This is a genomic window from Paenibacillus hemerocallicola (assembly GCF_006265175.1).
GTDB lineage: Bacteria > Bacillota > Bacilli > Paenibacillales > NBRC-103111 > Paenibacillus_AB > Paenibacillus_AB hemerocallicola.
Genome location: NZ_VDCQ01000059.1, coordinates 2,203 through 59,873, shown reverse-complemented (window position 1 = coordinate 59,873; position 57,671 = coordinate 2,203). Strand labels below are relative to the sequence as shown.

General features: G+C 54.7%; 47 protein-coding genes and 2 pseudogenes (1 of these 49 running past the window's edge). 18 read left to right on the top strand and 31 right to left on the bottom strand.

The window, feature by feature from the left end:
* From FE784_RS30790 to FE784_RS30755, 8 genes are all read right to left on the bottom strand, one after another.
* On the bottom strand, positions 1 to 505 hold the 5' portion of the coding sequence (locus FE784_RS30790) for an alpha/beta hydrolase (RefSeq protein WP_246132270.1). The gene continues 356 nt to the left of window position 1, outside the view; only the first 505 of its 861 coding nucleotides appear in the window; it begins with the start codon at positions 503 to 505; the stop codon falls past the left edge of the window.
* A 3-nt stretch (positions 506 to 508) separates the two neighbouring features.
* Complete coding sequence (locus tag FE784_RS30785) at positions 509 to 1,477, bottom strand: ABC transporter substrate-binding protein (protein WP_176706646.1); 969 nt, start codon at positions 1,475 to 1,477, stop codon at positions 509 to 511.
* Positions 1,478 to 1,575: 98 nt separating this feature from the next.
* On the bottom strand, positions 1,576 to 3,222 hold the full coding sequence (locus FE784_RS30780) for a helix-turn-helix domain-containing protein (protein WP_139606098.1): 1,647 nt from the start codon (positions 3,220 to 3,222) through the stop codon (positions 1,576 to 1,578).
* Between the two features lie 372 nt (positions 3,223 to 3,594).
* The gene (locus tag FE784_RS30775; protein WP_139606097.1) at positions 3,595 to 5,622 is read right to left on the bottom strand and encodes a family 10 glycosylhydrolase; all 2,028 of its coding nucleotides are present in this window, start codon (positions 5,620 to 5,622) and stop codon (positions 3,595 to 3,597) included.
* Positions 5,623 to 5,901: 279 nt separating this feature from the next.
* Positions 5,902 to 7,389, bottom strand: coding sequence for a sulfatase (locus tag FE784_RS30770; RefSeq protein ID WP_139606096.1), 1,488 nt, complete (start codon positions 7,387 to 7,389; stop codon positions 5,902 to 5,904).
* Between the two features lie 100 nt (positions 7,390 to 7,489).
* A complete protein-coding gene (locus tag FE784_RS30765) occupies positions 7,490 to 8,941 on the bottom strand; it encodes an ABC transporter substrate-binding protein (protein ID WP_139606095.1) in 1,452 nt (483 codons plus the stop codon).
* 40 nt (positions 8,942 to 8,981) lie between these two features.
* Positions 8,982 to 9,800 carry a carbohydrate ABC transporter permease gene (locus FE784_RS30760; RefSeq protein ID WP_139606094.1) on the bottom strand — a complete coding sequence of 273 codons (819 nt, stop codon included), beginning with the start codon at positions 9,798 to 9,800 and terminating at the stop codon, positions 8,982 to 8,984.
* A gap of 17 nt (positions 9,801 to 9,817) precedes the next feature.
* On the bottom strand, positions 9,818 to 10,717 hold the full coding sequence (locus FE784_RS30755; RefSeq protein ID WP_139606093.1) for a carbohydrate ABC transporter permease: 900 nt from the start codon (positions 10,715 to 10,717) through the stop codon (positions 9,818 to 9,820).
* A 353-nt stretch (positions 10,718 to 11,070) separates the two neighbouring features.
* Here FE784_RS30755 and FE784_RS30750 point away from each other — a divergent pair, with 353 nt between their 5' ends.
* The gene (locus FE784_RS30750; RefSeq protein ID WP_176706645.1) at positions 11,071 to 12,591 is read left to right on the top strand and encodes a response regulator; all 1,521 of its coding nucleotides are present in this window, start codon (positions 11,071 to 11,073) and stop codon (positions 12,589 to 12,591) included.
* Positions 12,588 to 14,387, top strand: a complete 1,800-nt coding sequence (locus FE784_RS30745) for a cache domain-containing sensor histidine kinase (RefSeq protein WP_139606091.1) — start codon at positions 12,588 to 12,590, stop codon at positions 14,385 to 14,387. Before FE784_RS30750 ends, FE784_RS30745 begins: the two co-directional genes overlap by 4 nt.
* Positions 14,388 to 14,437: 50 nt before the next feature.
* On the opposite strand, the gene FE784_RS30740 is transcribed toward FE784_RS30745, so the two are convergent.
* From FE784_RS30740 to FE784_RS30705, 8 genes are all read right to left on the bottom strand, one after another.
* Positions 14,438 to 15,445, bottom strand: a complete 1,008-nt coding sequence (locus FE784_RS30740) for an asparaginase (RefSeq protein ID WP_139606090.1) — start codon at positions 15,443 to 15,445, stop codon at positions 14,438 to 14,440.
* A 53-nt stretch (positions 15,446 to 15,498) separates the two neighbouring features.
* Positions 15,499 to 16,197 (bottom strand): copper homeostasis protein CutC, encoded by a 699-nt coding sequence (locus tag FE784_RS30735; protein ID WP_139606089.1) that lies wholly within the window; start codon positions 16,195 to 16,197, stop codon positions 15,499 to 15,501.
* A 206-nt stretch (positions 16,198 to 16,403) separates the two neighbouring features.
* Entirely contained in the window at positions 16,404 to 16,745 is a 342-nt protein-coding gene (locus FE784_RS30730) for a DUF1801 domain-containing protein (protein WP_139606088.1), read from the bottom strand.
* A 17-nt stretch (positions 16,746 to 16,762) separates the two neighbouring features.
* Entirely contained in the window at positions 16,763 to 17,119 is a 357-nt protein-coding gene (locus FE784_RS30725; protein WP_246132271.1) for a YciI family protein, read from the bottom strand.
* 22 nt (positions 17,120 to 17,141) lie between these two features.
* Entirely contained in the window at positions 17,142 to 18,407 is a 1,266-nt protein-coding gene (locus tag FE784_RS30720; RefSeq protein WP_139606086.1) for an RNA polymerase sigma factor, read from the bottom strand.
* Positions 18,404 to 18,838, bottom strand: a complete 435-nt coding sequence (locus FE784_RS30715) for a YciI family protein (RefSeq protein WP_139606085.1) — start codon at positions 18,836 to 18,838, stop codon at positions 18,404 to 18,406. The genes FE784_RS30720 and FE784_RS30715 overlap by 4 nt, the downstream gene beginning before the upstream one ends.
* Positions 18,839 to 19,299: 461 nt before the next feature.
* The gene (locus FE784_RS30710) at positions 19,300 to 20,133 is read right to left on the bottom strand and encodes an alpha/beta fold hydrolase (RefSeq protein ID WP_139606084.1); all 834 of its coding nucleotides are present in this window, start codon (positions 20,131 to 20,133) and stop codon (positions 19,300 to 19,302) included.
* Positions 20,134 to 20,368: 235 nt separating this feature from the next.
* Positions 20,369 to 20,911 (bottom strand): hypothetical protein, encoded by a 543-nt coding sequence (locus FE784_RS30705; protein ID WP_139606083.1) that lies wholly within the window; start codon positions 20,909 to 20,911, stop codon positions 20,369 to 20,371.
* A 528-nt stretch (positions 20,912 to 21,439) separates the two neighbouring features.
* Between FE784_RS30705 and FE784_RS42155 the strand changes: the two genes are divergently transcribed.
* Together FE784_RS42155 and FE784_RS42150 are read left to right on the top strand one after the other, a co-directional pair.
* On the top strand, positions 21,440 to 21,865 hold the full coding sequence (locus tag FE784_RS42155) for a DUF421 domain-containing protein (protein ID WP_246132269.1): 426 nt from the start codon (positions 21,440 to 21,442) through the stop codon (positions 21,863 to 21,865).
* Complete coding sequence (locus FE784_RS42150) at positions 21,838 to 22,125, top strand: DUF421 domain-containing protein (RefSeq protein ID WP_246132268.1); 288 nt, start codon at positions 21,838 to 21,840, stop codon at positions 22,123 to 22,125. Before FE784_RS42155 ends, FE784_RS42150 begins: the two co-directional genes overlap by 28 nt.
* Here FE784_RS42150 and FE784_RS30695 read toward each other — a convergent pair.
* The gene (locus FE784_RS30695) at positions 22,100 to 22,522 is read right to left on the bottom strand and encodes a DUF3995 domain-containing protein (protein ID WP_139606108.1); all 423 of its coding nucleotides are present in this window, start codon (positions 22,520 to 22,522) and stop codon (positions 22,100 to 22,102) included. The genes FE784_RS42150 and FE784_RS30695 overlap by 26 nt on opposite strands.
* Before the next feature lie 616 nt (positions 22,523 to 23,138).
* Here FE784_RS30695 and FE784_RS42990 point away from each other — a divergent pair.
* The 3 genes and pseudogenes from FE784_RS42990 to FE784_RS30680 all read left to right on the top strand — a co-directional run.
* Positions 23,139 to 23,363 (top strand): annotated as a pseudogene (locus FE784_RS42990) (MerR family transcriptional regulator); the annotation flags it as partial.
* A gap of 16 nt (positions 23,364 to 23,379) precedes the next feature.
* The gene (locus FE784_RS30685; RefSeq protein ID WP_139606082.1) at positions 23,380 to 23,706 is read left to right on the top strand and encodes a YnfA family protein; all 327 of its coding nucleotides are present in this window, start codon (positions 23,380 to 23,382) and stop codon (positions 23,704 to 23,706) included.
* 574 nt (positions 23,707 to 24,280) lie between these two features.
* On the top strand, positions 24,281 to 25,039 hold the full coding sequence (locus FE784_RS30680) for a sulfite exporter TauE/SafE family protein (protein ID WP_139606081.1): 759 nt from the start codon (positions 24,281 to 24,283) through the stop codon (positions 25,037 to 25,039).
* A gap of 346 nt (positions 25,040 to 25,385) precedes the next feature.
* Here FE784_RS30680 and FE784_RS30675 read toward each other — a convergent pair whose 3' ends face one another.
* Together FE784_RS30675 and FE784_RS30670 are read right to left on the bottom strand one after the other, a co-directional pair.
* Positions 25,386 to 25,565, bottom strand: a complete 180-nt coding sequence (locus FE784_RS30675; RefSeq protein ID WP_139606080.1) for a hypothetical protein — start codon at positions 25,563 to 25,565, stop codon at positions 25,386 to 25,388.
* A gap of 102 nt (positions 25,566 to 25,667) precedes the next feature.
* On the bottom strand, positions 25,668 to 26,120 hold the full coding sequence (locus FE784_RS30670) for a VOC family protein (RefSeq protein WP_139606079.1): 453 nt from the start codon (positions 26,118 to 26,120) through the stop codon (positions 25,668 to 25,670).
* Positions 26,121 to 26,611: 491 nt separating this feature from the next.
* On the opposite strand from FE784_RS30670, the gene FE784_RS30665 reads away from it, so the two are divergent.
* The 5 genes from FE784_RS30665 to FE784_RS30645 are packed head-to-tail and all read left to right on the top strand — an operon-like array spanning position 26,612 to position 30,648.
* The gene (locus FE784_RS30665; RefSeq protein WP_139606078.1) at positions 26,612 to 27,181 is read left to right on the top strand and encodes a sigma-70 family RNA polymerase sigma factor; all 570 of its coding nucleotides are present in this window, start codon (positions 26,612 to 26,614) and stop codon (positions 27,179 to 27,181) included.
* On the top strand, positions 27,138 to 28,310 hold the full coding sequence (locus FE784_RS30660) for a hypothetical protein (protein ID WP_139606077.1): 1,173 nt from the start codon (positions 27,138 to 27,140) through the stop codon (positions 28,308 to 28,310). The genes FE784_RS30665 and FE784_RS30660 overlap by 44 nt, the downstream gene beginning before the upstream one ends.
* Positions 28,307 to 29,296 carry an ABC transporter ATP-binding protein gene (locus tag FE784_RS30655; RefSeq protein WP_139606076.1) on the top strand — a complete coding sequence of 330 codons (990 nt, stop codon included), beginning with the start codon at positions 28,307 to 28,309 and terminating at the stop codon, positions 29,294 to 29,296. The genes FE784_RS30660 and FE784_RS30655 overlap by 4 nt, the downstream gene beginning before the upstream one ends.
* Complete coding sequence (locus tag FE784_RS30650) at positions 29,293 to 30,132, top strand: ABC transporter permease subunit (RefSeq protein ID WP_139606075.1); 840 nt, start codon at positions 29,293 to 29,295, stop codon at positions 30,130 to 30,132. The genes FE784_RS30655 and FE784_RS30650 overlap by 4 nt, the downstream gene beginning before the upstream one ends.
* Positions 30,133 to 30,135: 3 nt before the next feature.
* Complete coding sequence (locus FE784_RS30645) at positions 30,136 to 30,648, top strand: hypothetical protein (RefSeq protein WP_139606074.1); 513 nt, start codon at positions 30,136 to 30,138, stop codon at positions 30,646 to 30,648.
* Between the two features lie 210 nt (positions 30,649 to 30,858).
* Here the strand turns inward: FE784_RS30645 and FE784_RS30640 are convergent, their stop codons facing one another.
* From FE784_RS30640 to FE784_RS30630, 3 genes are all read right to left on the bottom strand, one after another.
* Positions 30,859 to 32,322, bottom strand: a complete 1,464-nt coding sequence (locus FE784_RS30640) for a serine hydrolase domain-containing protein (protein WP_246132267.1) — start codon at positions 32,320 to 32,322, stop codon at positions 30,859 to 30,861.
* Between the two features lie 91 nt (positions 32,323 to 32,413).
* Positions 32,414 to 34,303, bottom strand: a complete 1,890-nt coding sequence (locus FE784_RS30635; protein ID WP_139606073.1) for a helix-turn-helix domain-containing protein — start codon at positions 34,301 to 34,303, stop codon at positions 32,414 to 32,416.
* Complete coding sequence (locus FE784_RS30630; RefSeq protein WP_139606072.1) at positions 34,300 to 34,632, bottom strand: hypothetical protein; 333 nt, start codon at positions 34,630 to 34,632, stop codon at positions 34,300 to 34,302. The genes FE784_RS30635 and FE784_RS30630 overlap by 4 nt, the downstream gene beginning before the upstream one ends.
* A 200-nt stretch (positions 34,633 to 34,832) precedes the next feature.
* On the opposite strand from FE784_RS30630, the gene FE784_RS30625 reads away from it, so the two are divergent.
* The 3 genes from FE784_RS30625 (at position 34,833) to FE784_RS30620 (ending at position 38,496) form a co-directional block, all read left to right on the top strand.
* Positions 34,833 to 36,167 carry an ABC transporter substrate-binding protein gene (locus FE784_RS30625; RefSeq protein ID WP_139606071.1) on the top strand — a complete coding sequence of 445 codons (1,335 nt, stop codon included), beginning with the start codon at positions 34,833 to 34,835 and terminating at the stop codon, positions 36,165 to 36,167.
* Positions 36,168 to 36,408: 241 nt separating this feature from the next.
* On the top strand, positions 36,409 to 36,549 hold the full coding sequence (locus FE784_RS41215; protein ID WP_176706644.1) for a hypothetical protein: 141 nt from the start codon (positions 36,409 to 36,411) through the stop codon (positions 36,547 to 36,549).
* Positions 36,550 to 36,987: 438 nt separating this feature from the next.
* On the top strand, positions 36,988 to 38,496 hold the full coding sequence (locus FE784_RS30620) for a glycoside hydrolase family 88 protein (protein WP_139606070.1): 1,509 nt from the start codon (positions 36,988 to 36,990) through the stop codon (positions 38,494 to 38,496).
* Between the two features lie 164 nt (positions 38,497 to 38,660).
* Here FE784_RS30620 and FE784_RS30615 read toward each other — a convergent pair whose 3' ends face one another.
* From FE784_RS30615 to FE784_RS30590, 6 genes are all read right to left on the bottom strand, one after another.
* A complete protein-coding gene (locus tag FE784_RS30615) occupies positions 38,661 to 40,109 on the bottom strand; it encodes a glycoside hydrolase family 88 protein (RefSeq protein ID WP_139606069.1) in 1,449 nt (482 codons plus the stop codon).
* Between the two features lie 44 nt (positions 40,110 to 40,153).
* The gene (locus FE784_RS30610) at positions 40,154 to 46,240 is read right to left on the bottom strand and encodes a carboxypeptidase regulatory-like domain-containing protein (protein WP_139606068.1); all 6,087 of its coding nucleotides are present in this window, start codon (positions 46,238 to 46,240) and stop codon (positions 40,154 to 40,156) included.
* A 24-nt stretch (positions 46,241 to 46,264) separates the two neighbouring features.
* Positions 46,265 to 47,263, bottom strand: coding sequence for a zinc-dependent alcohol dehydrogenase (locus FE784_RS30605; protein WP_139606067.1), 999 nt, complete (start codon positions 47,261 to 47,263; stop codon positions 46,265 to 46,267).
* A gap of 108 nt (positions 47,264 to 47,371) precedes the next feature.
* Positions 47,372 to 48,682 carry an ABC transporter substrate-binding protein gene (locus FE784_RS30600; RefSeq protein ID WP_139606066.1) on the bottom strand — a complete coding sequence of 437 codons (1,311 nt, stop codon included), beginning with the start codon at positions 48,680 to 48,682 and terminating at the stop codon, positions 47,372 to 47,374.
* A 58-nt stretch (positions 48,683 to 48,740) separates the two neighbouring features.
* Positions 48,741 to 50,105, bottom strand: coding sequence for an extracellular solute-binding protein (locus tag FE784_RS30595; RefSeq protein WP_176706643.1), 1,365 nt, complete (start codon positions 50,103 to 50,105; stop codon positions 48,741 to 48,743).
* A gap of 366 nt (positions 50,106 to 50,471) precedes the next feature.
* Positions 50,472 to 51,266, bottom strand: coding sequence for a helix-turn-helix domain-containing protein (locus FE784_RS30590; protein ID WP_139606064.1), 795 nt, complete (start codon positions 51,264 to 51,266; stop codon positions 50,472 to 50,474).
* A 191-nt stretch (positions 51,267 to 51,457) separates the two neighbouring features.
* Between FE784_RS30590 and FE784_RS30585 the strand changes: the two genes are divergently transcribed.
* From FE784_RS30585 to FE784_RS30575, 3 genes are all read left to right on the top strand, one after another.
* Complete coding sequence (locus FE784_RS30585) at positions 51,458 to 52,846, top strand: ABC transporter substrate-binding protein (RefSeq protein ID WP_139606063.1); 1,389 nt, start codon at positions 51,458 to 51,460, stop codon at positions 52,844 to 52,846.
* Between the two features lie 145 nt (positions 52,847 to 52,991).
* The gene (locus tag FE784_RS30580; protein WP_176706642.1) at positions 52,992 to 54,134 is read left to right on the top strand and encodes an amidohydrolase family protein; all 1,143 of its coding nucleotides are present in this window, start codon (positions 52,992 to 52,994) and stop codon (positions 54,132 to 54,134) included.
* Complete coding sequence (locus FE784_RS30575; RefSeq protein ID WP_246132266.1) at positions 54,131 to 54,502, top strand: Rieske (2Fe-2S) protein; 372 nt, start codon at positions 54,131 to 54,133, stop codon at positions 54,500 to 54,502. Before FE784_RS30580 ends, FE784_RS30575 begins: the two co-directional genes overlap by 4 nt.
* A gap of 101 nt (positions 54,503 to 54,603) precedes the next feature.
* On the opposite strand, the gene FE784_RS30570 is transcribed toward FE784_RS30575, so the two are convergent.
* The 3 genes and pseudogenes from FE784_RS30570 to FE784_RS42145 all read right to left on the bottom strand — a co-directional run.
* Entirely contained in the window at positions 54,604 to 55,497 is an 894-nt protein-coding gene (locus FE784_RS30570; RefSeq protein ID WP_139606061.1) for a hypothetical protein, read from the bottom strand.
* A gap of 690 nt (positions 55,498 to 56,187) precedes the next feature.
* Positions 56,188 to 56,871 (bottom strand): cysteine hydrolase family protein, encoded by a 684-nt coding sequence (locus FE784_RS30565; protein WP_139606060.1) that lies wholly within the window; start codon positions 56,869 to 56,871, stop codon positions 56,188 to 56,190.
* A 206-nt stretch (positions 56,872 to 57,077) separates the two neighbouring features.
* Positions 57,078 to 57,671 (bottom strand): annotated as a pseudogene (locus FE784_RS42145) (collagen-like protein); the annotation flags it as partial.

The window sequence follows — 57,671 nt, the reverse complement described above, 5'->3', positions numbered from 1 at the left end:
GACCGCCCAAGGAATGTCCGAATATCGCCTGCTCGCGGACATTGACGGGAAACATCCGGGCGATAAGCGGCTTCAATCGCTCCTCGATAAAGCGGAGAAAGGCATCCGCGCCTCCCTGACGGGGCCATTCGCCTCCGCGGGAATACGGGGGAAGCTCCTCAACCGGCATGGGCAGCGAATAATCGGTAAAACGCTCCGTCGAAAAGGCTTTGTCCGTCTCATAGCCGATTCCGACTACCGCCATCGAAGGACCGCTTCCCCTCTGCTTGCCCGACTGCAACCGGACGGCCTCGATCATGGTCCCGATGACGGAATTGGCGTCGAGCACATAGATGACCGGGAAGCCGTCAGCCGGCGGCTCCCCCTGCGGCCAGGATACGTAAATCCGGTAGACCCAGTGGTTTTCTTGCCCGGAACCTATCGTAAATTGCTTGGTCCCCGGCATATTGGCATCGAACAAGTCCGGTGTTGCCGCCGAATCCGTAGGAGTAAGGTTCCTATTCATCCCTTACTTCACCAGCTGCCGGCTAAGCTCGTCGAGAAACGCCATCTTGCCGATCGGCATATAGGCCTGATTGTAGAACGGATTGGCCGCTATTTGGTATACTTTTCCTTGCTGGACTGCTTTAAGCCCTTTCCAAACGCTCGACGATTGATAGGCCTCGTCGAACCCTTCCGGCGACAATAACAAAATATGATCCGGGTTCAGCGTCGTCAAATTTTCCAAGGTCAGAAGAACCATCGTTTTCTCCGGCGTATCGGGGGAGGTTGACGGCTTCGGCAGCTTGAAATCGTCATGGACGACGGAACCGGCTCCTTCGCTGCCCAATAAATAGAAGCCTTTCTTGTGCGCCAGGAATACGGAGAACGTCTCGTCCTTGAATTTGCTTTTGACCTGCTCCCCGATTTTGGCCGCCTTGGCGTCGTACTCCTTCAGCCATTTTTCGACGTCCTGCTTTTGCCCGAGTATGTCTCCGATCTCGGCAAACCGGTCGCGCCATTTCTCCAGATCGTTTTTCAGCATGACGACAGGCGCTATTTTTTTCAGCTGGTCGTAAATTTTGTCCTGACGCTTGTTCATGATGATCAGATCGGGGTTTGACGTCATCAGCGCCTCGATGTTGATCTGTTCGGTCATGTAGAACCCGACGATCGTGCTGCCGGCCAGCTTGTCCCCAATGTAAGCCGAAGGCTTCGCGTGGTCGTAGGAATCGGTATTCGCCGTCGCTACCGGCTTGTGATTCAACAGCAGCAGCTCCTCCGACGATCCGGAAATATCGGCGATCCGCTTCGGATTGGCCGGAATTTCCGCCTCTCCCTTCAGATCGGTTACGATCCGGGTACCGCTTTTCCCGGCCGGTGCGGTTTCCTTGCCGGATGCGGCCGTCTGCGGCACCGACTGCTTGGGTGCGGTCGCGCAGCCGGTAATGGACATGATACACATAAGGATAACTACGGCAATTATGCTTTTTTTCATGTTGCTCCCCTTCAGAACCATATTAGTAATGATAATCATTATCATATAATGTGATTATATCTGAATAGAGGCATGCCTGCCATGGATTATACTAAGAATTATTTTGTACGATCCTGATCCCATAATTTCATTACCGCATCCAGCATCCGGTCGTTCCCCATAGCCGAGTACTCCAGCCAAGGGTCCGGAGACACTAGCCAAATTCGCCCGCTGCTCACCGACGGCAGCGTCTGCCATGCCTTCGTCCGGCAAAGCCGTCGATAATGGGCATTGGACGGCTCGTCCTCGCTGAGGACGACGAGCATCCGCTCCGCCGCAAAGTCCCCAAGCCGCTCCGCCGCAATTTCCTTATAAGCGAAAATGGTTTCGACCTGAGGGGGCGAGGCCAGCTTCAAATCCCGATAAAGCACGCCGCCGGTCCGGCCGGCACCGCACACGAACAGCTTGTCCCGGTAAATATAGATCATGAGCGTCGCCGCGTCTCCCATGCCGGATCGCAAGGAGCGCCCGATGCTCTCGGCCTTCTCGTCATAACGGTCCAGCCAAGACGAAGCCTCCTCCTTTTTATTCAAGAATTGCGCCGTCAGCATCAGGTGCTCCCGCCAATCCTTATCGACCCACGGCACAATAAACGAGGAGGCGAGCCCGCCCATTTCTTCCCTGATGCCCGACGCCAGCCAATCGGTCGAAATAATCGCTTCGGGCCGGAATTCATGCAGCTTCTTCTGGTTGACGGCCCAATGCTCCTGTCCGTATGGATCTTGAAGATGGACGGAAATATCCCGGCCATAGCGTTGAATATAGTAAGACGACCAGTTCGGATGAAGCGCGGCCGCATACGGGATCATTTGCAGCGCCAGCAGCTGGCCCGTGATCGGATAGCCGTAAGCGGCAATCCGGTTCAGCCGGCTCCTCTTATAAACGGTCGGAGACATGCCGACCTGCTGCTTGAATTTGCGGCTGAAATAAAATTCGTCCGAATACCCCACTCGCTTCGCTACATGGCGCAGCTGGCTATCGGAACGCGACAGCATCTCTTTGGCTTTCTCGACGCGCCGCCCGGTCAAATAGTCGATGGCGCTGACGCCATATTTCTTTTTGAACAGCTGCATGTAATAATGCGGGTTGAGTCCGGCCAGCTTGGCCAGCCGGTCGATCGTCCATTCTTCCTCGCAAGCCTCCTCCATGCATTGCCTGGATAATTCCAATGCCGCCGCCGTGTCCGAAGGCCGAACGGCTTGCATATCCGCAAACAGACGATACAGCATCTCCTGAAACAAGCATTGGCCGCGAAAGCGCCTGATCGGATGGTCCTCCAGCCAGCATCGATAAGCTTCGTCGCACAAATCGAAGAAAGACTCGGAGGACTGAACGACGTTCCCGGTCCGCTGCGGAAAAGGCTCCGGCCTTGTCTCCCGCATGCCGTCATGCTCGAATTCCCGGTAAATTCCGAATCTCAACACATACGCTAGGGTGCCTTCAACCCATTCCATGGAAGGAGTCCGTTCCCCGGATCGGACAACCATCGAGCTCCCCTTGCCCAGTTCCGCTTGCCGGTCGCCTATCGTCATCTTCAGTCGGCCACCGGCACATAGGATCAGCTCGTAATCGCAATGCGGCCCGTACTTCTCGCCGCCGTCATCGGCCGCCCCTTTATCCGACATTCGCTCTATGTGCAGCAATTTGAACCAATAGTCCGATAAATCGATAAGAGCGGAACCCCCATACCGACTATCCTCGTTCATACGGCATCAACACCTGTCCTCATCGGTTTTTCTTCTTATTGTATCATTGAGTCAGGCGGCATAACAAAAGAAGCCGGACTCCCATGTATTGGGTTGCCAAACCATAAAATCAAGTGTAAATTACCAAAAAAGGCCGCCAAAGGCGACCTCAGACTGTTGAGAAAGTATACAAAAAGAGGATGCGAGGAAGGCAAGGGGTAGGGGAATGCTCACTTCCGTTAAAATCGAGTTATTTGGATGAATATTAGCGGTTATAACCCGATTTTAAAGTCAGACGCTCCGCTTTCGTACATTTCCCCAACCCCTTTCAGACGGTACTGTTCTCATTTTGACTTTCTCAACAACGGGGCAAGCGTGCGCCCTTCAACCGCCTTACGCCATGCTTAACTCGATAATCGCGTGAATGTGCACCCGCGGAATCGTAAACGCGATTCCGTCCTCGGTCGCTTCGACCGGCAAATCCACATTATCCGGCCGCATGACCGCTTTGCGAAGCTCGTTGTCGCGGATGACGACCCGAATGTCGTGCACCGGGGTAATATTTTCGATCGGGTTGTAAAAGGCGGTGCTTTTCTCCCCCGCATGATTGCTCTGGAAGTTGATGACGTGCAAATACGTTTTGCCGTCCTTGCGCATCAAATTCGTCTCGATATGCGTCGGCGCTTCCACTTCCGCATATTTGCGGTAATGACTCCGGAGCAAATTGTCCACGATCCGCCGCACCCAGAAATGATTCGAATGCCAATAAGAGCCGAATACCGGCGCGGCGATATACAAGGCCGTCCCTTTGCCGTACCGGTTGACGCTGATGCCCGGACAATCGCTGACGTTGCCCCCGGGCGGAATCGGATGGCGGAACGCCCTGCTGACCGCAGGTACCGTTAGCGGCCACTGGACAAAGCTCAGCGTCTCCGCGGTCGACGGCACCGTTTTGATGAACGGGGCTTCGATCAGCTGAGGAATGCGGGCGACGCCCCTCCACAGTCCGTCATGCTCGGTCAAGTAACCGACGCCGTATGGCGAACGTTCCAAATAATTGACGCCGAACAGTCCGGACAGCAAGAAGTTTTGACGTCTCCGGCAAAACGTAGCTTCGCCGGCCGAGAGCAACAGTCCGCCGTCCGCGACAAACGCTTCGAGCCGCGCCGCGGAAGCCTCCGACAGCTCGACCGTTTCGGGCAGCACGACGACGCGGTAACCGCTCAAATCCGGGAAATCGTCGTTGTAGTACATGTCGAACTGGTGGTGGCCTTCGAGCAGCATCTTGGCCGCTCCAAACGTTGCGGCATCGTCTTTGTCGTGGTACCAGTTGTTCGTGTTGTTTGCGATCAGCGCCACCTCGCGCACGCTTTCCGCCCGGATGCAATACTTCTCCCGCTCCTCCACGAAGGCGAACGCCTCGCCGATCACCTCGTACACGCCATCCTGCAGCGTCCCGTCCGGCAGCACCTGATCCCCGATATTGATTATGCCGCCGTTCGCCATGATCGTCGCGAATTCATATTTGAGCTGCTCCGCCGTTTTGCAGGACATCAGCCCCCAGCCCTCGGTGAACCGGACCGTCATAATTTGCACGGGCACTTCAAGCGTGCGGGCATAACGCGCGCGGATCGAATGGTTGTGGAAGGAGCCCGTCGCCGACGGCTGTGATTCCCACAAGCCGTAATCGCTCGTCGCGTTGACCCGATCGGGCTCGCCCATCCGCCAAGCGCCGTTGCAGTTCATCAGCACGTGCGGACGTATCCGTTTCACCGTTGCGGCAATTTCCTCCATGCAGCGCGCCGCCGTATCGATGCCGAAGCGGACCACGAGCTCGCGGTCCGTTTCCAGCAGCTCCGGCTTCATCTCGCGTCCGTACTCCTCGGCGAATTTCTTTTTGCAATACGGGCAGAAGCAATAATGGTTGTGCAAATACGGAATATCCAACAAATATCCGTCCATGTCGTACTTCTCGGTAATTTCCTTGATTTGCGGCAGGACAAGCTCCTCGCGATAAGGGCTATTGAGGCACGGCAGCTCCCATACCGTCCCTTCGGCGCCGCGCACGTTTCCGTGCTCGTCCACCTGATACCAGTCCGGATTGTCCCGAACGGCTCTCGCGTCCGTGCCGAGCGAGTAATATGCGATTACCTTGATGTCATGCTTGCGGGCCTCAGCCAGCACCTCGCCGAAGAAATCCTCCTTCAGCCCGCCGTGCTTATGCCCTACCGTATTGTCGTAAAAAGCGTTGCCGAAATGGCATTTCGTAAACACGCCGATGACGTTGACCTTCGCCCGGACGAACCGGTCGACGAACGATTTTGCGTCAAAGCTGCGAATCGCTTCCCGCGGAAACTCCGGCATATGAAAATCGACATGCACCTGACGCATGCGATCCCAGAACCAGCTGTCTTTTTTCATAAGATGAACCTCCTGCTCTATTTCTCAACAACATGAAAATATGAGACTGTTGAAAAAGTCTGCAAAGAGAGGAAGCGCCGGAGACAAGAGGTGGGGGAATGCGCTCCACATCCGTTAAAATCGTGTTGTTTATATGATTTTAGCGGTTACAACACGATTTTAAAGTCAGCCGATTCGCTTTCCGCACCTTTCCCTCACCTCTTTTTGTATGACAATTCTCTCTTTTTGACTTATTCAACAATCTGATGTTTTCCAGTTAATCCGACTTTTGCAGCAGCCTTATAAGCCAAGCCTCTCCAACTGCTCCGGGGGAGCGCCCAGCCCGACGAGCTTGTCGGCGAGCTCCCGCTGCAGCTCCGCCAGCTTGTCCGGGAGGGCTTCGGCCAAATTCGCAAACTCGTTCGGGTCCGCGCGCTTGTCGCTAAGCCACGTCGGCGTCTCCCAGGACGGACAGTCGACCGCGCGGCGCCCGTTCTCGTACGGACCGAGATCGTAGTGGATGAACCTCGCGGTACTGTGCCCGTACCAATACAAAGGCTTGTTGTCCGGCACCGGCGATTGGTGCAATATCCATTCTCCGTCCGTAATCGTCACGCTTCGTCCGAACATGCCGCTGATCGCATAGCGGCGTGTAGCCGCTGCGGAATCGCGCAGCACCGGCAGCAGGTCGATGCCGTGCCGATCCGGCGGGCAAGGACGACCTACCGCGCTCAGTACCGTCGGGTAAATGTCGACGAGCTGTACGAGCTGGCTTCGCCGTTCGCCATGCCCATCCTGCGGGTGCGCGACAATGAACGGAATGTGTCCGCAAGCGTCGTGCTGATGCGTCTGCAGCTTGCCGATCCGGCCGCGATCGCCGTTGTACGTGCCGTGATCCGAGGTGAATATGACCATCGTATTTTTCCACATATCGAGCTCGTCCAGCTTGTCCAGAAGCATGCCGAGCCACTTGTCGGTCAGCGTCACCATCGCGGCGTACCGCGCTTGCACGTGCCGCAGCTCCTCCGGCGAATAGTGGTTGCCCCACTCGTCGTACGGCACCATCGACTTCCAACGGTCCACGTCGTATCCCCGCGGATCGAACATTTTCAGCAAGTCCTCCGGAGGATCCCACGGCTCGTGCGGGTCGAAGCAGTCGATATGCATGTAGAAGTCGTCATGCGTTTTGTTCGATTCCAGCCAGTCCGCCGCCTGCGTGAACACTTGGGCGCAAAAATAATCGTTCTCCGATTTGCGCGTCAGATGGACGTTCCGATGGTGGCGTTCGACCTTATGACCCGCGTCGTCCGGGCAAGGGAAGACGATCGGGTCCGTTTTCCAGGCGTCCGCCTCGTGGCCGCGAACGAAATCGAACCCGGTGTACCCCATATGGTAATTGCCCGCGCCCTGCTCCCACAAATGAAAATGATCGGTCACCATGTAGCTGACCGGGTACCCTTGCCCAAGCTGCCAGCCGAGCGATTGATTCGGCGGACCGGATACCTGCCTCGGCAAATCGAGGTCATCATCCTCCAGGGGGCCCCAGCCGCGCTCCAGAAACTCGTACCGCCCCGTATATATATCCCTTCGGGCCGGCATGCAAGGCGTCGAGCCGCACCAGGCGTTGTCGAACACCGTGCCCCGGCGGGCGAGCCGGTCCATATTCGGCGTCGGCACGGTCCACTCCGGCTGCTCCGGGCTAACGACCCGGTTCAGCGGCCGGCCCAGATGATAAGGTCCGCAATGATCGACACGCAGCGTGTCGCAAACGATAACGATGCAATTCATCCGCTTTCCCTCCCGATCGGGATCCGGACCCGTCCGTATTCAGGCAATTCCCCCGGTTCGCCGTCTGCATGGGCGCCGGGGGAATCGGGGCCGGATCCGGTTATTTCTTGGATCCGTATTGATTGTCTTTCGTCCAGTTGTTCAACTTCATCGTATCATTCATGTCGTTCTTGAGCGTCTTCTGCATCTCGGCCGCATACTTGTCCAGCGGAACCGAATCTTCCAAATACAGCTGGCCGATCCGCACCAAATCTTCATTCAGCTTCTTGCTGATATGGGCGGCGTAGAAGTTGACCAGAATGCGTTCCCCGACGAATTGAAAGCCTTGCAGATGATCGGGAAGCTTGACGCCGACGAGCGTCGTCGCCGTATACATTTTGTTTCCCATCACCGTCGCCACTTCCGGCGAGGACAAATATTTGAGGAAATCGACGGACGCCTCCAGCTTGTCGCCGGTCACTTTTTTCGGAATCGTGAACACCATGTCCGGGTATCCGCCCAGCTCGTAATATTTCTCGGCCGCATTCGGATGTTCTTTCTTCGTCAAGTAAGGCAGCGCGAACGTGCCGAATTCGAATTTTCTCGCTTTCGAATCCTGAATCGTGTTCAGCTCGTAATTGCCGGCCATGACCATCGCGACGTCGCCGCGGATGAACATTTCCTTCGCCGTGTCTCCGTTCATGCCGTTATAGCCTTTGGCGAAATATTGCGACCAGTCCTTGATGATCGGCATAACGCCGAACCAGTCCGCGGCCTGCAGGTTAATCGTATCTTGGTCGACGGCGCCCGCGATCTCGTTCAGCTCCAGCTGGCGGTTCTGGTTCCAGTCGTACGACTTGACCTTATCGGCCGCGATCTGGTTCGTCATCAGATTGGTGACCCACAGCAAATGGTTGTCGCCGGGCTTCGAATTGGCGAAGGCGAACGGCGTCACCCCCGCCGCTTTCAGCTTCTTCTGCACATCGATAAATTCGGTCCATGTCTTCGGTACTTGCAGGCCTTGCTTCTTGAACAAATCCTGATTGTAGAATACGCGAATCGCCAGCGTTTGCAGAGCGACTCCCGACAGCTTGGCCGATATCGGATTTTTCATCTCGTTCAGAATCGTCGGCGTAAACGTGTCCTTCCACGTCTTATTGTCCGTATACGGATTCGGCTTGTCATATTCCGCCGTCAAATCGACGAGCAGATCCTTGTTCAAATCTTCGTGCGTCCATGTGTAGCGGCTCGGCACGATTTCCGGAGCCGTACCGCCGATCAGGCCTGTCGTCAGCCATGTGCGAAAGGCGTCGCCGTCGTTCGGCGCATAATCGAGCTTGATTTTCACATTCGGCTTTTTCTGCGCATAGCCGTTCACGATTTCCTGCCATACCGCCTTGATCTCCTCCTGCTTCGGCGTTTCCACGGCAAACGTCAGATTGATCGTCTTCTCGCCGCCCTCCGCGGTTTTGGTATCGTCCGACTTGGACGTGCTGCAGGCCGCGAGGAGGATGGACGATGCCACTGCAAGCGTCAAGCCTTTCGAGAATAATCTCTTTGTTCCATTCGACATCGGATTACACCCCTTATGTGTATAATGGCTTTCTTCTATCCTAACCTTTCACCGCCCCCGACGTTATGCCGGAGATAAAAGGCTTGGTAGCGACTAGAAAGAGCGCGAGCAGCGGGATCGACGAGATGATATATCCGGCCAGCTTGACGCTGATGCCTTGATCCATGCTGCCGGTCACGGTGCTTAAAGCGAGAATGACGGGCTTGACCTTCTCCCCCGTAGTCGAGACGAGCGGCCAAATATAGTTGTTCCAGCCGGACAGGAAGTTGATGATCGACACCGTGGAAATGACCGGCAGCGAAAGCGGCATGACCACTTTGGCGAAAATTTGCAGCTCTCCGGCTCCTTCCGTTTCGGCCGCCTCCAGCAAGCTTCGCGGCAGCCCCTCGAAAAACGTCCTCATCAGAAACGTCGCCATCGAAGCGCCGAACGCCATCGGAGGAAATATTTGCCCTTGATACGTATTCAGCATGCCCAGCTTCTGTACGAGCAAAAACTGCGGGATGAGAATGAGGAAGCCCGGCACCATCATGAGCGACAGGATGAGCATGAACAGCACGTTTTTGCCGGGATACGAAAACCGCATGAACGAATAGCCCGCGAACGACGAAATGATCAGTACGCCGATTACGATACAGCTGGAGATAAACACCGTGTTCCAGATGAAAGGTCCGATTTGCTTGAACGCCGTCACGTAATTATCGAGATGCAGCGGGAAGCCGACGCCCCAGAAGTTCAAAATCATTTGCTCGGAATATTTCAGCGAGCTGACGATCAGCATATAGAAAGGAAACAGCGTCAGCCCGAGCAGGATCGCCAGCACCAAGTAATGCGGCACGGCCGCCAATCGGAATCGCATGGGCGAATCCCCCCTCTCTAGTCGATAGTCTCTGTGTTTTTGACGAACCGGTTATTCGCCCAGGTCAGCAGCAATAACAGCAGGAACAGGACGAGACCGATCGCGGAGGCATACCCCATTTTGCTATAGGAGAAGCCTTGAATATACAAGTATAGCGCGGGGGTCATCGTCGATTGTCCAGGACCGCCGTTGGTCAGTACGAGAATGTTCTCGAAGCTTTGGATTTGCTGGATGATCGTCAGCACCATGACCATCTTCAGCTGGCTGCGCACGAGCGGCAGCTCCAGATGCATGAACCGCTGCAAGGCGTTCATGCCGTCAAGCTTGGCAACCTCGAACAGTTCGCCGGAAATCGCCATCAAACCCGCCAAATAAATAAGAAACGTGATTCCCCCGATCCACGGGAAGTTGACGAAGATGACACTCCATAGTGCCGTCTTGCTTTCGCCGAGCCAGGCATGGGTCCACGATTCGAGTCCGATTTGCCCGAGCAGCTCGTTCAATACGCCGTAATCTCCGGCGAAAATCCATTGCCAGGTCAAGTAAATGACGATGCCCGGAATGACGAGCGGAATGACGAACCAGAGCTTGAACATATTTTGCAGCCGGTTGTGCTTGATATGGAACACGAGAACGGCGGCCAGCAAAGGCACCGTCAGTTGAATGAGCACCCCGGTTACGGTAAATATTCCCATGTTTTTCAGCGATACGTAAAACGTCCTGTCTCGAAACAACTGGACGAAGTTGTCGAGTCCGATGAACGTCCGGACGTTCGCACCGTTCCAATCGTAGAACGACATGATCAGCGCGTTGAAGAAAGGAATGTACTTGAACGTCGCAAGCACGGCAAACACCGGGATCAGGAAAGCATAGCCCTTCCAATGCTTGCGGAATAGTCGTGATGCGGATGCAGCCATGATGTTTCGACCCCCCGTCGATCGTATAGCGGCTATACAAGCTTAGCGAGGAACCTGCTTTGGCAGTTATCCGGCTTCGGCTTATACGGCATGTACGGTAGCGTTTTCTCGATAGGTTAACTGTACGTGAAAACGTTTTACATTTCGAGGTGACATTCTTTGTTTCGGAGGGGGGCCATTTTTTTGCATCCGGTTCGGATGGGCGGCGGGTAAGTGAAGGGCATGAAACATATGCTATACTAAGTGGCAAAGCTGAGCGGCGCTCTGCCTTTCTGGAGCGTCCGCCGTTTATCAAGACGATGAGTCATGAGCGCCAATCAGGCCGTGAATCGTCAACAAAGGCGGGGACACGGATGAATGTATTGATCGTGGACGACCAAAGACTTTCCCGCGCCGGGCTTGTCAAAATGATCGAATGGGAGAAACTCGGGCTTACGCCGGCGGGAGAATGCGCGAACGGCCGGGATGCGCTCGAGCGGATCGGGGACGCGGAAGCGGATATCGTCATTACCGACGTACGCATGCCGATCATGAACGGGCTCGAGCTGATCGAGAAAGCGAAGGAGCAGTATCCCGATATCGCATATGTCGTGGTCAGCGGCTACGACGATTTCCAATATGTGCGCAAATCGATTCAGTTGACCGTGGCCGACTATCTGCTCAAGCCGGTAGATCCCGGGGAGCTGAACGAGCTCCTGGCCGGACTCGTTCGGCGGGGCGAGGAACGGCACAGGAAGGCGGAAGCGGATTTGCTCAGATGGCGCGAGCAGTTTTTCCACTTTCTGCTTGAAGGCGCTTACGGGGAAACCGGCTCGAAGCTGATCTCGGAGTTTGCCGAAATCCGCTTCGCGGATCCGGAGGACCGGTTCGTGGCCGCCGTATTCGAAAGCAGGCTGGACAAGCCGGCCGTATACGAGACGCTGCGTCCGCTCGCCGACCGGCTGGCCGTGTGCGTCCTGCGCATCCGCGGCGTCTATCTGCTGATAGCCGCCGCTCCGTCGCTCGTCGCGGGCGATATCGCCTCGGAGCTGAAGCGATTGGCGGATAGCAGCCGGGAAATCGCCAGAATCAGCATCGGCAACGCGGCGGAAGGCATCATCAAGGTGAAGGAAACGGTCGGCCAAGCGTTCGATGCCTACACGATCCGGACAAGCCGGAAGGCGGACCGTGCGGACGAGCCGGCCACTTTCGAGAGTCTGGAAGCGGAAACCGCGGATTTCGTGCCGCTAAGCGCCGCGTGGGAGCAGGAATGGGCGTTCCATCTCCGGCAGGGCAATCGGCGCGCGGCTCTGGACAAGCTCGACGAGCTGCTGGATATCGGCCACTCCGCCCATCCCGACATCGTGGACGGTTCGTATCATTACGTGCTGCTGCGCGGAGCCCGCGAGCTGTACGAAGCCGGACTCATCCGCGAGCCCGACTTCCTCGAAGCTTGCCGCATCGCGAGATCGCTCCCTTCGATCGTCTCGCTGGACGACAAACAGCGGACGGTGACTGATTTTTTCCGCAATCGTCTGAAGGAGACGGACAGCGAGAACGCGATGGAGACGCGCCTCGCCGTAGAGAAAGCCAAAGCGTACATCGATACCCATTATTGCCAAACGATCAATTTGTCCGAGCTGGCCCAGAACAGCTACATGAGCCCCGGCTACTTCAGCTCGCTGTTCCGCCAGCATACGGGGAGAAACTTTCTCGACTACGTCGCCCATCTGCGGATCGAGCACGCCAAGTCGCTGCTCGCGGCCGATCCGAGCCGTAAAATAGCCGACGTGGCGCTGCAGTGCGGGTACCAGGACCTGAAATATTTCCGCAAGCTGTTCAAGCGCCATACGGGTATTACCCCGGTCAGCTACAAGGAGGATGCGGCCCGGTGATCGGCATAATCGTTCGCATCGTAAGCGGCATACGGGACAGCATCCGCAAAAAGCTGTTTCTGTCTTATTTTATCGTCATTCTCATTCCGCTCGTGCTGATCGGAAGCATCCTGTTCGTTACGATGCTGTCCATTACCGAACGGCAAACGCTAGACAAGCGGGCGGTGGAGATGAAGCTCGTATCGCAGCAACTGCAAGCTTACACCGATCAGTTGGAGCTTTATTCCCGGGTCATCTACACCGGTGAGGTGCAAGCTTTGCTGAACGCCGGACCTCCCGCCGACCCGATCGCCTATACCCGCTGGAGAAGCGCGCTGTTCCAGCAGTTCGAGGAATGGTACGGCTATATGAACATCAAGGCGGCGATCCAGAACGTCACGATCGTCAGGGCGGACGGTACGGCTATCGCCAAGGAGCAAATTTATGCGCCCGAAGCCGCATTCGCGGGCGAGTCCTGGTACCGCGAGGCGATCGCGCGGCAAGGCGAAGTCGTCATAGCCGGCCCGTTTATCCGCCCTTTCTCGAACCCGCGCGCCGCCACGAATCCGCACACGTTCTCGCTGATCCGCAAAATCAACAACCCGCTCGGCGGCGCGGACCTCGGCGGCATCGTCGTGGATATAAACGTCATGGATCTCGCGCGGCTTCTGACCAGCTTGAACTTGCTTGACATGACGATTTTGAACGCGGACGATTCCGTCGTCTACGCGGGACGTACGGAAACAATCGGGCAAAAGTGGCCTTACGGGGCAAGCATCCGCGATGCGGAGTCGGGGTGGATCGAGGCGAACGGGGAGCGGATGTTCGTCAATACCGGAGAGCTGCCGGCGACCGGCTGGCGCTTCGTCAGTCTGGACCCGCTCAGCACGCTCTCGGTATATTCCGTGGCGTTCCGCAACCTGACGATCGGAGTAGGGCTGGTCGCCCTGCTCGTCGCGCTGGTTATCTCGACCTATATCGCCGGGCGCATTACGAAGCCGCTTCGTACGCTGCAGCGGAACATGAAGCGGGTGCAGGCCGGCCGCTTCGATATCCGGCTGGACGTCACCCGCACGGACGAGGTCGGACAGCTCACCCATAGCTTCAATCAAATGACCGAACGGGTGCAGACGCTCGTCAATGACGTATACAAAGCGGAAATTATCCGCAAGGAGGCGCAGCTCAAGGCGCTCCACTCGCAAATCAACCCGCACTTCCTGTACAACACGCTCGACTCGATGAACGCCATCGCCATGCTGGAGGAGGTGCCGCTGCTCGGCCGAATGTCGAAAATGCTCGCGGACATGTTCCGCTACAGTATCTCCCAGGGCGAACAGGTCGTGCCGCTCGGCGACGAGCTGAACCAGGTGAAGCGGTATGTGGAAATCCAGCAAATCCGCTACGACTACAAATTCAACCTGTTGTTGTCGGTACCGGACAACCTGCTGTCCTATCGCATTCCGAAGCTGACCTTGCAGCCCATCGTGGAAAACGCCGTCTACCATGGACTCGAAATGATTCCGGACGAAGGCATCCTGGCCATTACGGCGTACGAAGCGGCCGACGCCGTAGTGATCGAGGTGTTCGATAACGGCGGCGGCATCCCCGAGGAGGAGCTGGAGCTGATCCGCCAAAAGATGCATGAACCGATCGATTATGCCGATCATCTCGGTCTCGCCAACGTGCAGGAGCGGCTGCAGCTGCATTACGGCGACGAGTACGGGATTACGGTGGATAGTCTGTACGGCCGGGCGACGAACGTCGTTTACCGGCTGCCCCCGTTCGCGGAATTAAAAAACAACCCGAACCGTTCGTAAAGGACGGATCGGGTTGTTTGGCTTGAAGCCCCGCACCTGCGAGATAAGTTTCATTGGGAACGCTGCAGCGTGAATACCGCCCGATTTTCTCCGACAATCGTGCCGTTCCCGTTTGTAAAATGCTTCGGACACAGCCCGTAGAGGCGGTCTATCGTCTCGGTGCGGTCGTAGCCGATCTGCTCCAGAATCGAAGCGACGACCATCGGCCACTTGTCCTCGGAGCCGTCCATCACTTTCAGCGCGAAGGCGGTACGCTCCTTGCGCAGCCCGAAGCAGTAGACGCCTTTGGCCCCTCCCTTCGCCACGATGTTGTCGTCCATCAGCAGCGTCGAACAGATCATTCCCGTGCCCGATACCATCTCGTAATGCTCGTTCATCAGCTTCGTCATCCGTTCCACGGCCGTTCGCGTCAACGGGTCGGCGATCAGCTCCGGACAGGCGAGCTTCAAATACGCTTTGGCCAAATTCGACAACGGGATGGCGAATACGGGAAAGCCGCAGCCGTCAATGCCGATGCGGATATGCTCCCGCGGATACTCGGACAGCATCGACAGCGTACGGACGATTTCCTGCTGCGCCGGATGGTCGGGATGCTCGTAGCCTTCCAGTGGAAATCCTTCGCTACGGCAAAGCGCCAATATGCCCAGATGCTTGCCCGAGCAATTGTGGTACAGCCGGCGCGGAGGCAGCCCGGCCTCGACAAGGGCATCCTTCGCCTTGACATTAAGCGGGTAAGAGCTGTGGCAGACGAGGTCGCTCTCTTGAACGCCGATTTTGCCGAGCATCGATTCGAGCGCGTCCACATGAAACGGCTCCGACCGATGCGAAGCGGTCATGATAGCCTGCTCCTTGCCCGAAAGCCCGTACCGCTCCCCTATGCCGAGGCGGAACGCAGGAATCGCCTGGAACGGCTTCGCCGCAGATCGCAAATAGGTCATATGATGCGGGGTGCCTACCCGGTACAAGGTGTCGCCCGAATAGGAAACTCCGCAAATATGTCCCGCATATTCGCACTCGACCAATCCGCCCCGACGTTCTTCGATTAACAATTCGCTCATGATGATGTCCTCCCGGGATGTGGTTTTTCCTTGCTTCTGCTCCGGAGCCCGGATCAGCATGCCGCATTGCCGGCCACGATCGCTGCCGCCGCTTTGACTTTCTCCGGATCGATCGTCTGCAGCGCGTCGGAATGACGGCGGACGCCGGTGCCCATATGAACCTCGGAAACGCCCGTATCGCGCAGGAACGATTCGAGCGACTCCACGGTAAGCCCGCTTCCCGCAAGCAGCGTGATCGACAGCTCCCGACTTAAACGGTCGAGCGTCCGAATTTGCTCTACGGCCTCCAAAGCGCTCGGCTTGCCGCCCGAAGTCAGTACCCGCCGAACTTGCGGATAGCGGGCCAATAGGCTAAGCGCCGCCATTTGATCGACGGTTTCATCGAATGCCCGATGAAAGGTTACCGATAACCCCCCTGACACATCCAAAACCCTCCGCAGCGCGCCCTCGTCCACCTGCCGCTCGTCCGTCAAAGCGCCGACGACGATCCCCGCTGCGCCAAGCTCGCGGATCGTACGAATATCCGTCAGCATCGTCCGCATATCGTCCTCGTCGTAACAAAACGTGTTGGCGTGCGGCCTGACCATCACGTGTACGGGAATGCTCACGGCGTCCAGCACCCGCTCGATCAAGCCGAAGCTGGGCGTCACACCGCCTTCCCGAATGCCGGATATGAGCTCGATCCGATCCGATCCGCCCGCCTCGGCCAGTTTGGCATCGGCCACGCTTGTCGCAATCACTTCCAGCATCATGCAAGCTTCCCTCTTTTCCTTATGCAGTCGCGCGGCTGCCGGCTCCCGCTTTATCAGCCTACCATCGCGATATCCGATCGCCCGTTCGCCGGCAGCCGCGCCAAGTTCGACGACTGCATTCTACCACAGCGGGACGAGAAAAGAAATCTATTAAAAAACGGAAGAACGCAATCCCGGCGTTCTTCCTATGAACCGTACTAAGAAGATTAAAGCGAGCCTGACGCCTGACTGACCCAGGATACCAGCTGTCCGGAATCAAACGTATCCCCTTTGCGCAGCTTCAACGTTTTTCTTTCCGGAGGACCCTCGAACATGCCTTCAGGCAGCTCCAGTTCCGCTGTATGAAAGATCGTAAAGCTGACCGCGTCTTTCGAGGTCGAGATGGCAGCGGCGTATTTTCCGTTTTTCAAAAAATGGGGCTTCTTGTATTGAATGCGCTCATGCACATCCGGTATGGCACGGTGGACAACCTCACGCAGCTTGGCGGACAGTTCCCCGTGCCATGGTTCTTTTAACGCTTCAATAAAATCCGTTACTTCCTGATTCATTCCGCATACTCTCCTTTTTAGGAATCCGAATTGTCTGCGAGCCTCCGCAATTCGATCTCGCACCCGCCGCGCCCCGCCGGAGCCGGCAACCGGAGCGCCCAATTCAAAGCTTCGTCCTCGGTCCTCGCCTCGATCAGGGTAAATTCCGCAATGATCTCTTGATTGGCCGGAAAAGGACCGGCCTGCACCTCCGGCTCTCCGCCATGCGATGGATACGATATCCTTATCCCGGTCGAGCTCGGCTGAAGCTCCTCTGCAGCAAGGAGCACACCGGCTTTGGCCAAAGACTGCTTGTACGCGATCCTTGCATCGTTGTGTTCCCGGCTATGGTTTACTCCAGCCTCCGAATACCCTGTCGCCTTGACAATCAACATAAATCGCACTGTTGTTCCCCTCCTATTTCGATGCTGCGGACTCGCAATCAGCGGCCCGATTCAGTAAAAGTGCCCGTTCACGCTCATTCCGGGTCATGGATGCGGCGCGTTCAAATTGTGTTCGGGCTTCATCGTACCGCCCCAGCTTCGCCAGGAGATCGCCGCGAACGCTCGGCAGCAGATGGTATCCCTTTAAGGAAGGTTCGGCATTCAGCTCATCGACAATCTGCAGACCGAACGCCGGACCAAACGCCATGGAAATGGCGACCGCCCGGTTTAATTCGACGATCGGCGAAGGCGTTACTCTCGATAGCGCTTCGTATAGAGCGGCAATTCGGGTCCAATCCGTCTCGGCTGCGGTCGGCGCCTGTGCATGGCAAGCGGAAATCGCAGCCTGCAGCGAGTAAGGCCCGAGCGTTCGTCCAAGTCTCCGGCTGCGCTCCAGCGCCGCCAAGCCGCGGCGGATGAGCAGCTGATCCCACTGCGCCCGGTTTTGATCCATGAGCAGAACGGGTTCTCCCCTGGAGTTAACCCGGGTTTTAAACCGCGAAGATTGAATCTCCATTAAGGAGACCAGTCCGTGAACTTCCGGTTCATGAGGGGTGATCTCGGCAAGAACGCGCCCCAATCTCAGAGCCTCCTGACACAGCAGCGGACGGATCCAGTGATCCCCGGAGGTTGCCGAATAGCCTTCATTGAACATAAGGTAAATCACCTCGAGTACTGTAGACAGGCGGTCAATGAATTCCTCCCCGGCAGGCACCTCGAAAGGAACCTTCTCGGCGCTGAGGGTTCTCTTGGCCCGGACAATTCGCTGGGCAATCGTCGATTCGGCGGCGAGGAACGAACGCGCGATTTCATCCGTAGTCAGCCCGCATAACAGGCGAAGCGTCAGAGCGACCCTGGCATCCCGCGATAACACCGGATGGCAGGTCATAAAGATCAGACGAAGGAGATCGTCGCCGATTTCCCCGTCCAAAGCCTGATCCATATCCTCCTCCGTATATAAATCCATACTGTGGGCGATCTCTGCGTACTTCTGATCACGCAGCTTGGACCTGCGCATAAGATCGATCGCACGCCGCTTCGCCGTCGTCATCAGCCAGGCGCCCGGATTGTCCGGAATGCCGCTCTCCGGCCATCGTTCAAGGGCAATGACCAAGGCATCCTGGGCCAAATCCTCCGCGAGACCTACGTCCCGCATCATTCGCGTCAACCCCGCGATAAGCTTTGCCGACTCCATTCGCCATATCGCATCAACGGTTCGATGAGCATGGGACAGGCTCACGCTTTTTTCCGCTCCCGTACCTGTTTGCGAAGTGCCGCTTCTTTCGCCAGCGATTCGGGATTGTCCATTAAGTCTTCCGCCTCGAACACCTGTCTGAGCTCGATCTCGCCTTGTCCAAATCCATGGGGGTCCGGCATACGCATAGCCCATTCAATGGCTTCTTCTCTCGATTTGACCTCAATCAGCGTATATCCGGCGACCATTTCTTTGGCTTCCGTAAACGGACCGTCCATAACCTTCGGTTTGCCTCCAGGCTCCGGATAAGAAATCCGGATTCCGCTGGAGCTGGGCTGCAGTCCGTCGGCAGCGAGCAAAACGCCGGCTTTCACCAATTCCTCGTTATATTTCTGCATCGCTTCGATAAGCTCCTGGCTGGGCATAGTCCCCACCTCTGAATCCGTAGTAGCTTTAACTATCATCATAAATCTCATAAATGTATACCTCCTATTTTATGGCGAAGCTTCGTATATCGGTGTAAAACCGCCCGTGTAAACCCACTTCTGTACAAGACGAATCTAACTTGACCGGATCGACAGCCGATTTATTATTTTCGGCATAAAATAGCGGAACCGGCGTATGTTATGGACCCGAATACCCGTGTCGACGGCAACATAACGGAAAACTGTTCCTCTATTTCTGCTGCCCACGATCATTTTTACCCCCTAAGATCGAAATAGCGGAAATCTGCTCCGTTATAATCAGAAGCGCAGCGGAATCCGGAACAATAACGGAATATAGTTCCTCTATTTATGGCGACGTCTTGCACGCGCTTCTTCACATGGCCGCTTGGTCGTATGCGGATCATGCTTTCGCACTGGGAAAACCGTCTATCGACGTATTTCAAGGGTGAGCGACCGCGATTCAGCTGTTGTTTTCCTGGTAAAGCTTCGCTTTACCGCCTTAGCGAAGTTAAGCTTGCTTTATCGTTAAAAAATGCTGCCAGCTCTGACGATATTAATTTTGTATCGAGTTTCTTCGTATGGCCGAGTCCTTTTTTACTCACCAGCTGCGCATTGGGGAGCACGTTGGCCAATGCCTTGGCACTATGACGCAGCACAGACGGGCTCTCGGCGCCTTCGAGCACCAGCGTCGGCATCGTGACCGTACTCCACAATCGTGCAGGCAGCGACTTTCCGTCCATATATCCGTCCAGCAAGGCCGCATCGTAGGGGAGCGTGTGCGCAACGGCCATTAGCTTGGACCATACGCCCGGCATCATGCGCATCAAGCCGACAACGAATGAAGGTGCACCCATGCCCTCGGTCATAAAGTACTTGATGGCCTCTGCCCTTCGATTAGCGGCAATAAGCTCGATGACGTGTTTTACGAAATTTTTCGGCGGTGTGCGATCCGCGGCATCGACCACGAATGGAGGTTCGTGCAGAGCCAATTTCGCAATGCTTACCCCGCTCGCTGCTGCCTGCAGGGCAAGAACCGCTCCGGATGACAATCCCCACACATGGGCCGAGCCGCCGGCTTCATCAATTACTGCCTGAAGATCTTCAATCTCGCGCGTTATATCGTACGGCTGTGTGTCTCCGCTATCGCCGCGGCCTCGGCGGTCGTAATTGTAGACCGTGAACCGCTCTGACAACAACTTGGCCAGCTGCACCTGCCCCGGAAATTTCCGGTAACTGAACGCGCCCGCTACCAGTATGAGTGCGGGCCCCCGACCGACTTTGTCATAGGCGATTTTGGTGCCGTCTCTTGAAGTTACTGTGTCCATGGTATGTCTCCTTTGCTATTGTACCAGATTGTTTATATATAAAGACGACGAACCGCCGGCGGCAAAATCGACACCTCCGCAAAAATAATTAATTTTTCTATTATAAAAGACATATTCCTGCCGCCAAACAATTATTGACGCATGCTCCTGTCAAAACAAACGACAAGAACATACGTCAATAGATCCGGAAATGGCTAATTTTTTTATGATTCGGACTTATCCGAATGAAAATCGGTTACGGAAAGTCCAGCTCCTCGTCGACCACGCGGAAAGTATCGGCGAGTTTGGTCGGATATCGCTTCTCGAGCTCCTCCCAGCTTTCCTTCGGAAGCACCAGAAAATCATGGGTGTCGGACATATAGGAACCTTCGAACAGGCGAATCTCGTATTTCGGTTGGATGATCTCGTTAAAACCTCGAATCGTTATGTATCGATCTTTGCCGGAGAAGCTCAACCGAACCGGGAACGGTGTCCCGTTATAGGTAACGAGCAGCCCGTCCTTTGTATTGTCGACTTCGACCGTTTCGTCCGGCAGCCGCTCGCCGAATAATCGGACAATTTCTTCATCGTATTCCCGCCAGTCCACCGTAACGCCGAATACGAACGAAAAAACGATCGGAATTTGCTCCTCGATCGTATATTCCTCGGCCATTTCCTCGATGTCGCTCATGATCCGTCCTTTTCGGAAACGTTCCTCGTACTTCTCGATAAAACGGTTCAACTGCTCCCGGTCTCCCTCGAACAAAAACGTCAAGTCCTGCTCGTCCGGCATTCGCATACGCCATTTCTCCTTTGCCTATGATATCGATTGCTTGTTGCCTCGTTATCGATCTTCGCCAATTAATCCCGTCGGAACCACTACGGATCTAGCTGTAATAGCGCAGCCACTCCCTCCATTAAATGTACAATCCTTCGGAAACGGTACACATCCGTCTTTCGCCCTAATCCTTTGCCTATTATTGCGCCGGGCTTTGACTGTTACGGCTCAACCCTAACGCAAAAAGCGGATGACCCATTTCGTTCGGCAAATTGGTTTATTTGTTCATCTATTATTGAATGTCACCCAAGCACTCTTCCGGAACTAAATAAAAGCAGCCCCGGCACCAGTACCAAAGCTGCTTTATTTATACTTTTTGTAATTTTTTTAAAAAAAGTTCATTGTCACTTGCTTCCCGCATCTATCCATTAAAAACGATCCAGTTCCACTATTCATTCACAACAGAGGGGTGAGCCAGAACCGCATGCATTGGGTAACTTCTAGAGAGAGTGCTTTTTCGTAAAAAACGATTGCATGGAGGGATCGAATATGCTCGGTGGAATTGCGCTTAAGCTTGTGACCAGTTTTTTTATTTTATGGGCGATCACTTTGTTTATGGGCAAGAAGGAAATCTCTCAGCTGACTCCCCTCGATTTCTTCACATCGCTCGTGTTGAGCGAATTGGTGGGAGAGGCGATCTACGATGATCAGTTAAAGCTGTATCACCTGTTGTTCACTTTAGGCATATGGACATCGCTGACACTGTTGTTCGAGAAAATTACGATTCGTTTCGTCAAGCTCGGCTATGTTGCGGAAGGCAAAGCAAGCTTGCTTATTGACGACGGCAAAATCAATTTGAAGCTGATGAAAAAGAACAATGTGGACTTCAAGCAGCTCTGCTTCGGGAGCAGGACATTTTCTCGATCCATGAAGTACGGTATGCGGTTATGGAGTCTAATGGGGCGCTGTCCGTAATGAAGAAACCGGAATACGAATCCGTCAAAGTCAAGGATTTGAACTTGAACCCGAACGGAGCGCCGCTTACCATTACCGTAATTGAGAATGGAGTATTTCTTCAGGAAGCTTTGAAGGGCAAGCCGGTCGACCGTCAGATCATTATGGAGTTGGCCCGTAATCAGGGGGTCGAGGATTTGAAGGAAATCGCGTACGGAGAATATGACGTCGGGGGAGAATTAAGATTGATCAGGCTTACTCCCCAGAAACGATTGCGATAATAAAAACCAATGACAGGAATGCACAAAGCGGCACATACAAATACGTGTCCATCTTGGAGAACAATGTGGTTGCCTTTTTCTTGAAAATCCCGAAATAATGAAAATCGCCAATTACCCGCACCGCAAAAACACCGGCACATACCCAAGCACCCATTCGGACAATGAAATATTGCCCAGAAAGGTCAAGGAGATTGGCTTGAACAAGGAGAATGACTCCCGCCGCGCCGACCAGTAAAGCCACGACAAGAGTAGCCCCGATACCGGGAGTAAAGGCTCGCTTGCCATTGTGCCGGGGGATAACGGCACCGACGCCCCATTTTCCCCCGAAAGCCCAGAAAACGTGGAGCAAGCCGATTGCAAACAGAATGCATGCAGCGAATAAAGAGATTGCCGTTATCATCCGATCTTCCTCCTGCTGTCGCGATTTCATTATCATGAAATAACGAGCTTCATGAGTTGTAAGGCAGGTCCGTGACTGGCGGCACGGGCTGCGGCGGCGCAAGCTGCAGCCTCATCGGTATCGCGGGCTGCGGCGTGGGCAGCTTCAATCTGCGAGCGATGGCACCATCTGGACGTATAATTTCAAACCCCATAACATCGCATAGCTTTGAAGCTATTTCATTCTTGGGCCTGCGGCTAAGCTCGATACACGTGGTCCATACACCCATATTATCTTGTTGTAAACGTGATAGCTATAGGATGATTAGCTATAATCAAAGCTTATCGAATACGAACTCTAGCATGGCATATCCACTGCGAGTTTCAACTTTTTCAATCCTTGCTGTTCCGCGTTCAGCGCACGACTTATTGCAAGACTCGCTTAGGATAGAGCTTCGTCATCCCGGATACCGTCGATGAGTACGTTCCGATTGTTTTACAATTCCATTCAGGGCGCTCTCTGTTGTCCTGAAGCATTCAATGGGCGTTCATCACCTTCGTTTTTCGTGCTTTTGTATGTCATTTACTTCACCCTCCCAGGCGATTTATAATGCAATCATAAAGTCGCGCAGCAGAGCGGATTTAGCATTCAGGAAATCGCTGTTTTGTTAGATGGCTCTGAATCGGATTATTCGCTTTCCGAGCGATGGGAGCAGAAGGCGAAACAGAAACGCTCGGAACTGAAGGATAGGAAGATACAAATCAATTCGATGCTACAGATTCCGGATAATCACTTGAACTGCAAATGCCTTGTCTGGTCGGAATGCATGGAGAAGATACAAGACACCGGTACGTGTTAGAAAGGGGCATTTCATCTTGCTTTCGGCTATTTTCATTTTTGTACTTGCTGGACTCGCTGAAATTGGCGGGGGTTATATGGTTTGGCTATGGCTGCGGGAATCGAAGCCCTTTTGGTATGGCATTGTCGGAAGCATCGTCCTCATTTTGTACGGCATCATTCCAACGCTGCAAAGTTTCCCCTCGTTTGGGCGGGTCTACGCGGCTTACGGCGGCGTGTTTGTTATACTCGCTGTTTTTTGGGGATGGCTCGTTGATAAGAAAGCACCCGATATGTACGATTGGATAGGGGCCGCTATATGCGTTGCAGGCGTCTCTGTCATGTTATGGGCACCGAGAAGCTAGGCTTAAGATTTACTGCTTTAATCGCCTTGTCAGCGCCTTCAAAGCTGCCGTCTGTTGTCGCGGCAGCTTCGTGGCGCAGTCAATAGTTGATGCGCAATCACACCAAAACCCTAACTTGGCGAGTTTATTGAGCTACTATTTCCGTCTTGACCGTTGATTCAAATTTGCTGTTCTGCATTATGTTTTAACAGCAGCTCCTCGCTCTCCTCTACCCCTTACCGCTCTGCTTGCAGACAAAAAAAGCCCCCCGTTCAAAAGCCGTAAATTCGATTCTACGAGAAATAACTCAGTTTTTGTAGGTGGGTATTACAAAACCGTTTCAACGGTCTTAAACAGGATATAAACGGCGTTAAAATCGCTATTTTATTGTAGGGAGATATAGGTTATATTTATACAACGAATTCGAAAATTCTTGTCGCATTTATCCGGAAAATGTTTGACAAAATAGAGGTGTATACCCGATGGGGGTTATTCTTCATTTAGTCTTGATTGTACTGGCCGTGAACCGCGTGTATTCCACTGAAAAAACGGTACGCCTTGCGCCAAATATGGCTTGGTTGGAGTGTGGTAACCCATGAGCGCAATTACACTAATTTTGTGGGTAGTCGTTGCCGTATTTGCCGGGGCTTTAATGAGAGCAATTTTTGGATTTGGAGAAGCTATTGTAAGCATGCCTCTGCTGGCACTGCTGCCGATTCCTTTGCAAACCTCCGTCTCCCTGATCGGATTAGCCGGGCTTACCGTCGCGATACTTACACTCTTTAGAGGAAGGCAGCATATTGACCGCCCTGTCTTGATTCGACTAGCCATTACAACTTCGATTGGAGTGCCTGTCGGACTTATTGTGCTTAACACGGTTCCTTCGACTATCATTACAAGCGGACTTGGTATGTTTTTGATAGCTTACGGGTTTTACTGCATAGCAAAAAAAAGACTTTATCGCGCCGTGGAACATCCGTTGCTGAACGACCGGGGCTGGGCGCTGCCGTTTGGCTTTGCTTCCGGCGTGTTGGGTAGCGCATATAATATGAACGGTGTCCCCGTTGTGGTGTTTGGAACGTTGAGAGGTTGGGCTCCCGACCGACTGCGTGGCACATTGCAAGCCCATTTTGTCGTTTCCGGCGCTCTGGTAGTTGTCGGACATGCAATCGGCGGACTATGGTCCAATGAATCCTTTTCTTATTTTGCCTTTTCGCTCCCTGCCATTTTAGGGGCTACCGTATTAGGAACTTATCTAAATAAGCGAATCCCCACTCCAAAATTCGAGCTCTACTTGTTTCTTGTAATTGTAGCTCTTGGCATTCTGCTGTTACTTCCACGCGGAGTGCATTAATTGATCGGCGCAGCAAGGCATGGCTTTCTAGGCGATTTAAGCCGGCAGTCGGCCGTAGTAATAATAGCGGCAGTCAATTCGCTTGGACTTTGATCTAATAGATTGGAAGTGCTTCTGCTAATGTTGTGGCAGCGGGTTCCTGCCGGAGGGAGCGGCGGTCCCTTTCTACCACAAACATCGAACAAGCTCAAATCGAATTAAGGAAACACAAGTAAGCCGTAGAGCAGGCTCCGGTCGGAAATAGTGCCCCTCCTGAGGGGCATTCTTCCGAGCTCCCCACCGTCGCTTGTCAGGCGGGAGCCTTAAAAGTCGATCCAATTGATTCGACTTGCGTTCAAGCCTTGCCTCAAATACCGTTTATCTTTGTTCCTATGTTCTCCATTACCTCTTTTGTTCGTTCCATTAAACTTGGCTCACTTGGAACCTTTTCGGTTGCCTGTCCGTCCAAAATTATCGGTGCTCCGTCACCATTCATTTCGTTTCGACCCTCAGAATCGATAACCGGTTTATGCCCGCTTTTTTCCATTTGAAACTCCTTTGTTTAGATTTCTTTGTACCTGCTAGTATTTAAACACCTACTATTATTCCGATATCCCGATCCTTTATGCAGGTAATTTGGTTGTTCCAGCTACCCAATGTTCGGGTCACCTCTCTGAATTCTGGAATTCAGCATCTCCAAATAGTGAGAATTGTACATAATACCAAGCACGTTTCCGAAAGGATCTATGACGGAAGCCGTGATGAATCCCTCTCCGCGGTATACGAGTGGTTCGTACTCTTCCGCTCCCATGGCCTTCAAATTGTTAAGTGCGGCTTCTATATCATCTACATGCCAGTACATAATGGCACCACCGGAACCAGCCGTTGCTTGTGCCGGTGCAAAACGACGATGGATCAACCCCAGTTCGTGCTGATAGTCCCCTATGCGAAACTCGACATAGGCCAGCTTACCGTCAGGCCCTGAACGTTCGAAGTAGGGCGCTCTGCCCAGCAGCTCTGAGTACCAAGCCTTTGCCGCCTCCATATCTTCTGCCCAGTAACTGATGGTCGCAAATCCTCGTAATGTATGTTTTATGCTCATATTCAAGTTTCCTCCCAAGATTATTGCTGGTTATTAATACCACTATAAGCAACCATGACTGACACCAGTATGTCAGTGTATCTGTGTTTTTTTAAATTCCTGATAGTGTTTAGCCTTTTAACATCCTGCGTACCCAAACGATTCATTACGGTGCCCGCTTGATCCGCTCCAGTGGGTAACCATGCGCTTCCGGCAAACAAAGGGATGACAGAAAAAAGGATTTGAAGGACCCGGACGGAAAATGTAACGTACCCATATCTATTCAGGCGGAAAATTGGCATGGTATAGGGTGCTTGGGGTAACCACCGCGACGATCCGATTCATGTACATAATAACTGCATCGTACCGACTAGCAAGGCGAACAGGACTTTCTCAACCATGGCGGAAGAGATTCCGCAAAGAAGGGGCAACAAAATGGGAATTGCCTTTTTTGACTGCTACAAAATCGATCCGGCATCCGTCTTATAATCGAAAGGGGGGACGGCGGCAACATGGAGGAAGGCGCACAGGTACCCGAGCTGTTCCAGCGCTTGTTCCGGGAGCATTACCCCGGGGTGGCGCGGAAGCTCTACGCGTTGACCGGCGATTATGCGACGGCGGAGGATTTGGCCCAAGAGGTGTTCCTGCGGCTATACCGGAGCCCTCCGGACCGGCTGGAGGCCGTCGGCGCTTGGCTGCACCGGGTGCTGACCCGGGTCGGCTACGATTATTTGAGACATCGATCGTCTGGCAAGGCGTTATTGGAAAAGGAAACCGCCCGCGTGGCGGCTTGGTCGGAAGGCGCCACCCCTTCGGGAGAGACGGAGGTCATCCGCGAATGGGAAAAAGACGTGGTCCGCCGGGTGCTGCAGAAGCTCTCGGACCGGGACCGGACCGCCCTTCTGCTTCGGGAGGAAGGGTACAGCTACGAGGAGATTGCCCTCCGGCTGGAGGTCAACCCGAAGATTGTCGGCACGCTGCTGGCCCGGGCGGAGGAACGGCTGAAGAAAAAATACGGGCAGGAGGAGGAGCGGCAAGATGGCGGACGAAGCGAAGCGGACCGGCGGGGATCCGGTTTTTGATACGGACCGGGCTTGGGACCGGTTCGAGAGGCTGGCGGCCAGGGAGCCGGTTCCGGCGTTTTGGAGGCAGGCGGAAGAAGGTCTGCGTTCGGACGAAACAAGGAGCCAGGCACGATTGGATGGGAATCAAAATAATCACGAGAAGGATGGTGCGGTTGAGATGAAGCAGACGGAAACATCCCGGGTGACACAAGAATCTACGGTTGTCGGAGCAACAGGCACTCTAAGTGCGGTAAGGCATAACGAGGCGCACGGTGTCTGGCGGACGGAAAGACCGGTCAAGCGCAGGCTTCGGAGACTGACCGCCGGAGTTGCCGCAGCTGTCATCGTTATCGGCCTGTTCACCACCCCCCTGGGGGACCGGGCACTGGCCGCCATGCAGCAAACCTTCCGCATCCAGCATATGGTCGGAGTCGGGATCACGGCGGATGACATGGCGACCATCTCTAGCCTACTGGACCGCGGCTCGCCTGAGGGAGACCGGAGCTTCAACTTGGCCCAATACGGCACCTTGACCCAATCCGGCGGCGGGGAGACCCATACCATAACCTGGAGCGAAGCGGAAACACGGATGGACGCCAAGTTGCTCCGACTGGGGAACCCCACCGACCCCGCCTACCAGCCGGCTACCACGCTTACCTTCAAACTGAATGTGAATTCGGTCAACCGGCTGCTCACCCGTTTGGGCAGCACCACCACCCTGCCCGACGAAGCGGACGGCAAGGTTATCCGGCTGCACATCCCGGACGGCATTGCCACAGAAGGCACCTTGTCGGGAAAGCCGGTGCGGCTGCTCCAATTCGGCAAGCCGGAGCTGACCGTGGAGGACGGCATCGATGCGGCAACCGTCCGAGAGGCGGTACTGGGACTGCCCGTGCTGCCGGACAGCCTGCGGACCAAGCTGGCGGCCATCGGCGATTGGCAGAGCACCCTGCCGGTTCCGGCCCGGGACGGCGTGACCACCAGCCTCCGGCTGGGCGGACATGATGCGGTCATGACCGCGGACGGCAGGAATCGTTATCTGCTCTGGCTCGCCGGGGACCGAATGGGTCTGCTGAGCGGCGAGATGAAGGATTTCCCTACGGAATCCAACTTCCAGCGGGCCGCGGAGGAGCTTGTCCAGCCATGATGATGATCGACACGGAACAATTGACCAAAACCTACAACGGCCGCGGCGGCTGCCGCGGCATCACCCTGCAGGTGCCGGAGGGCTGCATCTTCGGACTGCTGGGACCCAACGGTGCCGGCAAAAGCACCTTCGTCAAAATGCTGGCCGGCCTCCACCGTCCCGACTCCGGGCGGGCCAACGTACTGGGGCAGCCCCTCGGCCTGCCGGAGGCACGGCGCAAGCTCGGGTATTTGCCCGAGCTGTTCCGCTTTCAGGATTGGCTGACCCCGGCGGAGGTGCTCCGCTTCCATGGTCAACTGGGAGGGCTGAGCCCGCAGGAAACACGGGCGCCCGCTTTCCGAATCCGGGTACGGGACACTTTGGAGCTGGTCGGCTTGTCCGAAGCCGCAGACCGTCGGGTCGGCGGCTTCTCCAAGGGAATGCAGCAGCGCCTCGGCCTGGCTGCCGCCCTGCTCCTGGATCCCGAGCTGATGATCCTGGACGAACCCGCATCGGCTCTGGACCCCGTCGGTCGCTACGAGATCCGCAGTCTGCTGAAGCGGCTCCGGGGCAGGGGCGTGACGATTTTCCTCAACACCCATCTGTTGGAGGATGTGGAGGAGCTGTGCGATGAAGCCGCGTTCCTGTACGGAGGAGAGCTGCTGGCGTCGGGTCCTCTGCACAAGCTGCTCAGCGGCACCGGTGATAGTGGGGACAGCGGTGTCGGCTGGCGCTTCCGGCTCGGCGGCTGGCTCCCGGAGACGTGGGCGGAGCTGAACGACGCGGTCGGCGGCTCTCTCTCCTCCCTGCTGCGCCTGGTCGAGGCCGACGAGAGCGGCAACGCCCTGTTGACCGCCCGCGTAACGGACCGGGAGCAGGCCGGCTACCTGTGTTCCCTGTTCTTCCGGAGCGGCCTGACGCTCTACGAATCCGGCCCCGAGCCGAACAGCCTGGAGGCCTGGTTCCTCCGGATGGCCGGGTCCCGCCAAGGAGGTGTCCCGCAATGACCATGTATATCTCCGCCACCTTCAAGGAACTGACCCGCAAGCGGGTGTTTCTGGTCACGCTAATTCTGACCTTCGTCTTTCTGGTCCTGTTCGCCTTCGGGGTCCGGGAGCTGTCCGGCATGGCCGGGCAAGACTCACCCGCCGAACGATTGCTGAACAGCATGGTGCTGATGGTGCTGGGACTTTTTTTCTCGCAATTCCTTGCGGCCTTCTTCGTGCTTTTCTCAGCTATGGGAACCGTCACGGGCGAGCAGGAGAACGGCCTGCTGCTGGCCGTCGCCGCCCGCCCCATCCCCCGTTGGAAGCTCTATCTGGCCAAATGGCTGGGCCACGCCGTCTGGATCGTCGTGTACAGCACAGCCCTGTTCGTTTCCGTGGTCTGGACCATCCACAGCCTGGCCGGACTTCCCGTACTGGCGGGGGACCTGCTGAGAGGCCTCGGGCTGTTTCTCTGGATGCCGCTCCTTCTCCTCACGCTGACCATGCTGGGCTCCGTTTATTTGCCGATGCTGGGGAACGGGATCTGCGCAGCCTTGCTATACGGGTTTGCCCTTTTCAACGGGCTGGTCGAAGGGGTATCGAGTTATGGAGGGACCAACCCCGCAGTGGAAAAATTCGTCCTTCTGACCGGGCTTCTCCTGCCCACGGACTCGGTCTACCGAAGAAGCCTCTACGAGGTTCTGGGGGGAGCGGATTGGGCCGGGTTGGCGACGGCTGACATGGGGCCTTTTACCATACCGAGTGTTCCTTCGAATGCCTTCCTCCTGTATACGGTGGGGTATGCGGCGGTTCTGCTCTTGCTGGGGTGCCGGGCGTTCAGCCGGAAGGATCTGTAGCGCTTGACCCTGCCGGTGGGCGATGCCATGGAGCAGTTGGGCCCAAACCGCGTCGTTCTCACGGAAGGGGTCGCGGACGAGCGGGATCATCATGCAGCAGGTATGCGGCACCAGCAAGGCAGCCGCACTGGACGGGGACATGTCCATGCTGGACGTACAGCACACGGAAATCCCCGCCACCAGTTGGCGAAGCTCGTGCCGCAGCTCGAACACCTCCGCCAGGGTGCCCTCGGACAAGCCTATATCGACGATGCCGGTCGGCCCGTATCGTCCGTTTATGAAACGACGCTGCCGACTATCGAAGGGCCGCTCCATGACGGATCCTATTACAGCTTCGTCGTCCCCTGGAATCCGGTTGACGGCGAAGGCCGGCCGGTCGGCCCGGGCCGTTATAAGGTTACGCTGGAGCGGCGGCCGGATACCGTCAGCTATACGGTGAGCGGAGGCGAAACCGTGACCGAACCGCTGCTGAACAATACGCGCACGCCCTCCGGCTTCACTTTTGAAATTGACTAAAAGCCGCACATGGAAAAACAGACCCGCTCCCTGCGCAGGTCTGTTGTAAAACAAGCATGAATCCTTGTAAAAGGCGGTCTGCGGGCCGGCTAGAATCAGTAGATATTTCAGGCATCCGAATGGACGTACTGCAAATTCGGAAGTCTTTCCAGCTCTAAAGGGAACGTTTCAAACTTGTTGCGGGCGATATGCCCAGATAGCCAACTCTGATCATTCAGATCTTAGATCTTTCTCTACGAGCATTCCCGAAGCCCGATAGTCCCTTAGCGTCAATGAAACATTGATATGAAAATGAAGATCAATGCCTCTTTCATTGAATTGTATCGTATAATTCACGCAGTACGGGGTTTCGATATATAACAAGATCAACTTCAACGTTGTGCTATCGTGCCATACGGCATGTGTGACAGCTTCTTGCCGGTGTATGGCCAAATCTTTCACAAACGTATCTTGTATATGTACCGGAAGTCGGAAGTCAAATTCGAGTACCCGATTCTCGCGCTCCTCGTAACAAAGCCGAACCTCCAACCGTTCCCCTTGACGAGCGAAATCGAGCCTGTGTAGCCTCTCCGGATTGTCCGCTAACCTGTAACAGCGACCGTCCAGATCCGGTAAGTCGCCCGGGATCGGGTGGGGTGCCGGGACCGGATACTCCATATCGGCAAAGCGTTGCCAGAGAGCGGCACTATCGGCTGTAAGTGATCGAGCGATATGGCTACGATCCAACTCATCGATTATATGCTCATAGATCAAATCGAGTAACGTCTGGCTCTGCCCCTTGCCGAAAGCCGCCGTTGCCACAATAACGATACGTGGTTCGGGCGCCACAAAGCAAAGCTGGCCGAATGAACCGCCGCCCCTGTAGCAGCCTCTGCGACCTAAATGAAATTGATAGCCGTAGCCTTGAGCAGAATCGATTTCGGTTGCTCCATGGCGGTTATCGCTTTGTTCTCGGGTAGCCATAGCCACATAAGCTTCGGAAACAACTGCTTTGCCTTCAACCTTGCCCTTGTCCAGCAGCAGCTGACCAATCTTGGCCACGTCCTCGGTTGTCAGACTCAATCCCATGCCTCCGGCGGCAATGCCCATCGGACAAGTTTCCCATACCGGGCGCTCGATTCCCAATGGTTTGAACAACCGGGGCATCAGGAAATCGACCAAATGTTGACCGGTCGCTTGCCGAATAATAGCCGACAGCATGTATGCGGCAGGCGTATTGTACGAATAATGACTCCCCGGCTCGCATTCCACTTCCATAGACAAAAAGGATCTTACCCAGTCCTTCTCCCCGGTTACGGCATTGTAAATATTGAAACGATGACCCGTGTTCATCGACAAAAGATGGTGGATCGTCATCTTCGACAAATTGTCCGATATTCTCTCAGGACATCGTTCAAGGAAAAAATTAATAACCTGATCGTCCAATTGCAAATATCCGTTATCCGCCGCTATGCCAACAGCTATTGAAGTGATGCTTTTGCTAAGGGAATACAACAATTGCGGGGAATCCGGCCGATAAGGTGCACGCCACATGCGCGCGGTTACTTGACCATCCTGAAGCAGCATAAAGCTATTCACCTGCAAATGTTTTTCTTCTATCCTGTCAAAAAACCGCGAAAGCGCCTTTGAAGGAAGACCGTGGTTCTCCGGGATATCGCTTTTTAATCGATTCAAACGTTCTCTACCTCTCTTTATATTGAAAATAAAGACTACGGTTTTCAAAGCTTCGGACAGGTTGTTTTGAGTTTCCTTGATCTAAGGGAACCTAAGTCGGCTCCGGTGCTTTCTTCAAAGACTTTCTGTATTGGATCGGCGTAACTCCGTATATATGCTTGAATTTGGAGCAGAAATACGGGACGTTGTTGAATCCCGTCTGGCCGGCGATCTCGGTCACCGGCATCGCCGACCCGCCCAACAGCTCGCAAGCCCGCTCCATACGCGCATTTGTCAAATATTCGATAAAAGAAACCTGCAACACCTCTTTAAACTGCTTGGATATATATTGGGGCGACAAGGACGCGAGCTCGGCCAGACGGTCGAGCGATACGTCTTCCTGCAAGTGGGAATCGATGTAAGACTTCAGCTTGTATATCGTTTCGTATTGGATGTTGTGAAGCAGATGCTGTTGAATGTGCAGGGCAATCTGGATGCTCTGGTCGCGGATGCCGTCGAGCGTCCGGGCGAACGTCTCCTTCTTCCTGTCGCGAAATAGCAAGGAGGAGGAAAACATGCTTTCTTGAGTATTCATGTCGATAATGACCTTCGACATCGTAACCGTCATCTGCAGAAGCGACAGCTCGATCGCTTCCAGAGGGTAACGGGAACCTTTCATGATTTTGCCGAATTCGTCGATAAATTGCTCCACGGCCTGTAGATTGCCCGCCCGCAGCGCTTGCTCGAAAGGCTCGTAATGGAGGGTCGGCATCTCCGTCCGCGAGCAAATCTCCTCGTAAGGAATAATACGGTCGATCTCTTCGATGAATACGTAGCCCAGCGCCTGCCGGGCCTGCTCATACGAAGCCGGAATCCCTTCCGCATGATCGCAAACGCTTCCAATACCGGCGGCGAATGCGGCCCCCTCCTCCCCCGCCTCCAACACGGCGGCCAAATGCTCATGAATGCGTCGACTTTCCCGCTCGCCGCCATCCAAGGCATAATAAAGAATGCAGAGCTCTCCCTCATGCTTGACGACCACTTTATGCGGGAAAGGGGACGGGATGTGACGAAATCTGGAACTCCAATGCTCCACGCTGCCGTTCTCGAGCCTCACCTTCGCTACCGCATACCTGGAACGGGCTTGCAAATATTCGGGAAGCTCGTTCGGCAGCAAATGCCCGCTGAGTAAAGCATGAAGCTTGTTTCCGTCCACCTGTCCGGTCAACTTCTTGATCGTCGCGTTCAGACCCGTCAGGACGTGATCCACCATTTTAAATTCATTGTGCGGGTGGCTCGGCATAGGACCGCTGTTCATTTCCCTCAGCCTGATCAGCATATGCCGCACGGGCTCGTAGGATTTCAAAGATATCGCATACGAGAGTACGATCCCGATGATCCATATGCCGATACAGACGAGAATGGCCTGCACGTACATGTCCTGCTGCGCTGGCGCAATAGCCGCGGCCGGCCGCACGGAAGCGAACATCCAATCCAGCCTGGGATCGGCGGCGGCGATGTAGCTGAAGTAAGTTCCGTCGGATTGCTTGCCGACCTTGGGACCGGACTCCATGTTTCTTTGAAAAGCCGCCAGCTGCCGCTCCGGCACATTGCTCGAACCGATGGCCCATTCGTCCCGGCTGCTGTACATGTACAGCTTCTCCGCCGGATCGCGCCGCAGCGCATCCAGAACGCCGCGAGCCTGGTCCGCCAACATATCGATGAAGACGTAGCCTTCAATATTGCCGCGATCCGCATGAAGAGGAAAGGTATGCGCATAAGTGAGCACCGTCTCCTCATAACCGTCGCCGTAAGAAACCGTATGCGGGAACCATCGCTGCAGAGGCATCGAGTCCAGATTCGCGATCAGCCCATATTTGGAAGAATGCTTCGACGCTTCATAGAAGGATTCCTGATCGACGATATAGCCCATTTTATTGAAATAAATCGATATGCCGTCGATTCCCTCGTTAGCTGTAACGGCAGATTTCAGATGGTTCACAAGGCGAAAGATTTGGATAGATTCGGACTATGATTGCCGTACAGCGAGTAGAGGACATCCTCCGGGCCATATGGATTGATCGTAGAAAGAACGTCGCCGATCAAAGCCGTTTTGTAGCTGTTGAGATACGTGCTCTCCATGTAGGTTCGCACCTCGTTCAACTGGGCGATGCCCGTCCGGGAGAAATTGTCGTCGATGGCCTGCAGCCCTCTATGGACAAGTATCGCTCCGCAAAAGCAGGAGATGACCAGCGTAATGGCGCTGAATGAAATGATCAGCCTCCGAAAATATACATTGCGAAGAGCGAGCCTGAAACCGAATGGCAACACCAACTACCTCCTGTTTCATACAGTGGGGACCAAGGGTCTGTTCATCTATGGTAGCACGCTTCCTCGCCGAAAGTAAGCGAATTAACGGCCTTGATTAAAGATGTGTAATAAATATTAACGATTTGAAATAGTTATCGCCGCCCAAATATTGAATACTGAAAGGGCAACACCATTCGAACGAAAAAGGGGAACGATACGCCATGTCGAAACGGATCAAAACGGGGACGGTACTTGCGCTCGCCGCGCTCGTCGGCGCGGGCGCGATACTGGGGGCTTGCAGCCGTACGGACGGGACAGATGAAAGGGGAAACGGCAAGACGACGGCAGAGCTCAAACCGAAAGAGCCGGTCGAGCTCGTCATTCAAAACCAGAACTTCGCCTGGGATAACGACTATTTCATGGAATACTACGGGAACGATATCGAGAGAAAGTTTCCGCACATCAAGCTGAAGCTGCTTATGCGCGGCAGCAAAATCGAAGACACCGTCATATCCGGCATGCCGCTGGACATTATTGCCGCGCCGCCCGCCTCGTTTAACGATACGATCGCCAAATTCGACCTGCAATACGATATTACGCCGTTAATCAAAAAGTACAAGTACGATACGAACCGGCTCGACCCGTCGGTCGTCGGACTGTCCAAGCAGATGGCCGGAGGAGGCATCTATGATATCCCGACCTCGATGAGCCCCGCCGCGCTCGTGTACAACAAAGATTTGTTCGATAAATTCGGGGTCGCTTACCCGAAGGACTGCATGAACTGGGACGAAGTATTCGAGCTGGCGAAAAAGATGACGCGCAACGAAGGCGGCGTGCAGTACCGCGGGCTTTTCGCCTCCGTCGGGCATTTGATCAACCGCAACCAGCTCTCTTTGAATCTGATTAACCCCGTTACGAAAAAGGCCGATTTTGAAAATGGAAAATGGAAGGGCTTTCTCGAAAACATGGCCCGATTTTATCAAATCCAGGGCTACGACATGAGCGACAAGATCGCTTCGCTTACACCGCAAAAGACGGAATGGGAGAAAGCCCAAACCGTCGCCATGTGGCTTCCCGTCAGCGGCGCCCATCTCATCCCGGATATGAAAAACTACGATTATGTGTCGTTCCCGATCTTCAAGGACTTCCCGGACGTAGGTCCGCAGTCTTATCCCGTACAATTTTACGTGACCGGCAAGAGCAAGCACAAGGACGACGCTTTTGAAGTGCTGGCTTACTTGACCTCGGACGAATTCCAGCTGAAGCAGTCCAAAAAAGGAGTGTTCACCGTCTTGAACAACGATTCGATCAAGGCGGCTTTCGGACAGGAAGGCTCCGACTACACGGGCAAAAACTTCAAGGCGTTGCTGCCGAAAATCCATGCGCCGAACATGATCGAGAGCAAATACAACACCGTGGCCAGCGCGGCGCTGACGACGGCTTTCTACGACTTCGTACTCGGCAAGAAGGATATCAACTCGGCCTTGCGGGAAGCGGCGGAGAAAACGAATAAACAGATCGAGGCGGATCAAATCGCGACGGGCGAGAAGAAGTAAACTCAAACTTACTCTAACGAAAGGTGGCGCAATCCTATGCCGATCCATTCTCGCTCCATCCGGACGATCGCCACGGCGGCCCTGATTCTCATCCTGTTCGCCGCTTTGTTTCCCGGAATACGGCGGACACGAACGCCACGTCCAGCTCAACTATAATATCAAAAACGTTTCGGGAGCCAACATCGCCACCCTGGTCAACGACGAGCGGCCGCTGGCCGAAGCGAGAAACGGTCGGATCGATATGCAGATTATGGAGGAAATCCTTGCCGTACTCAACAATCAGCAGGTCGGGAGCGTGCAGTTTATCGTAATCGTGGACGGCATGACCGCTTCCGAGGAATTGTTCCTCGACGATGCCGAGCTGTTCAACATCGTGCCTTGATTCGGGCAGGACGCGGAACAACAAGTCAGGGAAAAAGCGAGGTCCGCCAAAACAACTGGAAAACATGCAGGTAATTTAATAAAGAGTTGCCCTTTGTGGGGTAGTGAACTGGAAAATATACAGCTATTTTTACCCGTTCTCACCGATTTTCCGGTATATTAACGATTCTAATGCATGTTTTCCATCTATTTCAGTAAGATTCGCTATTTTCCTGAATTTTACTGCATGTTTTACAGTTATGTTCAGAAGTCATCGCCCTCGCTGTCATTCGATAGCCTTCTCGGGATACTTCGCGAGAGTTGTAGTTGTTCACCGGACTTTTAAGGTTTATATCGTTTCCAAGCTCTGTCCGGTAGCCCGGCTCTGTCCGGTAGCCCGGCTCTGTCCGGTATCCCGGCTGCGGCCGGGAAGACCGTCAACCTATGGAGGTGTCTGCAGTTGAAAGGAACAAAATCCGTCCGCCCCGGCAAATACCCGCTACTATGCGAGTTTGCCCCCGCTCTTCAAGTTCCGGAAGGAAAGCGGGTTCCATTCGGCTGGAAGTCGGTGGCGATCGACAGCTCCGCCCGCGGCAACCGTACCCGGCTCCGTTGGCCGCAGACGGCGAATATGCCCGGCTGTGCCGTAAGGCAAGCCTTCTTGCGGATTTGTACGGCATGCGATGTGCGCGAGGAGAAACGAATCGAGGTCACGCTGGCCGGCAGCGGGAAGCTTGTCGGCACGTTCGATATTCGTTACGCCTATGTACATCAGATCTTCGAAATTCCGATTCCCGGCGAGGACATGGACGCAATCATCAACGAAGGTCTGGACTTGCGGATGGCTGCCGGGGAGCAGCCGTTCTGGATGTTCTGCGATCCCGCTTCTAGTGAAATTCCGGATACGCTGCAGCCTCATGTGCTTCTGGTCGGTCAAAACGGCGGAAATGATGAAATAGGTGAAAACAGCGAGGATGACGAAAGCGGCAGAAGCGATCGTCTCGCCGAATTTTATGTGCAGCTGAAATCGTTCTCCTCCATTCAACCTTTTGGCTGGCTGGAAGGATGCGTGCTTGACGGTTTGTTCCAGCTGGATGCAGTCTGTCCCGACAATGGCTGGCTCGATGCGTTGCTCGGGCATCTGCGGCTGTATTTTCCCGCGGGAGATAAGCTGGTTATAGAAAATCACCTTAGCGATATTTCGGACGGCCGGTTTTATTCTCACGAATCGACACTGCCGCTCGCCCTTATAACCAGAGTATGGCCCGATCATCCGATTGTGGAGGACGCTATTTCATTCTGGCAGACGAATAAGCACGGAATGACGACGGAGGGCTGCTACACGGTGGGCTATCCGCTGGCGGTCATCGCCGGGCAGCGCGGACGAGCCGATCTGGCCGAGCTGTCCGTCCGCATCCTGCTGGAGCGCAAGGAGAACCTCGCCGCCGAGTGGGGCGTCTGGCAGCGGCAGTATATGTATCGCAATTGGGCGCGGGCTTGCGCCTGGTATACTTTGGGCTTTACGCGATCCGCGATCGCTTTGCGCGAGGCGAATATGGCGTTGGAGCAGCTGGAGACGGTAGAGCAAGAAATACGAAGAATGGCGCAGGTGATGATGCTGTCGCAGCGTCCGGACGGACTGTGGTCCTGCTTCATCGACGAGGAAGCTACGGGGCCGGACACCTCCGGCTCTGCCGGCATCGCCGCGGCGCTTGCGCTCGAAGCGCGGCACGGCATTTTGCCGGATACGGTCGGGGCCGAAGCTATGGCGGCGGCGGAGCGAGCCTTTCAAGCGTTGCGGCATTGCCTCACGCCCGACGGACTGCTGTCCGGCTCCGCGCAAAACAACCGGGGCGGCGAAGCGCTGCAGAAAAGCGGCTATCGCACGATCAGCCAAATGGCGATGGGGCTGATGGGACAGCTGGCGGCTGCGCTTCCTTGCCCAATATCGCAGCTGCAAGGAAAGTAAGAATCGAGCGGCTGGACCGCGACCGGATAAGAGCCGATTTCTCGGAAATCGGCTCTTTCGGTGTCCGCTTAACGGATTCTTATCGTCGAAACATAAAAACAAGGATTATCCGATGATGAGGGATAATCCTTGTCCGTACGAACACTATGTCTGATTAAACGAGCTTATTCTCCCGACTTCGATTCGCGACTGATCTCCGCCGCCAGCTGGCCCATCAGTCCCATCGCCATCTGGGAAATGACGCGATACCCCGATTTTTGCAATGCTTCGCCGCCCCGGTTGTTCTGCGCCACTCCGCCGAGCAAGCCATCTGGCGTCAAATAGGACTGCAGCCCCTCATACGCCCGATTCGCGGCTTTCATGGCGGCATCCGGCAAAATGCCGTGTCTGGCGCCGAGAGCGAGCGCCGCGGCCATGCCGGCCGAGCCGGACGTATCGATCTCCGTATGCGGTTCATGTACGAAGCAGAACCACAATCCGTCGCTATGCTGAAGTCCCAAGGCGTGAATGGCTACTCGCCGGACTTCCTCCTCCAAAGCATCCAAACCTTCGAGTTCATCGGCAAAAGTACGCAAATTCAGCAGCGACCTCGTTATTCCGAGCATGTACCAGGCATACGCGCGCGCCCAGTTGTAATAGCGGTCCGCATTCGAGCCCGGTCTATAGCATTGCCACAGACCGTCGGCCTCCGCCAATTGCTCCATGCGCTCTATCAGGATGCGAGTCGCTTGCCTGGCCAGCTCCGGGTCGCTGCGCAACCGCGCGATCACCGTCATCGGATACGCCATCGTGTAGCAGCCTTCCGCGGTGATCGCATGAGTTGTCGTCGACCAGTACCGGGTAGCTTTGTCGAGGATCGGATGATCCGGCCATACCTGCGCGATAATCGCGATCGGCAGTGTCGATTCGTCCAAATAAAACGCGCCGTCCGATATGTGGCCGAAATGATCTTCCATGACGAGCGTGTCTCCCTGCGGGAAGTACAGCTTCATATGATCGAGAAACGTCTCCAGCCAGCCTTGGCCCGGGTACGCTTGCTCCAATTGATACAGGCCGTCTACGACGCAGCCCTCCAGCCAGCCGAACGGTTGGATCGAAGCCGTCGATTTCAGCTCCTCATAGAAATAGCCGAGCTTGTCGCCGTTCTCCGCGACAAGGATATGCGGCTGCAGCGTGGCCGGAATCCCGCTCTGCCCGGATTCGCAAAACAACCATAACGGCACCTCGCCCTCCGTCATCCGAAGGCACAGTCCTTCTGCGGCAACCGCCGGCAGCAGCTCCGTCGGGAAGCAAATCTCGAAAATCTGCGTAACATAGCCATAGCGGATATCGAACGTACCGATCGCTTCCCCGCTCCGGGCAAGCCTCACCTCGATTTTTTTCTCCTCCCGAACGTCGCTTGCAACCGTTATCCGGAAATAAGCTTTGTCCGAGGAACTTGCGTACGGGAGCCCCTCCCATTCCAAGCGGGTAGCCCGTCCGCTGTCCGAACGGTCCACCGCAATCGTCTTCCAGCCGTAAGGAATACGGTGACCCGCCGGTACGGGCAATGCCGGGGCGTCCGTCCTGACGGCAATATGCTTTTTATTGGGTATGGTTTCCTTGTTGGTCATCGAATTCCCTCCGAACAAATTTCTGACTGTATAAGTGCGCTTCCCTAGTCGTTCGTTACTTCCACCGCATCCAGATTGATGATCGCCGCCGTAGCCGAAACGCCGCGCGTGCCGGTAACGACGATCCGCAGCACGTGCGCGCCTTCCGCCAATGCCCCGGTATCATACACGGGATGCTTGTATTTGACGCTTGAACTGTACATATCGACCGAGTTCCGGTATATGCCGTCGATATATATATCCGCGATGCCCCGGGACGAGCCTACCAGGCTGAGAACTTTCGCTTGCGTCCCGTAGAATGGAATGTCCGCGTACACGCCTGCCGCGCTCGTCTGTCTTGAGGAACCCCCGAATGCCGATGCATTGCTGCTTGCGGACCAAACCGAGGAATAGAGAACGAGCGGATCGGTGTCGTCGATCGTCCCGGGTTGAACGGCCGGGTCGATGATCGCAACGCCTTCGGAGCCGGCGGACAGCCTGCCGGCCGCATCCGCGGCATACAAGCGATACCAGCCGCTCGATAGGCCTGTCGTATCGAGCGTGACCGGCGTTCCTGCAAGGGCGGCCGCCCTTAATCCCGACGGGGAGCCTCCTGCCAGCGCAACAGCCGACGGTGTCGCCTCCGTATCATAGGGGACGAAATAAATCGTTCCGGGCTTGGAGCTGGTCGCCGCTACCATCCCGTCTTTGACGACGGCTCCCGCAGTCGCCCCGCTCAGCTCGGGCGCCGCATGGACCAACCGCAGCGCATCGAAATTCACGTACGCTTGCGTAGCCGCGGCCTGCTTCTCTCCCGTTACGACGAGACGGATGCGATGCACGCCCTCGGACAAGGTGCCGGTATCATATACCGTGTGCTGGTATTTGACAGTCGGGCCGTACAGGTCGATCGTTTCTTTGTACACGCCGTCGACATACACGCCGGCTTTGCCTCTCGAAGCGCCGACCGTGCTTGCCACTTGGGCCCGCGTCCCGTAGAAGGCGAGCTCGACATAGTCACCCGCCGTTCTGGACTGTCTGGAGCTGGCTCCATAAGAAGAATCATTCGCCGCTTCGGTCCATGTTCCCGAGTAGTATGCGACCGCCGCGGAATCGTCTATCCAATCGCGTTCGACGGAGCCGTCGATGATCGCGAACGGAGCGGAGCCGCTCGATACGTAGCCTCCCGTATCGATTGCATATAAACGGTACCAATTATCGGGCAGGCCTGTCGTGGAGAGCGAGCCATAGACGTTTGCCGATACCGATGCGGCACGGCCGTATACCGATGCTCCCACTGCCTCGAGCTGATTCCTCGAAGCCTCCGTATCGAAGGGAACGAGATACAGCATTCCCGCTTTGCTGCTGATAGCGGATGCGGGATTGCCCGCCGCGACCGCGCCTGCCGTCGCATGCGACAAGCTCGGACCGATACTGCCTACCTGCAGCGCGTCAAAGTTAACGAACGCGTTCGATGCCGTTTCGTTCCGCTCTCCCGTTACGACAAGCCGGATGACATGCATCCCTTCCTCCAGAACTCCCGTATCGTATACTTCTTGCTTGTATTTGACCGTAGGCGAATAGGTGTCGATTCTCGCTTGAAACGCCCCGTCCACGTATACATCCGCTTTGCCCCGCGAAGCGCCGGCCATACTGAGCACCTTCGTTCCCCTTCCATAGAAAGGAATTTCCAGAAAGCTGCCCGTCGCCCGGGATTGTCGGCTTGCCCCTCCGTAAGAAGAAGGGTTAGCAGAGACGGACCATGTCCCTCCGGAGCGTATAAGGGCATGCGAGTCGTCTATATATGGCTCATAGCGTGCCATAATCACGAGTTCCTTGCCGACTGACACGTTGTCCCACGTGTCGATCGCATACAGCGCATATCGTCCTTCCGGCATGCCGGTCGTGTCGAACGACACGGGAACGTCGGACAGCGCCGGGGCGCTTTGCCCATAGACGATTTGACCGACACTCGAAACAGCCGCCCGGATGGCGTCGATATTCGCCGGAGTGCTCGCCGCTACCAGATAAACCGCCCCATATACGGAGCTTGTGGCCGTGACCGGCACGCCGGCCAACACACCGATCGGCGTCGCGTCGGCAATAACAGGCGCAACCCTGGTTGTGAAGCCGATCGGTACGACCCGCGTCTGATCCTTCGACACATATACCGCATCGGAAACCGTCCGCACAAAGCCCGGATGATTGACCGTGATCCGCCGCCAGCCTTCGGGAACGCCCGTTATCGCATACGTACCGTCCGTTCCGGTAATTGCGGCCATCGAATCGTTTCCCGTCACATTTACCGCCGCGCCGCTTACCGGCTGACCGGCCGGATCGTAGACGGAACCGCTCACCGTACCGACGTTCGAATAGCTCGGGGCGGAGCCGGAAGAGGTCGAGCGTTCCACATTGGCGATACGGAACGTATGGACGCCCGCCGGCCAATGCTTGTGCGGAAAATAGGTCTGCTTCGAGGAGCCGTCCGGCTGGAGTACGAAACCGGGATCTTCCCCCGCCAGCACAAGCAGCGTCTTCCCTTCATGCCGGCGAACCTCCTCGATTGCAAATCCTTTGGCGGAACCGTCCGGATGCGCGAGGATCAAATAGGTTCCGACTGCCGTTTGCGGCACGGCCGCCGTCGTCAGGATGCCGTTATAGGCCGCCCCGTCCGCCGTTCGCAGCGTATCCGCTACCGTACCGGTTATTGCGCCATCGGAGACCAGCACATCCCCGGCCTTCTCGAGTCTCGTCCCCGCCGCCAGCTCCATCGCCAGAACTTGCCCGTTGACGAGGCGAATCAACCCCGTCTCGCCATACAGCGCGACGTCCCCGACGATCAGCGGCTGCTGGTGAACGGCGTAGTCCGGATTGCTGAGCAGCAGGTCGACCGTGTCGCCATACGCCACCTGAACCGCCACCGCGCCCGCGGGCGCCTGCTGCGGCTCCAAGCGGTCGATCGCTTCGATCCGCGGACCATCCGCGTCCCGGAACGGCTCCAGCACCGTTGCGAACGTGCTGCTCAGATTCGTTCCGTCCCGGCGCAGCACGAGCTTCGGCATCGTATATTTATCCGCCTCGTCGTTGTTGTCCTTGCTCTTGCCTTCCAGTCGAGCCGCTCGCAAGGAAGGGGAACGGCCGAGGAACAGCTCGTTCGAGCCCGATTCCAGCAAACCGGTAATATGCATGCCCGATTGCCGGACGCCGTCTTCCTCGGTAACGAGCGTCACTTCGTACCGATCATCCGGCAGCTGGGCCTGCTTCACATCCCGCACGTAAATGTAGCCTTCATAATGTCCTTCCGCGCTGCCGCGCGACAAGTTGTCCACCGGTTCCACCACCCGGGTGCCCGGCGGCAGCAAGTACGGACCGTACTCGTCAAGCGTATGTCCGGTCGTGAAGTAAGCATCCCGATTCGCATCGCCCTGAAGCGTATATTCGTGTCTGCTCCCGCCCTCTACACGAAACAGATCCAGCACGTAGCCCTGCTGGCCGTCTCCGTCGGCAAACGGCACGTACCACGGCTCGCGCCGGTATTCGGACACTCCCGGATAGGCGCTCTCATACGACGCTCGCATCGCCTGAGAGCCGCCGGCACGCGGTACGAACAGCTCGATATCGCCCCCGTGGACGGAGGTATCGTTCACCTGCGCATTTTTGCTGTCGACGACAACCGTATTGTGGCTCATCGTCGATAACGAAAACCATCGATACTTCGTATTGAACGTATAGCCCAGATCGGGCAGCAGCTCCTGCTTCTGCGCGTACAGACCGAGATTAAGCGGATCATAGTGTATATGCGTCGGGTATTTAGGCTGATAAGCCAAGTACAGCTGCGTCTGGTCCAGCCCTTCTCCGCCGGTCAGACGTCCGATGCCGGCCGAGGGGAGCAGGAGGGAGCCGAGCTCGGCCGGGTTCGAAGTCCCGTCGTATGCCCATGTATCCTGCACCGGGTAATAGCGCCCGTTCGGATAGACGAGCTTCCGCGAATGCTCCAGCGCTTTGGCTATGATCGGGAACTGCGTGGCCATATCGAGATTGGTCAGCCTCCGTCCCGTGCGCGGCGAGACATATCCTTCCGGATCGGTCCATCCCTGAAGTCTGTCGCTCGCCGACTGAATCCCGTTAATAAGCGCGGTATGATACGAAAGCGACACCTCATTCCAAAATCCGTCGGCCATGAACAGCGACTGCATGAACTGTTCCATCTCGTTGACTGCATGGTGAATGTAGTCCGGCTCCCGGAGCGCTTTTCCGAGCTCGATCAAGCCGTTCCAGTTCGTGGACGACAAATTGCCGAGGTTTTGGGCATGCTTCAGCACGTAATCGACCGAGGGACGGAACATCTCCTCGACCAGCTTCTTCTCGACATCCACTCCGACCTCCGCGCTCAACACCTCGAAAGCGTCCGTTTGCTTCACGAGCGAATACGCTTGTACGAGCGGGAGGAGAGACTGCAGATCGGAGCCGTACCAGCGGTACCACATGCCTCCCCAGTACGAGAACGGCGCTCCCGCCTGTTTCGGAAACGACCGGTTATACCAGGCTTGGTCGATCGTCGGGTTGTAGCCTTCGTAGCGTTCGGCGAAGCGATACAGCATACGCGCCGCTCCGAGCGGATCGTTCTGCGCGATTGCGAGCGTTTCGCCGAGCGCCTTGTCCTTCTGCAAATACCACAGATGTCCGGTAAGGAAAAACTTTTTGCCCTCATTGTTTTCATAGTACGGAATACGTACCGTTTCGCCTTTAGCATTGATCGTTGCGAGTTCCCGGTCCTCCTCGTACTGCACATTCGGATATGCCGTGTCGGTCCGGGTAGCGACGATGCTTCGTCCATCTGATGAAAGCGCATACAATCCATCCGGATACAGCTCCGGCATTTCCGGCAAACCGACATAGCGAAAGCCGGGCTGCTCCGGGATAAGAGCCAGCGATTGCACTACTCGCGACGACGCTGCCTGCGGCGTTACATGTACGGGCTCGGTTCCGGACGACTGCAATGACGGGGCGATCGATATGCCCGATGCGATCATGCTTTCCTTATCGAACGCGAGAGTCGCCGCCAATGCTTCGTCGGAGGACGAAGGGAGCGCAACGATCCTGAGCTGGTACATCCCTTCCACATACGGCTCGGCATGCGAGAATGCGATGTCGTATGTGCTGCCGGATCGCGCGACCGCGTCGATCGGGACGGCCTCCCAAGCCCGGTCGGGGCTTTTCCAAAACAATTTGAAATTTTCCTCGGGGATGGTTCCGCCCGAATACTCGAACGATACTTTCTTTTTCGCAAATTCGCTATACGCAAGAAGGCCGGCCTCCGGTGTCCAGCGAATCGCGTCGGCGGGACTTCCCCCGACCTCGGGAACGAAGCTGTCGGCAAGCTTGCCGAAAAACAGGCTGCCCATACGTCCTTGATTCACGACGCCGGCATTCAAACGTCCTCCGTTCCCGTACCGGTCCCAATTCGTCGCGGAACGAATCGGCATCCAAGAGGTTAGCGGACGAACAAATGCTTCATGAATATGAACAATATTCATTCGCCATTCCGCACCCTCGTACACCCCGCCCGCGGCAACGGCCGACAACGGGATAGCCGCTTCGACGAACGTGTAGCCCCCCGAGGCCGTAATCGAATACTCGATGCCGGTTAACAAAGTACGGCCGGCGTTCAAGGATTGATCGCTTGCGTGCGGACTCCATATCGTATCGGTTGTAGAACTGTCGGTCGGATCGACGATCAGGCGCGATACGAAGTGCTCATCGCCATGAGATGCCGGACTGAGTACGATTTCGATTTTGGCGAGCGTCGCGGCTTCCTCTTCATCCATCGTTGCTCCGATGTACAGATAGTCGTCGTCATAGGCCACCTTATACTGGACCTCGTAGGGCAGCCCCTCGCCTTCATGGGCGGTTCTAAAGTTATCCAGCAAGGCGGCGCTATTCCATAAAGGCTCGCTTAAATTGCCGTCGATAACGGGGGCGGCTGACCATCGTGGGGCAACCGCCCACTTGTCGGCATAGTAGTCGATCGGCTTCGGCTCGGCCGCGGCATGCCCCCCATCCGAACCCCAGGCAAACAAAAACAAGCCCGCCGCGCATACCGCCCCGACAACACCGATGGAACCGCGGCTAGGCGAATATCGTTTATACATCGTTACCGCTTCCTTTCCTCTCCCTTATGGATCATAGCGGATTAAAACCCCCATCGTTTGCTCCGGCGTATCCATGCATAACCGATAGGCTTGATCGATATTGGCAAAATCGAACCGATGCCGAATGAGCTTCTTTACGGAGAGCCGCTTTTCGGCCAGCAAATGGACAAATTGCTCGACATTTCGCCCTTCCGTCCATCGCACATAGCCTATCGGATAATCGAAGCCGGCCTGCTCGTAGTTGTCGTCGTAGCGCCCGGGCCCTCCCGCCCGGGAAATGCGGATTTGCGCTTCCTTGTAGAACAACGCGTTGCGATTGAACGAAGTATTCGGCACGCCTACGATAACGATGTTGCCCCGGTCGCGCACCCACTTGATCGCTTCGTCCAGCAGCCGATCGGACTTGTGTCCCCCGCATAGAAGCACTGCGTCCGCCCCCGGACCTTCGCCGAGCGCCGCCGCCACTTGCTCGACCTGCGAGCAGCCGATCGCACGCCTGACCGTCGAACGAAATAGATCGCAACGGCTCGCCTCGATATCAAAGCCGATTACCCGATAAGCGGCGGCGTCTGCTATTTGCGCCGTGATCTGCCCCAGGATGCCCAGCCCGACGACGACCATCGTCTCGCCGAACTGCAGCTCGGCTTGTCTTACGGCATGGATCGCGATTGCGCCAAGGCCGACAAAGGCCGCCTCCTCGGGGTCTACGTGATCCGGGACCGGAGAGGCCAAATATTTGGAGGCGAGACGGTAATCGGCATGCGATCCCCCTCCATAGCAGGCGACCCTTTGGCCGATGTCCAGATGCCGTACGCCCGCTCCCTTGTCGACGACAATGCCCACGGCGTTGTAGCCAAGCGCCGTTCCGTTGGCATTGCCGCGCAACACCATCGTTTCCGTTCCAATACTGATCGCGGAATATTCCGTCTTCACCACAATCTGATGTTCTCCCGGCTGCGGAAGCTCTCTTTCCACGATGACGGCTTCCCCGAGCCGGGCTATCGTCTGCTGCTGCATCTTCATAAGCCTATACTCTCCTCTATCCGAAACGACACAAGTATGGTGGTCCGGCAATATGGAATCCGGCGCCTTCCCCTTTCCGGGAGAGGTTCGCCGGGTGGATTGCCGGTCTTATTTGCTCCGTTCTTTCTCTACTTCCTTCTTCAGCAGCTCGTCCAGCTCCCGGATGCCTGTGTTCAAGTCCGTCTTGTTCTGCGCTATCTTAATGAACGTTTGCTGCAGCAAATTGTCCTGGGCGCTGCCTCCTACGTCCGTCTTGCCGGCTTCCCGCTTCGGGGTAGGATCGGTCGGAGGATAGACGAGCAGCGCTTTCATATTTTTTGTGCTGTATATGGGATGACCCTTGCCCAGAGCGTTCTGAATGTCTTTATTGACCAACGTTGTCGTTATGCCCTGACGCGAATCCTCCATCTGGATTTCGTCCGACAGCATGTGCATGATGACCTGGAACGCCTCGTCCTTGTACTTGCTTTGCCGCGTAATCGACCAATACGCCGGAGATCGCTGGCCCATGCGCTGCGGCGCATCCTTCATGCTCGGTACCGATACGATATTCCAGTTCACTTCGGGCGGGACGATGTAATAAATATTGTGCTGACCCAGGTGAATGGCCGATTCGCCTTTCGCGAACAGTCCGGATTCCAGAGCGGGCGTATTTTGTATTTCGTTGTTCGGGATGCTGTAGAAGCGGAGGAAGTTGTTGAATATTTTTTTCCACGTTTCATGATCGGCGAGTCCGTCTTTGCTCGGGTCGAGAATCGGATGGGAAAATACGTTGTCCCGAAGCTGTGCGCTCAATGCTCCCGTATAGCCGCGTATCACTTTGTCTCCGTCGACACGGCTCAATCTCTTGGACAAGTCATAGATTTCATCCCATGACATGCCGTCCTTCGGATAAGGAACTCCGAATTTATCGAAAAGATCAATATTGTAGTACAATACTGCCGGGAAATACGGCGGGACCGGCAAGCCATACAAAGCCCCCGTCTGACCCGCGGCGATGTTATCCTGAATGAAGGAGGGCACGAAGCGGTTCAAATCGTACTTGTTCTTCTTCACAAGCTCCGTCAAGTCATAACCGAGCTGCAAGTCGAGGTAGCTCGCCTTCATCGAAGGAGCATCCGTACGGATAATATCCGGTATGTCTCCTTGAGCGACTTTATTGTTGATTGCATTGCCGGTCGTGTTCGTCTGGTAATCGAACGTTATATGCGGGAATTTCTTCTCCAGCGAGGAGCGGAAGCGGGTGTCGAATTCCTCCGGCTTTACGCCCGAAGCATAAATCGTCAGTTTGAACGGTTCCGGCGGCTTCTCCTGAACGGCTGCGGACGGCTCCTGCGGCTTCTCCCCGCCGCTGCATCCGGCGACGGCAATCATCGCGGCCGGCAGGCAGAGCGCCGCCCATTTCCTGCGATTACTCAATGGTTGATCCCCCTATCGATCTGAGTCAATCACCGGTTTGTCAACCGGCTCCATCCATTTATTCGGTCAAGCAGGTGTCCAGCTTCTCGAGCAGCTCTTGCTCGGATATCATATCGGCCCAGTACGCTTTCAAATAAGTGGTCATCGGGGCAAGCGCCGTCAGCGGAATAGGCAAATCGGCATGCGTCCGGTACGAAAACATAATCTCTCTGAACATCGCGTATCTGTCGGGGGTTGGCAGACATCCGGTCTCTCCGACGGGCGCTTCCGCCGTCTGCATCGCGGGAATGCTGAAGGAATGGCAGCGCAGGAGACTTTGGGCGCGCTCCGAGGTCATATAGTCGAGAAATGCCCCCGCCTCCTCCTTGCGCGAGGAACTGCTGCTGATACCCGCGCCGGTTGCAAGGACGAACGTGCGGGGCTCGCTTATGAAGGGCAGCGGGGCGACGTCGAAGGCGATGCCCGAATCTCTCCACACGTTCATCCCCATATAGCTCGAAATTACCATCGACAGCTTCCCTTGCTGAAACATCTTGGAAATGTCCTCATTGCCCTCCGACATGTACATCGGGAACACTTTCCGATTATGGACAATGCTCTTGCACAAACGAACGCACGCCAGAAACGACTCCCGGTCTCCCGACTCCTTCGTCAGCTTCTCGCCGCGTACGGCAATGGCGCTTTGCAATAAAAAGATCGGCCACCGGTTCGTATCGGGCAGATGAAAACAAAAGCCGTAGCGCTCGCCATCCGTCAACAGCTCCGCATGTCGGACGAGATCGTCCCAAGTCCACGCCCCAGTCGGCTCGGCCAGACCTTTCTCCCGGAAATGCCGCCTGTTGTAGCAAAGCACGATTGGAGAGAAAATGATCGGCTGCATTCGCTGCTGCCCCTCATGCATAAAAAGCCGGTTCAGTATGGGATACATCCGCTTGTTCTCGGGCAGCGTCTCGAGCATGTCCGCCTTGTTGTCCAGACCCAGCATTTGAAAATCGAGCACACTCAGCAGCAGCAGATCGTATTCGGGCGATCCTTGCATGTGGAAAGGAAGACTGCCGCTGGAAAACAGCTTGATTTGTACGTTGATCCATGGACAAATACGTTTGAAATCTTCCATGAGCTTGGGAAGCGCCGCATTTCGAATGGTCGTTTCATTGCATCCTACCGTAAGCGTGACGGTAGTTCGGCTTGTAATAACCCGATTTCCGACATTGGGCACCTTCTCGATCCATCCGTCGTCGGCAAGCTGCTCGAGTCCTTTGCGGACAGACAAATTGCCAAGTCCGAATTGCTTGGACAACGCTTTCTCCGAAGGCAAATATTCGCCTATCGCAAACTTCTTTTCCATTATTCCGGTTTTCAAATGGCTAATCATAAGATCCATCTTGTGGCGAAATTGCTCGTCAGTCGGTCTCCCGCGCATCTGCATATCCCCTTGTCCGTACCCGATAGGCTCCCTATGGGTAGTCGATTTATGTCTTAATCATAAGAATCGCCTCCACATATTTCAATTCCGGTTTTTATTTTTATATAAATAGAAAACCGGTAATTAAAATTCTTGAAATGCCTACTACATTTTTCATTCTACCATGCGTATTTTCTAAAATAAATGTTTTTATAAAAACCGGATTTAATAAATTTATTATTTATTAAAACCGGAATAAAAAGAGGCCCACACACAGCCGAAACTGCGGAAGCCTCTTTGTTCGAATAGATGGGTCGGGAATGAAGACAGCCGGAGAAACTGTCCGACAAATCAAGGAATTCATACCCGGATCCTAATTGGGGACTATATACGATAATTTTGCCGGAAGCCCGAAGGAGTAGTGCCGATCTTGGCTCTAAACACGCGGCTCAAATACGAGCCGCTCTCAAAAGCGCATCGATAGGCAATAGCATCCAGCGTTTCGTCCGTTTCAAGCAGCAGCCTTTTTACTTCTTCCAGGCGGAGTCTGGTTATGTACTCCACCGGCGTCGAACCGTAAGCGGAATGAAAACGCCGGGTCAGTTGGGACTGCCCGATGCCCAATTTATCCGCGATATGCTTCAGACTGATTTCTTCGAACAAATGACGGTGGATGTACCCGGCGGCCAGCTGCATAATCGGATCGCTCGAATCTTTTCCTTTGACGGCAAACTCCCGTTCCATCTCGCACAAGAATAGAAGATCGAGCAGCAGCGGGATGGTCAAGTATTTGGCGGACGACATCCTGCCGATTTTTTTTTGCAGCTTGCGCAAATAGGCGTAAGTCGATAACAGCCTCTCCGTATCCCGAATCGCAACTTTCCCGACAGGAATGTGGGCCGACCCGGGTGGTTCCTTCATCGACCAATGAAAATGAAAAACATGGAACGTGACGTCCTCTTCGGCTTTGCGTTTGAACAACGTATCCGGAGGACATAACACCAAATCCCCGAAGGCGGCGCGGCCGCGCTGGCTCATAATCTCGAATTCGAACGATCCGGCTTCCACTCCGAGAAGCGTATAGGTACTATGCGTGCTTTCCGGATACATAAAGCTGGGTCGCGGACCCGTGTAAACGCAATGTACTACTTCTATACCCCCGGGTCCCATCGTCAGCATTCTATCTCCCCTATTCCATTCTTCCCTGTTCCGATCGCCGGCGCCATGACGCTGCCGCAACCCTCATTCTATCAAATTTTTCGTCCGTTTTATCGTCTTTATACAATCTTTACCTTTGAACGATCCGGCATACAAAAAAATGAAAATAATAGCTCAAATTCGTGCATGTTCGGTGTTTGGGTGCCGAATGTATGATTAATAACAGCTTTAACTATAAGGAGGGCTATCAATTGTTCGCATCGGGCAGTCCGTATTCTCGTTTTTCGTTCATGAAATTTGCTTTTGTTGGGAAGGCGCTTTCCTCTTATCGGTTTCTTCATGCTCCTGTCATGCTGGCTTGTATGAGCGCTTGCCTGATAGCGTGCGGCGACTCGGGTCGGCAAACGACGGAGGAACCGGTTAAGCAAGCTCGCAAGGAGCCCGTGGAGCTCGTATTTTTTTCTACTTCCGGTTGGAGCGAAGAGGCATTCAACGAACGGTTCGGCAATGCGATCCGGAGCAAATTTCCGGAGTATACGATCCGCTATATTCAATCCAGCAAAGAAGTGACTCTGGAAAGTCTCGTTACATCCAAAACGCCCATCGACGTGTATTGGGACACGCACACGGCCACTTTCAGCAACCTTGACCGTTTTAAAATCCAATCCGATATGAGCGAATTGATCCGAAAGCATAACGTCAATCTCAATACGCTGGACCCGGCGGCCGTTCAAATGGTGAAAACGATGTCCAATGGCGGAATGTACGCCTTGCCGTTAGTCAACAATACCGAGGTGCTCTATTACAATAAAGATATATTCGATAAATTCGGCGTTCCCTATCCGAAAGATGGCATGATGCGGGACGACATGCTGGACATCGCCAAACGAATGAACCGGACCGATAGCGGAGTCGAATACTACGGGCTGGGGACTTATCCCTCCTATTCGTTGGCTTTGAGCCCTTTTTCTATCCCTTACGTCGATGCCAAGACCGAGAAAGCGACGATTCAGTCCGATCCCCGTTGGAAAACCGTTTACGAACAATTAATAACGGCGTATCGTACTACGAACAACAAGAAAATGTCGGATCCGAACCAGTTTCTGAAAGGGAATATGGCGATGTTTATGGGTCTGGCCAATATGTTCCTGAATTTTGATGTATCGACCATTAATTGGGATATCGTCTCATACCCGCTGTATAAGGAATTGCCCGGTGTCGGACAGCAGTCGCTTCCAACGTTGTTCAGCATCACCTCGCTCGGCAAGCACCCGGATGAGGCGATGAACGCCCTTGCGTACATGCTTTCCGAGGAAGCGCAGAAGTCGTTGTCCGAACGGGCGATCATTCCCGTGCTGCAGACGCCATCGGTCACCCAAGCTTTCGGTACAAAAGCTCCGTACAAAAATAAAAATTATGCGGCCATTCTCAAAAATAAATTTTCCGCTTCCCCTCCCTTGACGGTATACGACACTCGCGCGCAAAACATTTACCTCAAGCCTCTGGAGCAGCTGGCACAAGGGACGGTCGATCTCAACACCGCCTTCCGGCAAATCGAGCAAGAAACGAACCAGATGATTGCGGAGGAGAAAGCCAAATAATCGTCACTGCCCCTCCTGCATGCAATTATCAATGTGCAAAAAAGTGAAAATAATATGTTAAATTCCTGTATTCTATTCACATTTCGTCGAATGTAAGATGAAAATAAGTCCAAGAACAAATAAACGACGACTGGGAGTGGAACGAATGGAATCGACACAAACGCCATTATCGAAAAGCAGAACGTCCAAGAGCGGACCGTCCATCATTGATTGCGATATTCATGCCAGCATCCCGCATGACGGGCTGAAAGCTTACTTGCCGAGAATTTATCGGGAGCAGATCGAAACGTGGGGGAAGAGGCTGCCCGGACAAAACCAAATGTATATGAACGGCGGCACGAACGGATCGATGCAGGAGCATCAACCGACTCGCGGCGGAAACGATGAAGACGCCTATCTGAACTATATGAGAGCCAACCATATCGACAAATTTAATTTGGCCTACGGCATACTGACGGGCAGCGATTACGGCGTGCACACGACACCGGATACGGATTACGCCGCCGCTCTCTGCTCGGCCTCCAACGACTATGTTATTGAACGGTATTTATCCCGGGATAGCCGACTGAAAGGCTCGGTGCACATTCCGAAGCAAGATCCGATTTTGTCCGCGAAAGAAATAGACCGTGTCGGTTCCCATCCGGATATGGTTCAGGTCATTGTATCCAATGGCGCGGAGAGGCCGTACGGCAACCGGAGGTATGAACCCATCTATGAAGCTTGCGTACGGAATAATTTACCGTTTGCCATTCATGTGAGCATGGAAGGAATCGGGATCAACCATCCGCCGACAGGCGCCGGCTATGTAAGCTACTATGCGGAATATAGAGCGGCGCGCACGCAGATTATGATGGCGCACCTGGCCAGCTTTATTTTTGAAGGGGTGTTTGTCAAATATCCCGATTTGAAAGTGATTATGGTGGAAGCCGGCATGTTATGGATCGCCCCGTATATATGGAGACTGGATCAGGATTGGAAAGCGCTGCGTCATCAAACCCCATGGGTAAAGGAGCCGCCGAGCGAGTATTACCGCAAGCATGTTAAGGTCACCTCCCAGCCGCTGGAGCTGCCGCCGCAAAAAGAGCTGTTCATGCCCATGCTGGAGGCGATCAGCGCCCGTGACAATTTGATGTTTGCGAGCGACTATCCGCATTGGGATTTCGATTCGCCGCTGCTTGCTTTTCCGAAAATCGACGAGGATATTAAACGACGCATTTTTTACCAAAATGCCGCCGACCTGTATAATTTGTCGTCCGTGAAGCTTGCAGAGGGAGGTGTTCAAGCTTGAGCCGCCACTGCGTGGGAAGCATATCGGAAATTATGCCGGGGTCCAGAAAAATCGTGGAGATCGGCGGACGGAGTATCGGCGTGTATAACGTAAACGGTCACTATTATGCGATCCGCAATCTTTGTCCGCATCAGGGCGCTCCCCTCTGTTTGGGGATTACGACTTCCTTCGTTACGTCATCCGGCCGCGGCGATTTTTGCTTCGAGCTTGAAGGAGAAATCGTTCGGTGTCCGTGGCATTTCTGGGAGTTCGAGATCAAGACGGGCTGTATGGTGGTCGACCCTAAAACAAGAACGAAAACATACGAGGTTACGGTCGAGCGATATGACGTTACGATCGACGAAGAACAGCTCTTTATTCATGTTTGACCAAGAGGATCATCCAGTGGCAACCTGACGCAACAAACCGGCTGTACGGCAGCCGGTTTGAATGTCGGATTCTCGCGCCGGCAAGGCTGGCAGCGGATCCATTAAACTACTCCTTCACCTATAAGCCGCAAAGTGACGGTCGCACGTTTTACATATGGAGACGCTCCTCTAGATGAGATCATCAGCTCGTTGTCGCCCGGCTGAACAACAGGAATTTCGCCTGCGATTGCCGGAGTGTCGATGACGCCTCCTTTCACGTCAAATACGGCGCACTCCCCTTCGGCCGAACATTCCAGATACGTGCCGCTCTTTAGCTCGGTCATAAAGGTAACGGATTGTCCGTTTATCGTTACGGTCGGGTTAACCAACACCTGCTCCCGGTGCGGCAAAACGACGATCGGCTTCATTCTGAGATCGTATTGATCTTTGCCGCTCGTCAATATGTCAAGATAATGGATTCGATCGTAATTTACCGCATTCGTATAGCTCGCGTAAAAGTTTTTCACATCGTCGTAAACTCGGTATTCAAGCTCCGTTCTCGGCCAGTCGCCATGTTCCATCTCGCCGTTTTGCGATTCGTAAAAGGAGAAGTAGCGCCAACCCGTAAAGTCAACCTTCACAAAGTGATCCGCCATCGCCGCCCCGATCCACAAATCGCTGCGCAAACGTATATTGATCGTCTCGCCGCGTCCGTCGCCGCATATCCACACGCCGATTCCGCGCCTGCCTCCGGTATCGATGGGCTCGTCGAACGCGAAGGTCCGATTCAGCTCCAGCGGCGCCGCTTCATCCAGCTCCAGCAGCAGTCGGGAATCCGGCGAATCGTACGGCTCCGCGGTCCATAAAGCTTCTATCCGAATGAACGGCTTCTGTGCGCTATATGGATTAACGGCACGAAACGCATTTCTGCCTTCTTCGAAGCTTTCGCTTAAATCTTCGGGTTCGACGACGCGCCACGTCACGTTCTCTGTCGTCGCGGTCGCTTGTCGTTTCAACAAAGCGTTTGCCGACAATCGCGAGAGCGCGAATCCATAAAATAGCGGAACTGGCATATGCTATTGACCCGAATACGAGTGTCGACAGCGAAATAACGGAAAACTATTCCTCTATTACACTGTTCACTACCCATTTTCACCCCGATAGATCGAAATAACGGAAGCCTGTTCCGTTATATTCAGGAGTGTAACGAAAATCGGGACAATAGCGGAATTCTGTACCGCTATATACAGGTAACGTGTTGCCTACGCTCACCAAAAGGCCTCCACCCTGCTTAAGAAATATGGCGATCTGGTTCGCACCATTAAATCATTCTGCCCGTTAACATAGCGAAGACGGCCGAAGCTTCTCCGGACGCCTTCATTGATATCTATGGAGATCTCGTTTCCCGTTATACAAGATGAACTAAAGAATCGACTAAGAGTAGCCTAATGCAATGGAAGAAGGGAATTGGCCGGGTTCGACGACCTTGAAAATCGGATTGATTCCACCGAAAAATGTCGTCTCGGCCGCATGTCCTGCATCTATAATCCAGCTTTTCTGGTGTCGGCAATAGCTGCATGAGCACGGTCCCAAGTCGGAAGGCGGGTCCGCTATCCACAAGCGGGCGAACCATATTGCCGTGCCGTACCGCGCAGGGTAGGTAGCGGATGCGAGGAAGGGGACCTGCTGCTCGGGACCGGCAGTGGTTAAGTCTTCGTCTTGGATCGTAGTACGCCTCCTCTTACACTTAAGTAGGCTTCATTTAGCTCAAGTGAAGTAGAGGTGTAACCGATGTCCGTTTCATACATTCTTACGAAAACAAACTTCATCCACCCGCCCTCGGGATTTCCTAAATCCAGGGTGTCTGGAAATTCGCCGGTATTGGTACAATCTCTCAACATGATTACACGATAGTTGTGATGGCGAGCACTCGTACAAGTGTGAAATAAACAGGATTTAATACTGAAGCCCACTGCGATGATGGTGTCTATATTCCATGTTTTCAAATAATAATCGAGGACAGTCCCATTAAATCCATCTTTATGAGATTTTGGAATTACGGGCTCGCCTTCAAGCGGTTGTATTCGTTTATTAAACTTTGGTATTAATGGCTTCCAGCTATTTTCCATATCATCCAGTCCGTGTATTCGTGTCGTGACATCATTGGGCCCACCGACACCTGATATAGCATTGTAAAGGTAAACAATCTTCATTCCCGACTCTCTGGCGATCTTAAGTGCTGTAGCTATATGATTTTCCACAATATTAATATCCGCTGCCGATTCATCGCAATCGACCAAAAGGAATGCTGTCGACTTTGGAACAATACGAAGTGCTAATTGTGGATCGGCATTGTATTTTCTTACAGGCAAGTTCATTTCTTTGCTCATGTAAAACCTCCTCTATTTTTATCCATATTATAACAATGCAATATTACGGCAAGTAGATTTACTTTTGATTTACTCGTCTTTCCTGCCCGTGAGCGCAAAAGGAGGCCGATCCATCGCTGTCGGTAGCGATGAGATGATCCAGCCTTGCAAGTCTCCCAGGGTATGGAAAGGCCAACCTCAAGAGGTTGGCCTGATACTAAACGATATTAAGACTGAATGAACGCCCCGATAAATGTGATTGCTCCGACTGCATTGGCTGTGCCCGTAGTTGTTAGCGCGTTTAACGAATACGTGACGCTGCCGGTCCCGGGAGTCAAGTCAATATGGCTTACACTAATCGTACTGAACGTGCTATTTCCCGTTCCATGCTGATTGATGCTATAAATAACAGTTGCTCCGCGGAGCACTTGCAATTGGAATATTGTAGTCCCTGCAGTAGACTCCCAACCCACGATACCTTGCAACCAAACTCTGCCGCCTGCCGAAGCCCCGGTTATTGTAATCGACTTTAACGTAGTTGCGACAGCTGTAACTGCGATAGCTGAGCTGCCGACAGTATTGGGTGAGTTTTCGGATACCTGTAATTGTTGCAATAGCCCCGAGGCTCCCGTGGCTCCCGTTACTCCGGTTGCTCCTGTTACTCCAGTTGCTCCTGTTACTCCAGTTGCTCCGGTTGCTCCGGTTGTTCCTGTTGCTCCTGTTGCTCCTGTTGCTCCTGTTACTCCAGTTGCTCCCGTACCCCCGGTTGCTCCTGTCACACCGGTTGCTCCCGTCACACCGGTTGCTCCCGTCACACCGGT

Coding starts and splice junctions, on each gene's coding strand:
- FE784_RS30665 (WP_139606078.1), top strand. CDS start 26,612: ATGGAGGAAGGCGCACAGGTACCCGAGCTGTTCCAGCGCTTGTTCCGG.
- FE784_RS30770 (WP_139606096.1), bottom strand. CDS start 7,389: ATGAATTGCATCGTTATCGTTTGCGACACGCTGCGTGTCGATCATTGC.
- FE784_RS30565 (WP_139606060.1), bottom strand. CDS start 56,871: ATGAGCAAAGAAATGAACTTGCCTGTAAGAAAATACAATGCCGATCCA.
- FE784_RS30605 (WP_139606067.1), bottom strand. CDS start 47,263: ATGAAGATGCAGCAGCAGACGATAGCCCGGCTCGGGGAAGCCGTCATC.
- FE784_RS30680 (WP_139606081.1), top strand. CDS start 24,281: ATGAGCGCAATTACACTAATTTTGTGGGTAGTCGTTGCCGTATTTGCC.
- FE784_RS30775 (WP_139606097.1), bottom strand. CDS start 5,622: ATGAAAAAAGACAGCTGGTTCTGGGATCGCATGCGTCAGGTGCATGTC.
- FE784_RS30750 (WP_176706645.1), top strand. CDS start 11,071: ATGAATGTATTGATCGTGGACGACCAAAGACTTTCCCGCGCCGGGCTT.
- FE784_RS30780 (WP_139606098.1), bottom strand. CDS start 3,222: ATGAACGAGGATAGTCGGTATGGGGGTTCCGCTCTTATCGATTTATCG.
- FE784_RS42155 (WP_246132269.1), top strand. CDS start 21,440: ATGCTCGGTGGAATTGCGCTTAAGCTTGTGACCAGTTTTTTTATTTTA.
- FE784_RS30730 (WP_139606088.1), bottom strand. CDS start 16,745: ATGAATCAGGAAGTAACGGATTTTATTGAAGCGTTAAAAGAACCATGG.
- FE784_RS30625 (WP_139606071.1), top strand. CDS start 34,833: ATGTCGAAACGGATCAAAACGGGGACGGTACTTGCGCTCGCCGCGCTC.
- FE784_RS30610 (WP_139606068.1), bottom strand. CDS start 46,240: ATGTATAAACGATATTCGCCTAGCCGCGGTTCCATCGGTGTTGTCGGG.
- FE784_RS30740 (WP_139606090.1), bottom strand. CDS start 15,445: ATGAGCGAATTGTTAATCGAAGAACGTCGGGGCGGATTGGTCGAGTGC.
- FE784_RS30585 (WP_139606063.1), top strand. CDS start 51,458: ATGATTAATAACAGCTTTAACTATAAGGAGGGCTATCAATTGTTCGCA.
- FE784_RS41215 (WP_176706644.1), top strand. CDS start 36,409: ATGCAGATTATGGAGGAAATCCTTGCCGTACTCAACAATCAGCAGGTC.
- FE784_RS30735 (WP_139606089.1), bottom strand. CDS start 16,197: ATGATGCTGGAAGTGATTGCGACAAGCGTGGCCGATGCCAAACTGGCC.
- FE784_RS30765 (WP_139606095.1), bottom strand. CDS start 8,941: ATGTCGAATGGAACAAAGAGATTATTCTCGAAAGGCTTGACGCTTGCA.
- FE784_RS30615 (WP_139606069.1), bottom strand. CDS start 40,109: ATGACCAACAAGGAAACCATACCCAATAAAAAGCATATTGCCGTCAGG.
- FE784_RS30590 (WP_139606064.1), bottom strand. CDS start 51,266: ATGCTGACGATGGGACCCGGGGGTATAGAAGTAGTACATTGCGTTTAC.
- FE784_RS30655 (WP_139606076.1), top strand. CDS start 28,307: ATGATGATGATCGACACGGAACAATTGACCAAAACCTACAACGGCCGC.
- FE784_RS30650 (WP_139606075.1), top strand. CDS start 29,293: ATGACCATGTATATCTCCGCCACCTTCAAGGAACTGACCCGCAAGCGG.
- FE784_RS42150 (WP_246132268.1), top strand. CDS start 21,838: ATGGAGTCTAATGGGGCGCTGTCCGTAATGAAGAAACCGGAATACGAA.
- FE784_RS30705 (WP_139606083.1), bottom strand. CDS start 20,911: ATGCGAATGCCGGACGAGCAGGACTTGACGTTTTTGTTCGAGGGAGAC.
- FE784_RS30670 (WP_139606079.1), bottom strand. CDS start 26,120: ATGAGCATAAAACATACATTACGAGGATTTGCGACCATCAGTTACTGG.
- FE784_RS30725 (WP_246132271.1), bottom strand. CDS start 17,119: ATGTTGATTGTCAAGGCGACAGGGTATTCGGAGGCTGGAGTAAACCAT.
- FE784_RS30715 (WP_139606085.1), bottom strand. CDS start 18,838: ATGAGATTTATGATGATAGTTAAAGCTACTACGGATTCAGAGGTGGGG.
- FE784_RS30675 (WP_139606080.1), bottom strand. CDS start 25,565: ATGGAAAAAAGCGGGCATAAACCGGTTATCGATTCTGAGGGTCGAAAC.
- FE784_RS30710 (WP_139606084.1), bottom strand. CDS start 20,133: ATGGACACAGTAACTTCAAGAGACGGCACCAAAATCGCCTATGACAAA.
- FE784_RS30660 (WP_139606077.1), top strand. CDS start 27,138: ATGGCGGACGAAGCGAAGCGGACCGGCGGGGATCCGGTTTTTGATACG.
- FE784_RS30595 (WP_176706643.1), bottom strand. CDS start 50,105: ATGCGCGGGAGACCGACTGACGAGCAATTTCGCCACAAGATGGATCTT.
- FE784_RS30785 (WP_176706646.1), bottom strand. CDS start 1,477: ATGAAAAAAAGCATAATTGCCGTAGTTATCCTTATGTGTATCATGTCC.
- FE784_RS30760 (WP_139606094.1), bottom strand. CDS start 9,800: ATGCGATTCCGATTGGCGGCCGTGCCGCATTACTTGGTGCTGGCGATC.
- FE784_RS30580 (WP_176706642.1), top strand. CDS start 52,992: ATGGAATCGACACAAACGCCATTATCGAAAAGCAGAACGTCCAAGAGC.
- FE784_RS30755 (WP_139606093.1), bottom strand. CDS start 10,717: ATGGCTGCATCCGCATCACGACTATTCCGCAAGCATTGGAAGGGCTAT.